Source organism: Enterococcus sp. AZ141 (genome assembly GCF_051714385.1).
GTDB classification, from domain to species: Bacteria; Bacillota; Bacilli; order Lactobacillales; family Enterococcaceae; genus Enterococcus_D; species Enterococcus_D entomosocium.
The window spans coordinates 172,843-230,513 of sequence record NZ_JBIORT010000001.1; the positions used below are offsets into that span (position 1 = coordinate 172,843).

The 57,671-nt window shown below is 42.2% G+C and carries 54 protein-coding genes and 2 pseudogenes (2 of these 56 only partly in view); 5 read left to right on the forward strand and 51 right to left on the reverse strand.

Going from position 1 to position 57,671, the window contains the following annotated elements; translation table 11 throughout:
* From ftsA to IGI89_RS00935, 10 genes are all read right to left on the reverse strand, one after another.
* Positions 1 to 654 carry the start of a cell division protein FtsA gene (ftsA, locus tag IGI89_RS00890; RefSeq protein ID WP_438735142.1) on the reverse strand. 669 nt of this gene lie to the left of the window's left edge, so 654 of the gene's 1,323 nt are visible here — the first part of the coding sequence; the start codon lies at positions 652 to 654; its stop codon lies off the left edge, out of view.
* Positions 655 to 807: 153 nt separating this feature from the next.
* On the reverse strand, positions 808 to 1,800 hold the full coding sequence (locus IGI89_RS00895; RefSeq protein WP_005237280.1) for a cell division protein FtsQ/DivIB: 993 nt from the start codon (positions 1,798 to 1,800) through the stop codon (positions 808 to 810).
* 86 nt (positions 1,801 to 1,886) lie between these two features.
* On the reverse strand, positions 1,887 to 2,981 hold the full coding sequence (gene murG, locus IGI89_RS00900; RefSeq protein WP_438735144.1) for an undecaprenyldiphospho-muramoylpentapeptide beta-N-acetylglucosaminyltransferase: 1,095 nt from the start codon (positions 2,979 to 2,981) through the stop codon (positions 1,887 to 1,889).
* A 15-nt stretch (positions 2,982 to 2,996) separates the two neighbouring features.
* Positions 2,997 to 4,355: a UDP-N-acetylmuramoyl-L-alanine--D-glutamate ligase gene (murD, locus tag IGI89_RS00905; RefSeq protein ID WP_042890037.1), complete on the reverse strand. Its 1,359-nt coding sequence runs from the start codon at positions 4,353 to 4,355 to the stop codon at positions 2,997 to 2,999.
* Positions 4,356 to 4,367: 12 nt separating this feature from the next.
* Positions 4,368 to 5,330, reverse strand: a complete 963-nt coding sequence (mraY, locus tag IGI89_RS00910) for a phospho-N-acetylmuramoyl-pentapeptide-transferase (RefSeq protein WP_005237283.1) — start codon at positions 5,328 to 5,330, stop codon at positions 4,368 to 4,370.
* A gap of 15 nt (positions 5,331 to 5,345) precedes the next feature.
* A complete protein-coding gene (locus IGI89_RS00915; RefSeq protein WP_008377336.1) occupies positions 5,346 to 7,541 on the reverse strand; it encodes a penicillin-binding transpeptidase domain-containing protein in 2,196 nt (731 codons plus the stop codon).
* On the reverse strand, positions 7,542 to 7,961 hold the full coding sequence (gene ftsL / locus IGI89_RS00920; RefSeq protein WP_008377334.1) for a cell division protein FtsL: 420 nt from the start codon (positions 7,959 to 7,961) through the stop codon (positions 7,542 to 7,544).
* 5 nt (positions 7,962 to 7,966) lie between these two features.
* Positions 7,967 to 8,926 (reverse strand): 16S rRNA (cytosine(1402)-N(4))-methyltransferase RsmH, encoded by a 960-nt coding sequence (gene rsmH, locus IGI89_RS00925; RefSeq protein ID WP_438735146.1) that lies wholly within the window; start codon positions 8,924 to 8,926, stop codon positions 7,967 to 7,969.
* A 25-nt stretch (positions 8,927 to 8,951) separates the two neighbouring features.
* Positions 8,952 to 9,383, reverse strand: coding sequence for a division/cell wall cluster transcriptional repressor MraZ (mraZ, locus tag IGI89_RS00930; protein ID WP_005228792.1), 432 nt, complete (start codon positions 9,381 to 9,383; stop codon positions 8,952 to 8,954).
* A 198-nt stretch (positions 9,384 to 9,581) separates the two neighbouring features.
* The gene (locus IGI89_RS00935) at positions 9,582 to 9,950 is read right to left on the reverse strand and encodes a DUF3397 domain-containing protein (RefSeq protein ID WP_005237289.1); all 369 of its coding nucleotides are present in this window, start codon (positions 9,948 to 9,950) and stop codon (positions 9,582 to 9,584) included.
* Between the two features lie 332 nt (positions 9,951 to 10,282).
* On the opposite strand from IGI89_RS00935, the gene IGI89_RS00940 reads away from it, so the two are divergent.
* Positions 10,283 to 10,402, forward strand: coding sequence for a DUF4044 domain-containing protein (locus tag IGI89_RS00940; protein WP_005237290.1), 120 nt, complete (start codon positions 10,283 to 10,285; stop codon positions 10,400 to 10,402).
* 63 nt (positions 10,403 to 10,465) lie between these two features.
* Here the strand turns inward: IGI89_RS00940 and cls are convergent, their stop codons facing one another.
* The 16 genes and pseudogenes from cls to IGI89_RS01020 form a co-directional block, all read right to left on the reverse strand.
* Positions 10,466 to 11,911 (reverse strand): cardiolipin synthase, encoded by a 1,446-nt coding sequence (gene cls / locus IGI89_RS00945; protein WP_005237291.1) that lies wholly within the window; start codon positions 11,909 to 11,911, stop codon positions 10,466 to 10,468.
* A 123-nt stretch (positions 11,912 to 12,034) separates the two neighbouring features.
* Positions 12,035 to 12,919 (reverse strand): permease-like cell division protein FtsX, encoded by an 885-nt coding sequence (gene ftsX / locus IGI89_RS00950; RefSeq protein ID WP_005237292.1) that lies wholly within the window; start codon positions 12,917 to 12,919, stop codon positions 12,035 to 12,037.
* A complete protein-coding gene (ftsE, locus tag IGI89_RS00955; protein WP_005237293.1) occupies positions 12,912 to 13,598 on the reverse strand; it encodes a cell division ATP-binding protein FtsE in 687 nt (228 codons plus the stop codon). Before ftsE ends, ftsX begins: the two co-directional genes overlap by 8 nt.
* 112 nt (positions 13,599 to 13,710) lie before the next feature.
* Positions 13,711 to 14,818 (reverse strand): peptide chain release factor 2 gene (gene prfB, locus IGI89_RS00960; protein WP_101495161.1). Its coding sequence is split into 2 segments (ribosomal slippage): positions 13,711 to 14,745 and positions 14,747 to 14,818, totalling 1,107 coding nucleotides; the frame shifts between segments, so codons are not numbered across the junction.
* Positions 14,819 to 14,906: 88 nt separating this feature from the next.
* Positions 14,907 to 14,981 (reverse strand): annotated as a pseudogene (locus IGI89_RS00965) (SEC-C metal-binding domain-containing protein); the annotation flags it as partial.
* A 45-nt stretch (positions 14,982 to 15,026) separates the two neighbouring features.
* Positions 15,027 to 17,411: pseudogene (gene secA / locus IGI89_RS00970) on the reverse strand (preprotein translocase subunit SecA); the annotation flags it as partial.
* 247 nt (positions 17,412 to 17,658) lie between these two features.
* Positions 17,659 to 18,474, reverse strand: coding sequence for a DUF1189 family protein (locus IGI89_RS00975; RefSeq protein WP_005237296.1), 816 nt, complete (start codon positions 18,472 to 18,474; stop codon positions 17,659 to 17,661).
* Positions 18,475 to 18,484: 10 nt separating this feature from the next.
* Positions 18,485 to 19,318 (reverse strand): sugar ABC transporter permease, encoded by an 834-nt coding sequence (locus tag IGI89_RS00980; RefSeq protein ID WP_005237297.1) that lies wholly within the window; start codon positions 19,316 to 19,318, stop codon positions 18,485 to 18,487.
* Between the two features lie 2 nt (positions 19,319 to 19,320).
* The gene (locus tag IGI89_RS00985; RefSeq protein WP_142437490.1) at positions 19,321 to 20,610 is read right to left on the reverse strand and encodes a carbohydrate ABC transporter permease; all 1,290 of its coding nucleotides are present in this window, start codon (positions 20,608 to 20,610) and stop codon (positions 19,321 to 19,323) included.
* Between the two features lie 160 nt (positions 20,611 to 20,770).
* Complete coding sequence (locus tag IGI89_RS00990) at positions 20,771 to 22,036, reverse strand: extracellular solute-binding protein (protein ID WP_061053856.1); 1,266 nt, start codon at positions 22,034 to 22,036, stop codon at positions 20,771 to 20,773.
* Positions 22,037 to 22,193: 157 nt separating this feature from the next.
* A complete protein-coding gene (locus tag IGI89_RS00995) occupies positions 22,194 to 23,141 on the reverse strand; it encodes a LacI family DNA-binding transcriptional regulator (protein ID WP_005237300.1) in 948 nt (315 codons plus the stop codon).
* Positions 23,142 to 23,327: 186 nt separating this feature from the next.
* The gene (hpf, locus tag IGI89_RS01000; RefSeq protein WP_005237301.1) at positions 23,328 to 23,885 is read right to left on the reverse strand and encodes a ribosome hibernation-promoting factor, HPF/YfiA family; all 558 of its coding nucleotides are present in this window, start codon (positions 23,883 to 23,885) and stop codon (positions 23,328 to 23,330) included.
* 137 nt (positions 23,886 to 24,022) lie between these two features.
* Positions 24,023 to 24,706 carry a ComF family protein gene (locus IGI89_RS01005; RefSeq protein ID WP_086299190.1) on the reverse strand — a complete coding sequence of 228 codons (684 nt, stop codon included), beginning with the start codon at positions 24,704 to 24,706 and terminating at the stop codon, positions 24,023 to 24,025.
* The gene (locus IGI89_RS01010; protein WP_087664395.1) at positions 24,696 to 26,006 is read right to left on the reverse strand and encodes a DEAD/DEAH box helicase; all 1,311 of its coding nucleotides are present in this window, start codon (positions 26,004 to 26,006) and stop codon (positions 24,696 to 24,698) included. The genes IGI89_RS01005 and IGI89_RS01010 overlap by 11 nt, the downstream gene beginning before the upstream one ends.
* Before the next feature lie 106 nt (positions 26,007 to 26,112).
* Positions 26,113 to 26,433: a PTS sugar transporter subunit IIB gene (locus tag IGI89_RS01015; protein ID WP_005228768.1), complete on the reverse strand. Its 321-nt coding sequence runs from the start codon at positions 26,431 to 26,433 to the stop codon at positions 26,113 to 26,115.
* A 72-nt stretch (positions 26,434 to 26,505) separates the two neighbouring features.
* Positions 26,506 to 26,799 carry a DUF7662 domain-containing protein gene (locus tag IGI89_RS01020; protein ID WP_005237305.1) on the reverse strand — a complete coding sequence of 98 codons (294 nt, stop codon included), beginning with the start codon at positions 26,797 to 26,799 and terminating at the stop codon, positions 26,506 to 26,508.
* Positions 26,800 to 26,909: 110 nt separating this feature from the next.
* On the opposite strand from IGI89_RS01020, the gene IGI89_RS01025 reads away from it, so the two are divergent.
* Positions 26,910 to 27,551 carry a YigZ family protein gene (locus IGI89_RS01025; protein WP_016613813.1) on the forward strand — a complete coding sequence of 214 codons (642 nt, stop codon included), beginning with the start codon at positions 26,910 to 26,912 and terminating at the stop codon, positions 27,549 to 27,551.
* A gap of 200 nt (positions 27,552 to 27,751) precedes the next feature.
* On the opposite strand, the gene IGI89_RS01030 is transcribed toward IGI89_RS01025, so the two are convergent.
* A complete protein-coding gene (locus IGI89_RS01030; protein WP_005228765.1) occupies positions 27,752 to 28,459 on the reverse strand; it encodes a GntR family transcriptional regulator in 708 nt (235 codons plus the stop codon).
* 199 nt (positions 28,460 to 28,658) lie between these two features.
* Positions 28,659 to 32,885 (reverse strand): acyl-CoA dehydratase activase-related protein, encoded by a 4,227-nt coding sequence (locus IGI89_RS01035; RefSeq protein WP_438735152.1) that lies wholly within the window; start codon positions 32,883 to 32,885, stop codon positions 28,659 to 28,661.
* Between the two features lie 174 nt (positions 32,886 to 33,059).
* Here IGI89_RS01035 and IGI89_RS01040 point away from each other — a divergent pair, with 174 nt between their 5' ends.
* Positions 33,060 to 33,665, forward strand: a complete 606-nt coding sequence (locus IGI89_RS01040) for a TetR/AcrR family transcriptional regulator (protein WP_005237309.1) — start codon at positions 33,060 to 33,062, stop codon at positions 33,663 to 33,665.
* A 45-nt stretch (positions 33,666 to 33,710) separates the two neighbouring features.
* Here IGI89_RS01040 and IGI89_RS01045 read toward each other — a convergent pair whose 3' ends face one another.
* The 17 genes from IGI89_RS01045 to IGI89_RS01125 all read right to left on the reverse strand — a co-directional run bounded on the left by IGI89_RS01045 (position 33,711) and on the right by IGI89_RS01125 (position 45,637).
* Positions 33,711 to 33,878 (reverse strand): hypothetical protein, encoded by a 168-nt coding sequence (locus tag IGI89_RS01045; protein WP_005237320.1) that lies wholly within the window; start codon positions 33,876 to 33,878, stop codon positions 33,711 to 33,713.
* A 105-nt stretch (positions 33,879 to 33,983) separates the two neighbouring features.
* Entirely contained in the window at positions 33,984 to 34,175 is a 192-nt protein-coding gene (locus tag IGI89_RS01050) for a hypothetical protein (protein WP_005237321.1), read from the reverse strand.
* Positions 34,176 to 34,335: 160 nt separating this feature from the next.
* A complete protein-coding gene (locus tag IGI89_RS01055; RefSeq protein ID WP_005237322.1) occupies positions 34,336 to 34,743 on the reverse strand; it encodes a NusG domain II-containing protein in 408 nt (135 codons plus the stop codon).
* 14 nt (positions 34,744 to 34,757) lie between these two features.
* Entirely contained in the window at positions 34,758 to 35,153 is a 396-nt protein-coding gene (locus tag IGI89_RS01060; protein WP_008377307.1) for a hypothetical protein, read from the reverse strand.
* A gap of 37 nt (positions 35,154 to 35,190) precedes the next feature.
* Positions 35,191 to 35,361 (reverse strand): 50S ribosomal protein L32, encoded by a 171-nt coding sequence (gene rpmF, locus IGI89_RS01065; RefSeq protein ID WP_005237324.1) that lies wholly within the window; start codon positions 35,359 to 35,361, stop codon positions 35,191 to 35,193.
* A 29-nt stretch (positions 35,362 to 35,390) separates the two neighbouring features.
* Entirely contained in the window at positions 35,391 to 35,525 is a 135-nt protein-coding gene (locus IGI89_RS01070) for a putative metal homeostasis protein (protein ID WP_005237325.1), read from the reverse strand.
* Between the two features lie 15 nt (positions 35,526 to 35,540).
* Positions 35,541 to 35,810 (reverse strand): 30S ribosomal protein S14, encoded by a 270-nt coding sequence (rpsN, locus tag IGI89_RS01075; protein WP_005237326.1) that lies wholly within the window; start codon positions 35,808 to 35,810, stop codon positions 35,541 to 35,543.
* 16 nt (positions 35,811 to 35,826) lie between these two features.
* Entirely contained in the window at positions 35,827 to 35,979 is a 153-nt protein-coding gene (gene rpmG, locus IGI89_RS01080) for a 50S ribosomal protein L33 (protein WP_005225339.1), read from the reverse strand.
* A 298-nt stretch (positions 35,980 to 36,277) separates the two neighbouring features.
* Entirely contained in the window at positions 36,278 to 38,257 is a 1,980-nt protein-coding gene (locus IGI89_RS01085; protein WP_194188526.1) for an alpha/beta hydrolase family protein, read from the reverse strand.
* A 78-nt stretch (positions 38,258 to 38,335) separates the two neighbouring features.
* Positions 38,336 to 39,280, reverse strand: coding sequence for a tocopherol cyclase family protein (locus IGI89_RS01090; protein ID WP_438735154.1), 945 nt, complete (start codon positions 39,278 to 39,280; stop codon positions 38,336 to 38,338).
* A gap of 117 nt (positions 39,281 to 39,397) precedes the next feature.
* Positions 39,398 to 40,231, reverse strand: coding sequence for a hypothetical protein (locus IGI89_RS01095; protein WP_087664399.1), 834 nt, complete (start codon positions 40,229 to 40,231; stop codon positions 39,398 to 39,400).
* A 6-nt stretch (positions 40,232 to 40,237) separates the two neighbouring features.
* Positions 40,238 to 40,555 carry a PadR family transcriptional regulator gene (locus IGI89_RS01100; RefSeq protein WP_008377296.1) on the reverse strand — a complete coding sequence of 106 codons (318 nt, stop codon included), beginning with the start codon at positions 40,553 to 40,555 and terminating at the stop codon, positions 40,238 to 40,240.
* A 155-nt stretch (positions 40,556 to 40,710) separates the two neighbouring features.
* Positions 40,711 to 41,415, reverse strand: coding sequence for a DeoR/GlpR family DNA-binding transcription regulator (locus tag IGI89_RS01105; protein WP_008377293.1), 705 nt, complete (start codon positions 41,413 to 41,415; stop codon positions 40,711 to 40,713).
* 67 nt (positions 41,416 to 41,482) lie between these two features.
* The gene (locus IGI89_RS01110; protein WP_016613798.1) at positions 41,483 to 42,349 is read right to left on the reverse strand and encodes a ketose-bisphosphate aldolase; all 867 of its coding nucleotides are present in this window, start codon (positions 42,347 to 42,349) and stop codon (positions 41,483 to 41,485) included.
* A gap of 53 nt (positions 42,350 to 42,402) precedes the next feature.
* Complete coding sequence (locus tag IGI89_RS01115; RefSeq protein WP_016613797.1) at positions 42,403 to 43,806, reverse strand: PTS fructose transporter subunit IIC; 1,404 nt, start codon at positions 43,804 to 43,806, stop codon at positions 42,403 to 42,405.
* On the reverse strand, positions 43,803 to 44,285 hold the full coding sequence (locus tag IGI89_RS01120) for a PTS sugar transporter subunit IIA (protein WP_225869358.1): 483 nt from the start codon (positions 44,283 to 44,285) through the stop codon (positions 43,803 to 43,805). The genes IGI89_RS01115 and IGI89_RS01120 overlap by 4 nt, the downstream gene beginning before the upstream one ends.
* A gap of 314 nt (positions 44,286 to 44,599) precedes the next feature.
* The gene (locus IGI89_RS01125; protein ID WP_061053850.1) at positions 44,600 to 45,637 is read right to left on the reverse strand and encodes an NADH:flavin oxidoreductase/NADH oxidase; all 1,038 of its coding nucleotides are present in this window, start codon (positions 45,635 to 45,637) and stop codon (positions 44,600 to 44,602) included.
* A gap of 262 nt (positions 45,638 to 45,899) precedes the next feature.
* Here IGI89_RS01125 and IGI89_RS01130 point away from each other — a divergent pair, with 262 nt between their 5' ends.
* Entirely contained in the window at positions 45,900 to 48,038 is a 2,139-nt protein-coding gene (locus IGI89_RS01130) for a HelD family protein (protein WP_061053849.1), read from the forward strand.
* Between the two features lie 163 nt (positions 48,039 to 48,201).
* Here IGI89_RS01130 and IGI89_RS01135 read toward each other — a convergent pair whose 3' ends face one another.
* Positions 48,202 to 49,584, reverse strand: a complete 1,383-nt coding sequence (locus IGI89_RS01135; protein WP_042890032.1) for a CHAP domain-containing protein — start codon at positions 49,582 to 49,584, stop codon at positions 48,202 to 48,204.
* 392 nt (positions 49,585 to 49,976) lie between these two features.
* Between IGI89_RS01135 and IGI89_RS01140 the strand changes: the two genes are divergently transcribed.
* Positions 49,977 to 51,377 carry a metallophosphoesterase gene (locus IGI89_RS01140; RefSeq protein ID WP_438735157.1) on the forward strand — a complete coding sequence of 467 codons (1,401 nt, stop codon included), beginning with the start codon at positions 49,977 to 49,979 and terminating at the stop codon, positions 51,375 to 51,377.
* A gap of 448 nt (positions 51,378 to 51,825) precedes the next feature.
* On the opposite strand, the gene IGI89_RS01145 is transcribed toward IGI89_RS01140, so the two are convergent.
* The 5 genes from IGI89_RS01145 to IGI89_RS01165 form a co-directional block, all read right to left on the reverse strand.
* Positions 51,826 to 52,179 (reverse strand): nuclear transport factor 2 family protein, encoded by a 354-nt coding sequence (locus IGI89_RS01145; RefSeq protein WP_005237337.1) that lies wholly within the window; start codon positions 52,177 to 52,179, stop codon positions 51,826 to 51,828.
* 589 nt (positions 52,180 to 52,768) lie between these two features.
* On the reverse strand, positions 52,769 to 52,969 hold the full coding sequence (locus tag IGI89_RS01150; protein WP_005225331.1) for a cold-shock protein: 201 nt from the start codon (positions 52,967 to 52,969) through the stop codon (positions 52,769 to 52,771).
* Between the two features lie 247 nt (positions 52,970 to 53,216).
* Positions 53,217 to 54,677, reverse strand: a complete 1,461-nt coding sequence (locus tag IGI89_RS01155) for a glycoside hydrolase family 1 protein (RefSeq protein ID WP_438735159.1) — start codon at positions 54,675 to 54,677, stop codon at positions 53,217 to 53,219.
* Position 54,678: 1 nt separating this feature from the next.
* Positions 54,679 to 56,121, reverse strand: a complete 1,443-nt coding sequence (locus IGI89_RS01160) for a glycoside hydrolase family 1 protein (RefSeq protein WP_005237340.1) — start codon at positions 56,119 to 56,121, stop codon at positions 54,679 to 54,681.
* On the reverse strand, positions 56,118 to 57,671 hold the 3' portion of the coding sequence (locus tag IGI89_RS01165) for a beta-glucoside-specific PTS transporter subunit IIABC (RefSeq protein WP_438735160.1). The gene runs 318 nt beyond the window's last position; the window shows 1,554 of its 1,872 coding nt (coding positions 319-1,872); its start codon lies beyond the right edge, outside the window; its stop codon occupies positions 56,118 to 56,120. Before IGI89_RS01165 ends, IGI89_RS01160 begins: the two co-directional genes overlap by 4 nt.

Below are 57,671 nucleotides of genomic sequence, written 5' to 3' on the forward strand. Positions count from 1 at the left end.
CGCTGATGTCGTCGTTTGGCCGCCGCCGATGTCGATAACGATCGTACCAAAATCTTTTTCACCATCAGATAAAATCGATTCTGTCAGTGCTAATGGCGTAATGACTACTTCATTAACGATCAGACCAGATTTTTCCACACATTTACGAATGTTGTGAATGATGGTTTTTGGTCCTGTATAAACCACACCAAACATCTCTAGGCGAACACCGATCATGCCACGAGGATCTTTGATCCCTTCAAAACCATCCACTGTAAATTCTTGCGGTAAGATAGCAATGATCTGTCTTTCAGGAGGGGTTGAACGTACAAGTGCTGCGGAAGCAACATTGCGGACGTCTTCGTCGGTGATCTCTTTTGATTCACTGTTGACAGCGATCATCCCTTGACAATTTTCCACTTCAAGAAGATTGGCTGGTACACCAACACTTACACTGCGAATTTGAATTCCTGCTTTTTCTTCTGCTTGTCTTACTGCTCTTTGAATGGCTTGTACCGTTTTATCGATATCTACAATGATGCCACGGTTGATTCCTTCTGATTTTGCATTTCCTACACCAATGATATTCATTTGGCTGTCAACGTATTCGGCTACTACAACTTTTACAGATGACGTACCGATATCAAGGCCAACATACATTCCCGTTTTTGCCATGGATGGGGTTCCCTCCTACTTAAATTGGATATATAGCGAACCATCACAGTCCGTTTTTAGAGTTCATTCGAATAATTTGTTCACTGTTACCAATTCTACCATATAATGGCGCTTTTTAGAAACAAGTTAATGAAAAAAACTCTTGAATTTTTCCTAAGAATCACTATCAGCTGTTTGATTTTCGTCTGCATCGTCTTCTTGTGTATTTGAAATTGGGTAAGTAAAGATCCCAACTTCCATATCCACAATACTGTCCTCGGTCAAATCTTTGGCAATTTGCGGATAATACTGCATTTGACTCACCATATTTGAGATATTGACAATCACTTGATTGCCATCATTCATAAAGAGAGTTAACAGTTCATCATTGCTGTCACGGGGGGTGTATTTGATTTGAGAAATGCCATCTCGAATTTCTGAACTTAATTCTTGATAGGCACTGAGTGTCGCCTTGATTTTGTCTTCAGCCGAAAAATTTTCTAAAACCGGCAATCCTTCCTCTGGCTGCTCACTGATATCATCCAAAACAGCGCCATTTTCCAAAACTGGTGCATAGCCGCCATCTTTGGCTAATAAAGCCACTTCCTGGAATTCAGTGACAGTGATATCAAAACGATTAATACCAGATAAAGAAATAGAAGCATTTTTTATGCGCGGCAATTCTTTTTTGATTGCTGCTACACTCTGATTCCGTTCAAAAAATTGCGGCCACATCTCTTCATTGACGGCTAGGTCAGAATTTTTGAGAATCGCTTCTGCGGATACTTCTTGATTGCCTTTGACCACCACATTAGCCAAACGACTAAGCGGCGAAACAAAATACAAAACAATCAGCAAAGGAATCATCAGTAAACCGATAATCAGCGCTAAACGGCGAATCAATACTTGATTGCGGTACGCCTTTAGATTAGGTAGCCGATCAGCAAAGGAGCGAGCCTTTTTTTCTGGCTCAGGCAACTCTTCTTTCCCAGCGTCGGTTTCTTCTATCGCTTGTTCTGCTTCAAAAAGTGCTTCTTCTGCCAACTCCTCTTCATCTTCATGCGCTTCTTTCATGTCTTCTGTTTCTTCAGAAGCGGGTGAAGACCAAGCTGGCTGATTGCCTTTTTCTTGCAAATATTTTAGATTTTCTTTTTGCCAAGGGGTCAACTCTTCCGTTGACGAGGGGGTTTGATCATCATGAGGTGTTTTGTCTTTACTAATGATAATCGCTCCTTTCTATCCCACACATTGTACTATTTGATTACCTCTTGCACAAGTCGAAATAATCGTTCCGAGGCATCGCTGATCCCTTGTTCTTTTGATGCTTTGGCCATCTTACTACGAAGGGCTTCATCTTGCATGATACTATCTACTGCTTCCACGAGGTTTTGGCTGTTTAGTTCATGATCGGCAATCATTTTGACTGCTCCTGCATTAGCTAAACTTTGGGCGTTCTTTGTTTGGTGGTCATTAGTCACATAAGGGCTAGGAATCAGAATTGCTGGAATCCCTAATGCCGTAAATTCGGCAATCGATGTGGCACCTGCTCGTCCAATCAACAAATCACTATTTGCCATCACTTCTGCCATTTGATCGATATAGGGACGAATACTGATATTAGGGAAAGCATCTTTTGACATCCCGATTTTTTCTTCGATCTCTTTGTAATACCTTTCGCCAGATGCATAAAGTAACTGATACTCTTTTTGAGCAAAAAGCGGCAGCGCATCAATGATCGCTTGGTTGATTTTCAGAGCTCCTTGACTCCCACCAAAAACCAAAACCGTTTTTTTCGCCGGATTTAAATCGTAAGAAGACAAAATCGTCGACTTTTGACTATTCCGTACTTCTTGACCCCTGGGATTGCCCACAAGCACCGTTTTCTTCGCTGGAAAGTATTGAGAAGCATCGTGAAAAGCAATGGCGATTTTATCCACATACTTGGTTAGAAACTTATTGGTGATTCCAGGAACACTATTTTGTTCATGAATAATGGTAGGTATTTTCAACTTCGCTGCAGCAAAGACCACGGCGCCAGAAACATAGCCGCCGGTGCCAATCACCACATCCGGTTGAAACTCCTTGATGATTTTCTTTGCTGCATAATAGCTTTTCATGAAAAGCTGGATCGTTTTTACGTTATCAAAAGACAGCTTACGCTTAAAGCCTTGGATCTCTAACGTTTTAAAAGGAATACCTGTTAGAGGGACGATTTTATTCTCTAAGCCCCTTGTTGCACCAATGTATAAAAATTCGGCTGTCGGGTCAATCTCTTTTACGTAATCGACAAAAGACAACGCTGGATAGATGTGGCCGCCAGTACCGCCGCCAGTCACAAGTATTTTCATGTCCTTCACTCATTTCTATTTAAGTTCTGCTACTGCCGCCATAAATTTGTCGCCGCGAACTTCAAAATTAGGGTATTGATCCCAACTTGCATTCGCCGGTGACAATAGAATCGTATCTCCAGCAGCACTTAAAGAAAAGGCAACTGGGACGGCTGTTTCAACATTGTCTGTCATTTCAATCGTTTTTACGCCAGCTGCTTGAGCGGCTGCGGCTAATTTTTCTTTTGTTTCTCCAAACACTACGATAGCTTTGAGTCCTTTTAGTGCTGGAACCAACTCATCAAAACTGTTGCCACGGTCCAAGCCGCCTGCCAATAAGACCAATTTCTCATTGTCAAAACCGCCTAAGGCCATTTCTGTTGCTAAGATGTTGGTTGCTTTGGAATCATTGAAAAATTTCACCTGATTGATGGTGGTGACATACTGGGTCCGATGAGGTACCCCAGTGAAGGTTTGCAACGCTTGTTTGATTGCTTCGTTTGGCATATTGCAAAGTTTTCCAACAGCGATCGCCGCTAAGGCATTTTCAATATTGTGTGCCCCTGGTACGCCAAGTTCCTCCGCTGCCATAATTGCTTCTTCTTTATAGTAGAGCATCCCATCAAGCATATATGCTCCTGCTACTTTTTCCTTGGTGGAAAAAGGAATGATTTTCGCCTTTGATTTGGCCGACAGTGCTTCTAGTTCCGGTTGGTTCCAGTTGATCACTAAATAATCGTCAGCGGTCATTCGTTGTTGCAAGCGCCATTTTGCTAAGACATATTCCGGGCGACTACCATGGTAATCGATATGGGCTTCATATATATTCGTGATGACAGCGATTTTCGGCCGTAAGGTATCGATTCCCATCAATTGGAAACTTGAAAGCTCCATCACCAAGCGATCTTCAGGCTTAGCTGTTTGAGCAACGGAACTTGCAGGAAACCCGATATTTCCAGAAAGCAATGCCTGTCCTTTTTCCATTCCAGCATTCAAGACATTGGCGATCATAGTCGTTGTGGTGGTTTTTCCATTCGTACCAGTAATACCGATAATCGGCGCTTCAGAGATTTGATACGCTAGTTCCACTTCCGTGATCACAGGAATTTTTTTCTCTAAAGCTTTTTGAACAAGAGGTTGTGAATAGGGGATCCCTGGATTTTTAACGACTAGCGAAAATCCTTCATCCAATAATTCAATCGGGTGGCTGCCAGTGATCACTTTGACCCCTAAAGCCAAAAGATCTTGTGCTTCTGGATTTTCAGCAAATGGCTTTCCGTCATTAACGGTCACAAGTGCGCCCAAATCATGTAACAATTTGGCCGCACTGAATCCACTACGCGCTAATCCTAGCACAAGAACTTTTTTATTTTGATATGTTGTAATTTTTTTCATTTTCTTCATCTCCTACCATACAAGGGCTATTGTGAGCAACGAGCAACCTAACGCGATACACCAAAACACAGTGTCGATCTTCCACTCAGACCATCCGCTCATTTCAAAATGATGATGGATGGGTGACATCTTGAAGATTCGTTTGCCTGTTAATTTGAATGAGGCAACTTGCAGCATCACGCTTGCTGTTTCACAAACATAGACCAGTCCGACAAGCAATAGGGTCCATTCTTGGTGTAAAAGAATCGAGATAGCTGCCAGCAGACCGCCTAAAGCCAGTGAGCCGACATCCCCCATAAAGATTTTTGCCGGTTTGCGATTGTAGGGAAAGAAGCCGATCAATCCGCCGATGATCGCAAGACAAACGATTAACACATCGATTTGATCTTGTCGCCAAGCAATCAGTGCGTAAGTTGAAAAAGAAATCGTGCCCAGTCCTGCGACTAGCCCATCGATACCGTCCGTCAAGTTGACTGCATTTGAAAAACCAACAAGCCAAAAAATGACGAACAAGCCATAAAAAATCGATAGCGACACGTCTATCCCAAAGAAATTCAGTACATCCGCATTGCCTTCGGATCGGAAAACAAAGTAAAAGACGAGTCCGCCTAAAATCTGTCCAATCAGCTTTTGCAACGAGTTCAGCCCCATATTTCGTTTGCGGAAAATCTTGATGAAGTCATCAAGAAATCCTAATGCACCATAAACCAAGGTAATGAACAAAAGAATGAACAATGAAGCAGTCAATTGATTTTGCCATGCTCCTACCCAGATGGCAGTGATCATTGCAGAAATCAAAAATACAAACCCACCCATCGTTGGTGTACCGGCCTTTACATTGTGCCATTTGGGGCCGTCACCACGTATTTCCTGTCCGTATTTCTTCATTTGAAAATAGCCGATAAACAAAGGCATTGTGGCTGTTACGATCGCAAAGCCACTTGCCAAAGGTAATATCATCTCTGTCCATTCCATATTGTTCTCTCCTATTTATTCGTTTTCACTTAGTGTAAACTTGATCGATTGTCCTGATAATTCGGTGTATGGTTCCACGCTTTGTTTGGTACAATAGCCGTTTCCTTCAAAACTGACGTCTACATTCAGCAGACTACCAAATTTGATTAAGTCTGCTTTTGACCAAGAAGTCGTATCCGGCATATAGTACTTATCGCTGTCGGTAACGAGCAGTACCCGTCCGCCAGGCATGATCGAAGTCCCACTGTCAACCGATTGGGCAATGACTTTTTCACCATCCCCGATGACTACCGGGATCAATCCAGCTTTTTGAACATCCGTTGCAGCCGATTCTGTATCGAGATTGCGATAATCCCCCACAGTTGTTTCGCTACCAGATGTTGTGCTTTCTTCTAATGCAGAGTTTTTCAGATCCATGACCCGTTTCATCAATGGATTGGCAATTTCACCCAACACGGTGCTTTCGTGCTTCTCTGGTAATTTAATCGTCAAATACAAAATGTATTCTGGTTCTTCTGAAGGAAACATCAAAACAACGGAATATAGATAATTGGTGCCACCAGACAAATACTTACCGGTTGTTGGATCGGCTACTTGGGCCGTTCCCGTTTTTGCAGAAATGTTGTAGCCAGGTAATTCATAAACGCCATAGGCACTTCCATAATTTTCACTCTCGACAACATCACGCATATATTCACGGACCTCTGTTGCAGCCTCTTTTGTGATCGGATGGCCGACCTCTTCTGGTTGCGTGACCGTTTCTTCTCCAGTATTGCCATCAACGATTTTACTAATAAATTGTGGTTTCAGCATCGTTCCATTATTTGCGACCGATGTGAAAGCCTGCATCATTTGGAAATTCGTCACACCAATCGCTTGACCAAAGGAAGTCATCGCTTGGCTGACAGGATTATCTTCTGGGGTGATTCCAGTATTTTCGTTAGGCAATCCTGAATAGGTGCTACGACCAAAGCCAAATTCTTTTAAGTATTGTTGCCAACGATCAGCCATCCGCTGCTCCAAGGTCACCATTCCGATATTACTGGACCATGAAAGAGCTTGGCGCATCGTCAGTGTTCCTTTTTGACCAAAGTCCCAGTCATTGATGGTTGCATCGTAAAGTTTTAATCCATCAGGACTTGGGGTAAAGGTTTCGTTCTCATTGAAGATGCCTTGATCGATGGCAGCTGCTGTCGTCAAAATCTTCATGGTTGATCCTGGCTCATAGTTGTCTTCAACTAACAGATTTTGCCAATCATTGATCGAATCCAAATTTTCTGGATTGTAGGTTGGTCGTTGCGCCATCGCTATGATTTCGCCGGTTTTGGCATCCATTAAGTTCGCTGTTAAGTTTTCTGGTTTGTTTTCTTTAAAGACGCTGTCCATCAGCGTTTCCAAATAGCTTTGGATTCGACTATCGATGGTGGTGTAAACGTCTTTCCCGTCAACGGCTGCGACGGTCTCTGCTACTGTTCCGGGCAGCGGGTTTTGATTGTTATCTTTTTGATAAACGATCTCACCATCAGTTCCCGATAATACATCATTGTAAGCAGCTTCCAACCCAGTTTTGCCGACTAGACCAGTATCGTCATCATTGGCAACAGCATACCCGATAAAGTGAGAAGAAAAGACCCCATTCGGATAAAGGCGAGCTGGATGGCTATCAAAATGGAAGCCGGCAATATCTTCTTTTTCCATTGCATCTTCGATCGCATTTTTTTGTTCTAATGTAATATTATTTCCCTTGCTCCCAAAAGAGACCCGCCACAATTGTTGCTCAAGGCCATCCTCTAACGTATTGACTGCTGTTTCTTGATCAATGGACAATACATCTGACAAAATTTTGGCCAACTTATTGAAGTTTGCCTTTTCTGCAAAGAGATTTTTGTTGCCATCTTTGTAATTCTGATTCAAAACAGCATAAATGGAATACGAGGTCACATCTTCGGCGATCGGAATCCCATTACGGTCATAGATTGTTCCACGTTTCGCTTTGATCACTTCGCTGCCTTCATAAAGATTTTTGGTCTTTTCTGCTAATGAAGTTCCCGCGACATCCCCGACAATGACGATATAGCTCAAACGCGTGACAAACAAAAAGAACAATCCAATACTCGTAGCAAAGAGAATAATACCTACTTTTTTGCGATTGTTCGTTGTAGTTTGATTGTTCTTTTTTAAGTATTGCTTGAATTTATCTGTTAACTTCATTTAGTCCACTTTCCTTAAATTGCCATCATCGATCGACAATCCATTATCCTCAGCAATCTTTTGGATGCGCTCGGTTTTAGAAAGTTCATTTTTCTCTTGTTCCAACTGTTCTGCTTGTGTTGTTTTCTCAGTGATATCCGATTGGATCAAGGAAATATCATGCTCAACTTGGCTGATATTGGTCCGAATATTGATGGTCAAGATTGCCAACGTCAATACAGCGATAATCACAAAGGCAGCAATCAGTTTTTCTAGAGTAGAAATACTTTTTAACCGACGAGCCGGAGATGCTGGTACACGGATGACCTCAGGACGCTGGGGATCAGTAGGCAGTTTTTCAGTTGTCGGTTCAGAGTGATCCAAAGGTTGTGATTCAAGAGGTTCTCTGAATTCATAGTCATGAACTTTTAGTTCTGCCATAGTTGTTACCCTTCGCTTTCCTTGATTTTTTCCGCGATTCGTAGTTTCGCACTACGAGAACGATTATTTTCAGCTACTTCTTCCTCAGTAGGAAGCAGTGGTTTTCTTGTTATAAGTTTTAATGTTGGTTGAAATTCTTCTGGTATCATCGGCAGACCTGGTGGCATATCCTTTGGTGTACTGTATTCCTTGAACATCGATTTCACAATGCGATCTTCTAATGAGTGGAACGTGATCACACTGACACGTCCGTTGACTGCTAAAAGATGAATGGCTTGTTCAAGTGATTCTTCAATTACACCTAGCTCATCATTGACTGCAATTCGAATGGCTTGGAAAACCCGTTTTGCTGGGTGACCGCCCTTTCTTCTTGCTGGAGCTGGAATGGCTGTTTTGATGATATCGACCAATTCCCCCGTTGTTTCGATGGGATGATCTTGTCTCACCCGCTCGATTCCCCGAGCGATTTGTTTTGAGAATTTTTCTTCTCCATAACGGAAGAAGATTTTGACTAATTGATGGTAGTCGAATTGATTGACCACTTCATAGGCAGTCAATGCTGCAGTTTGATCCATCCGCATATCCAGCGGTGCATCTTGGTGGTAGCTAAAGCCACGTTCGGCTTCATCTAATTGGGGTGAGGAAACACCTAAATCATACAAAATACCATCGACTCGGCTTACGCCGTGTTGATTCAATGCTTCCTTTAAATAGCGGAAATTACTTTTAATAAACGTGACCATCCCTTTAGCAACATAAGATGCTAAACGTTCTTTTGCATGGTCGATGGCGGTTTGGTCTTGATCAAAAGCAAAGAGATGTCCTTCTTCAGACAGTTGTGACAATAAATATTCACTATGACCAGCTCCACCTAATGTACAATCGACATAGACGCCTTCTGGACGAATTGATAATCCATCAACGGTCTCCTGTAGCATAACGGTGTAGTGTTGAAAATCTGCCATGTGTTTTTTCCTCTTCCTATCAAGCCTATAAGCCAAAGTCGATCATTGTTTCAGCAATTTCATCAAAGTTTTCTTCTGCTTCTTCAGAGAATGCTTGCCAACGCGTTTCATCCCAAATCTCGATTCGATTTGAAACCCCGATGATCACGCAGCTTTTAGTAAGGTCTGCATGATTTCTCAATGTAACAGGGATATTGATTCGTCCTTGTTTATCGATCTCGCACTCTGTTGCAGCAGAATAAAAGAAGCGGACAAATGTCCGAGCATCCTTTTTCGCTAAAGGCATTTCGTTTAGTTTTTCTTCAAGTTTTTCCCATTCAGATAAGGGGTAGCCAAATAAACAGCCATCTAATCCACGTGTCACAACAAATTTTTCTCCGAGTTTTTCTCGTAGTTTTGAAGGGACGATTAGTCGGCCTTTTGCATCTATCGAATGTTGAAATTCACCCATAAACATCGATAAATAACCCCCGATCTCCACCTGATATTCACAGTCTACCACAATCCCCCACTTTCTACCACAAATTATATGAAATTTGAAAGGGAAGTTGTTTGACTTTTCTTTACCAAATGAACAAAAAGAGGAAATCAGACTCCTTAAAGTCTTTAAAAAAACTTTAAGTAAAAAAATGGACGTTAATCAAGGGGCAAAACACTATAAGTAACTTACGATATTTAGAATGATCAAAACGACATGAAAAATGATCGTAAATAGAAAAATACTGCGCCAATACATCTTAAAATAGCGACCATATTGGATCTCTTCATAGTAGTACGCCTGAAAGACGGCCAGTAGAATGCCTAATAAAAAAATGGAGATCAAATAATACAATGTGATTGCTTGATCAAAAGTATATTTTGATAATTGATGAATCCCCACCATTAAAAATGGTACCGCTAAATCCGGTGCCTTCACATGGAAACGATCATTCAACGAAAGTGCAGAAACGATAAAACGACAAGCAAAATAAACGAGCACAGGAAAAATATACCAAAACAAAACGATTGGATTAAATCCAGACATACAGCAAAATCCTTTCTAACAACTAGTGTCACTATACTTTATTTTCTTTACATCCATGTTTCAGTTCTTTTAAAAATTTAAGCCGGAATAAGACAGCCATGAAATTTTTTAAGGAGGCTCTTATTTCAACAACTAACTTTTGAAAGTTTTAAAGAATGTATTTCTTTACCTATTAAAACAGAAGGGAGTAGCTTCAACAAGCCTATCTTGCCATTCTAACGAATTTTTTTATGGTGAAATTGAAATTTTCTTAATTTCTCCTTGGATCAACTTGAGTTCTTGAGAAATTGAGGGTAAACTGTCACTAGAATAACTCTAAAAGGTGGATTAGAATGAACGAGAAAAAACCAAAAAGTACCTTTGCAAAAATCACGCAAGTCGTGATCTGGACCATGCTTATTCTCACTGTCGGCTCGATTTTCTTAGCAGCGTACACAAGTATTATGGGTTAATCCTATTAAAAAATGCCCTTTTCCAAAATGATGGCTTCCATCTTTTGGAAAAGGGCATTTTTTTTAAAGTAACGGTGACACAAGACGTGCCAGGCCTTCCTTGATCTTGATCGTCAATTTTCTTTGTTGATATGCTTCGATCGTTAATGGTTTGGAATCGATCGAATCCGCCAGAAACGCTTCTTTTGTTTGAGTCGCAAGTTGCGCATCATAGATAATCGTATTGACTTCAAAATCCAGACGAAAGGATCGAACATCGATATTTGCTGAGCCAATCGATACAAGTCCACTATCTATAATCATCGTTTTCGCATGCATAAACCCTTTCTCATAGGTTTCAATGATTGCGCCAAAATGAAGCAGCTCAGCCGCAAAGGAATAGGTCGCCCAGTAAACCAAGGGATGATCTGGTTTGTTCGGAATTTGTATATGAACTTTCACCCCAGAGAGCAGTGCTAACTTTAAGGCGTTATGAATGGCTTCATCCGGAATATAGTACGGCGTTTGAATTAGGATTTCTTTTTTGGCTAAATTGATCATTTTCAAATACGTCATTTTAATTTCTTCATGTTCCGTATCAGGGCCACTAGTGATGACTTGGGCTGCGACTGTCCCCGCTTGTTTGATTTCAGGAAACAAAGAAGGATCATATTTGATCTCCAAGGCGTGTTGTGAATTCCAATCCATGAGAAACCGATTTTGCAGCGAATAGACTGCTGAGCCGGCAATTCGCAAGTGATTGTCTCGCCAATAGCCAAATTTTTCCACTTGCCCTAGATACTCATCTCCCACATTAAAACCGCCTGTATAGCCAATCTCACCATCAATCACCACGATTTTGCGATGATTCCGATAATTGATTCGCGGATTGACATAAGGAACGAACAAAGGAAAGAAAAAAGCAATTTGCCCGCCATGCAGACGCAATTCATCAAAAAACTTCAATGATACTTGGGTACTGCCCCAAGCATCTAATAAGACTCTTACTTTTACGCCTCGCTTTGCGGCTCGTACCAATGCTTCTTTGACCTCATTTCCCAATGCATCACTGCGATAAATATAATATTCCATATGAATGTGATTTTTTGCCTGTTCGATATCCGCGATCAAGGCATCAAATTTCTGCCGCCCATCGGTATAAAGTGTCATGCTATTGGCTGTCGTATAGAGGGATTGACCAAAGACCGTCAACAGATAGACTAACTGCTGGACTTCTACTTGAGCAGTCGGCGGATGCGGAAACAAATGACGCGCGAGTGCTTGTTTTTGTTCTTCTAATTCAACGTTTAGACCAATCTTTGCTTGTGAGCGCATATCGAAAATCTTTTCCTTGGAAATTCCTCTACCAAAGAAAAAGTAAAGCACAAAACCAACGATTGGGATGAACATCAAGACCAAAAGCCAGGCCCATGTCTGAGCAGTCTGACGTCTCTCTCTGAAAATGATAATGATTGATAATAAAATATTAACTATAAATAAAATGGTTACCAAATTATCCATTACAACCATTTTTCCACCTCTTCCCCGATTTCCCGCTACTAAAGCATATCAAAAAATAGTACCTAAAGTAAAGAAACACTGTGATGAAACAAAAAAAGCCGATCTGACGATCGACTTTAATAAAACATACGTTTAGAATTTTAAGAATCGGCGCATTGATAAGACGGAACCAAGCGAACCAATCACGATACCAATCAGTGCCATCACACCGCACACTTGTATTAGAAACATATTTGGTGCAATTAAGCTGTAATTTGAACGTAGCAAGGATGGATTGACCATTGCATAAACTTGATGATACCCGAAGTACATCAACGCAATTGGGACGATTGATCCCAAGAGTCCGATCCAGCCGCCTTCAAGGAAGAATGGCCAACGAATGTAGCCGTTTTTCGCCCCAACCAGACGCATGATTTGAATTTCTCTTTGACGGGACAAAATCGTGATCCGAATCGTATTAGAGATCAGGAACATTGCCACAAAAATCAGTAAGACAGCAGCAGCTAAGCCCCAAGTCCGCACAGCCGCAGACAATTCAAAGATTCGGTCAGAAGAATCTCCACCGTAATCGGCTTTAAAGACATTCGGCAAATCCCCAGCTTGTTCTGCGATCTCTGTCGTATACTCTGGATCTGTTGCACTTACAACAAATACGTTATACAGTGGATTACTGTCGCCTTCGAACAAGTTCCATGAATCCCCCATGGCATCCTGGATCTTCTGCAATTCTTCGTCTCGACTAGAAAATGTCACTTCTGAAACGTTCGGCAGATCATTTAAGGCCTGTTCTAAAGCATCCATGTCTTCTTGTTCTGTACCAATATCAACGAAAACCGACACGTCCACATTCTCACGAATGTCTTCGGCTAGTTTTGTTGCATTTAAGATTACACCTAGAAAAATACCGACTAATGTTAATGTGATCGTCACGGCACTCAATGACGCGATAGTCATCCAGCCGTTACGCTTTAAACTTTTAATACTCTCCAGGAGATGACGGAAAAATGTTCTAATCATCGTAACCATATTCTCCTTCCGCTTGGTCGCGAATAATGCGGCCATTCTCAATCGCGATCACGCGATGACGAATCGTATTTACGATCGTACTATTATGGGTCGCCATAACGACCGTTGTTCCTTGTGCATTGATTCGATCAAGCAATTTCATGATTTCCCATGAGTTTTCAGGATCTAGATTTCCGGTTGGTTCATCCGCAATCAATACCTTCGGTGTATTTACGATGGCACGAGCGATCGACACCCGTTGTTGTTCCCCACCGGAAAGCTCACTTGGAAAGACCCGAACTTTATGTTTCAGTCCGACCAAATCCAAAACTTCCATCACCCGTTTTTTGATATCACGGGGTTTACGTCCGATAACTTGCATTGCATAAGCAACATTTTCAAAGACCGTTTTCCGCGGTAAAAGTTTGTAGTCTTGGAAGACCACGCCGATTTCCCGGCGCATCAAAGGGATCTCACGGTTTTTCATGCCGACCAAATCATATCCTGCGACATTCAAAACGCCTTTTGTTGCTCTTTCTTCTCGATACATCAATTTGATAAAGGTTGATTTTCCGGCGCCGGATGGTCCAACGACATAGACAAACTCCCCTTGATCAATTGAAATCGAAAGGTTACGGATAGCAGTCGTACCATTAGAGTACTTTTTCATTATATCTTTCATTTCTATCATACAGCTATCTCTCCATCTCAAATTTTCATTCTGGCTTATTATAGCATGAATATATTTCACCTTGCTTGCAACAGATTACAATTGTGTTTCAATCTGTTTAAGACATACTAGGTTATTTTTGATTCAGTTTCAGCTTCAAATAGGCATCGATAAAGCCGTCCAAATCGCCATCCATGACTGCCTGTACATTCCCAGTTTCGAAATTCGTTCGGTGATCTTTGACCATTGAATAGGGATGGAAGACATAAGAACGAATTTGCGAGCCCCAGCCGATCTCTAATTGCTCGCCTCGCAAGGCTGCTGCTTCTTGTTCTTTCTTTTCGACTTCTAATTGATACAGCTTAGCTTTCAACATCCCCATCGCTTGCTCACGGTTTTTCAGCTGTGAACGCTGGGCTTGGCTAGCGACCACTGTACCTGTTGGAATGTGAGTGATCCGCACAGCAGATTCGGTTTTGTTGATGTGCTGTCCACCAGCGCCGCTTGCGCGGTACGTATCAATCTTCAAATCATCTGAGTTGATCTCCACATCGATCGCCCCATCTAATTCTGGCATCACATCCACCGAGCAAAATGACGTATGCCGTCTCTTAGCAGAATCAAAAGGTGAAATACGGACCAAGCGATGCACGCCTTTTTCCGACTTCAAATAGCCATAGGCGTTGTGGCCTTTCACAAGTAATGTGACACTTTTGATCCCCGCTTCATCACCGGCTTGATAGTCCAAAGTTTCCACCTGATACCCATGTTGTTCACAAAAACGAGTATACATCCGTAACAGCATGCTGCCCCAGTCTTGCGACTCGGTACCGCCTGCTCCCGGGTGCAGCTCGATGATGGCATTGTTTCGATCATAGGGTTCATCTAACAACATCGACAATTCATAAGAAGCCATTTTCTCATTTAACTTACCGATTCGCGCATCAAGTTCTGCTTCCATTTCCGGATCGGCTTCTTCTTGAATCATTTCCAACATCACTTCGAGTTCTTCCAATTCTTCTGCTAGCTGATTGAATTGATCGTAAGTCTCTTTGTTGGCATTGTTGGCGTTAATGACTTGTTGAGCTTTTTCTGAATCATCCCAAAAGGTAGGATCTGCCATTTGGTGTTCCGCTTCCGCAATGTCCTCTTCTAACTGATCTAAGTCAAAGAGACCCCCTAAAACTGATTATTTTTTCATTCATCTGGGTCAATTGATTCCGAATATCTGCGATTTCCATTAAAATTCCTTCTTTCTTTTTTTCTTACAAACGAAAGTAGACTGGACAAAAACGTCTGCCAGCCTACTCTCACCTTTTTCAAAACTTGTTACATATTTTTCCCGTGGCAATTCTTGAATTTTTTCCCGCTTCCGCAAGGACAAGGATCATTGCGGCCCACGTTTTTGAAACTTGGCGCTTGGGCAGCCGGTGCTTCTTCTACCCCTTGTGCTTCTCCTTGGGCTACTTGTTCCCGTTGAACGTTTTGGCGGATTTCTGCCTTCATAAACAGACGAGTTACTTCATACTCGATGGCTCCAACCATGTTTTCAAACATATTGAATCCTTCTGTTTGGTATTCAACTAACGGATTGTTTTGTCCATAAGCCCGTAACCCAACCGATTGGCGCAATTGATCCATGGCATCGATGTGGTCGGTCCACTTCGTATCAACGACTCGTAAAATCACTACTTTTTCAAATTCCAGTAATTGTTCTGGACTATTAAGTTGTGTTTTCTTTTGTTCAAAGACTTCTTCTGCCCGTTGGTTTAGATAATCTTTAATCTCTTGAGCTGATTTGCCCTTGATGTCTTCAATACTGATGGTATCTTCATGAACAAGTGCATTGGCAGCAAAATCAACGATTCCTTCATAATTCCAATTGCTTTCTTCTAATTGCGTATGACTGTCAACGACACGGCTGATGGAACGTTTCACCATATTCATTAATTGTGGTGAAAGATCCGTTTCTTCCATGATTACTTCTTGACGTTGTCCGTAAATAACTTCCCGCTGTTCTCGCATTACGTCATCGTATTGCAAGACGTTTTTCCGGGTATCGTAGTTATTCCCTTCCACTCGTCTTTGGGCAGATTCTACTTGTTTTGAAAGCATCTTGCTTTGGATCACGGCATCGCCTTCATCGATTTTCATCCGATCTAAGAACACTTTGATTCGTTCAGAACCAAAACGTTTCATTAAATCATCTTCTAGCGACAGGTAAAATTGCGACATCCCTGGATCTCCTTGACGTCCCGCACGTCCCCGCAACTGGTTGTCGATCCGTCGTGATTCGTGACGCTCGGTACCAATAACTGCCAATCCGCCTAGTTCTGCAACACCAAGACCCAACTTGATATCCGTTCCCCGACCAGCCATATTGGTCGCGATCGTTACAGCACCTTTTTGCCCAGCATTCAAAATGATTTCCGCTTCTTTAAAGTGATTCTTGGCATTCAATACTTCATGAGGAACTTTCTCCCGATCAAGCATTGATGATAGTAATTCAGAAGTCTCAACAGCGACCGTCCCTACAAGGACTGGTTGCCCTTTGCGGTGGCGTTCTTTGATGTCTTGAACGACTGCTTGGAATTTGCTGGTAAGTGTTGGATAAAGCAAGTCCGCACGATCATCCCGTAAGATCGGTTTGTTCGTAGGAATCTGAATGACCTGCATGTTATAGATTTCTCTAAACTCTTCTTCTTCCGTTTTCGCAGTACCGGTCATCCCAGACAATTTTTTGTACATCCGGAAGTAGTTCTGGAATGTGATCGTCGCCATCGTTTTGGTTTCATCTTCGATCTCGACACTTTCTTTTGCTTCGATCGCTTGATGCAGCCCGTCAGAATAGCGGCGGCCATCCATGATCCGACCTGTAAATTGGTCAACGATCATTACTTTGCCATCTTGCACCACGTAATCAATGTCACGAATCATGATGTAATTCGCCCGCAACGCTTGGTCCAAGTGATGGGTCAATGCAGTGTTTTCGATATCATACAAGTTTTCTAAGCCGAAGGTCTCCTCCGCTTTTTCGATCCCGCGTTCTGTCAAGCCGATCGTTTTTGATTGAATATCGATTTTGTAGTCTTCTTCTTCCGTCAAGCGTTTGACGAAATTGTCGACCCGATTGTATAGCGCGGTCGATTTTTCTGCTTGTCCTGAAATGATCAATGGCGTTCTCGCTTCATCGATCAAGATCGAATCGACTTCATCGACAATGGCATAGTTTAATGGGCGTTGTACCATTTGATGACGATAAACCACCATGTTGTCCCGCAAATAGTCAAACCCTAATTCATTGTTTGTACTATAAGTGATGTCACAAGCATACGCCGCACGTTTTTCTTCTGCTGATTTTGAGTTGATGTTCAAACCGACTGTCAATCCTAAAAAGTTGTACAGCTCTCCCATCTCAGTCGAGTCACGAGTTGCCAAGTATTCATTGACGGTTACGACATGGACGCCTTGACCACTCAAGGCATTCAAATAAACAGGTAATGTCGCCGTCAAGGTTTTCCCTTCACCGGTACGCATCTCTGGAATATTCCCATCATGCAAGACGATCCCACCCATTAATTGGACGTGGTAAGGATAAAGACCCAAAACGCGTTTTGCAGCTTCACGTACTACTGCAAAAGCTTCAGGTAATAATTTATCCAAAGTCTCTCCCTCTTGGAAACGACGACGAAATTCATCGGTTTTCCCGCGTAATTGTTCATCAGATAAAGCGGCCATTTCATCCGCATGTGATTCAACTTGATTCGCAATATGGTCAAGACGTTTTAATTCTTTTTTGTCGTTTTCGATTAATTTTCTAAAAAAATTGGCCATACCTTAATAATTCTCCTTTTACTTCTACATTATCCTAGCTGGAAACTCTCCTAACTATTTTAGCACTAGTTCACCATAAATGAAATATTTTTCGATAGAACTATCGCATCAATCTTGCGTGATAAACGGATTCTTAACCTTTTTTCACAGATTTTAAAGAAACGAAGGGAAAAAATACGCAACAAGCCATCGATCGGTGCCCAAAGTCCAGCGCACGTCCAAATGACTTGTTGCGAATATTTGCAAATTAGGCCGTTTTAAAACGGGTTTTTAAGAAAGCTAAGAAGAGCATCAGCAGCATGCCTAAAGATTGGATCCCAATCATCAAGATGATGTCCGCGCCAATAAATCCTGCCAACATCGCCACCAGAGAGCCTGCCCCCAGTGCATTTAAAATCACGTTGGTACTTTCTTTGAAACTGCTGATCGTCGACAGTCGCGACTTTTTCGTCAGCCAGAGGAAAAACGCTGCGCCCATGACGAGGATACTATTCATTGCCACCAATAAAAATGCCACCGTGATCGTCTGGCTGAAGAAAATCGCCGTCTCGTTGTTGCGATAAAAGCCGTCTTCGATCACTTTCTGAAACGAAGCCGCATCATGCACTTGATCAGGCATCATTTCCGCCGTGTAACGCATCTCATAATGATAGGTTTGTCCATCGATTTCCTCTTTGATGGTCCAGTCTGTCTCACGAAAATTAATGGCATATTTTGCTTCCTCAAGGTCCGCTTCTGAAAGCGCAACACCTATAATGCCCGCTTCTGTTTGCGAAAAGACTTGTGACTCATCCGTTAAAAGTTTGCCATCTTCCAGCTGCAGTTCACTGTATTCGGCTGCTGTCTCAGCAGTCATGAGTGTTTTTGCATGGGGAAAAAATGCTACAAAGGCTTGATCCGTTTGCTTGCTGATCATCAAGGTCAGCGGGATCATCAGCAAGGACATCAAGAAAATATAGACAAACACTTGCTGCCAGCGATTTAATTTTTTACGCCATGCATAGACTTTTGTTGGAGAAAATATGGCCCCAAAGTATGTTAAGGGAAATCGTTGTTCAGACATCCTATCATTCCTATCCTTTTGTTCCGCCCGAGGTCAAACCTGAAACAAAGTATTTTTGTAAGAAGAAAAACAGTGCAGCAATCGGTACGGCGATCAAAATCGCCCCAGCCGCAAAGAGTGCTACCCGTTGGTTACGGGCATCGTTGATAAAAGTCTGCAGACCGACTGCGACGGTCAAACGCTCTTGTGAGCGAAGCAAGAACCGCGCCAGCAAGAATTCGCCGAATGGCCCCATAAAGGCCCACAATGCTTGGACGGCAACCATTGGTTTTACGAGGGGCAAAACGATTTGCCAAAAGATGCGAAAATGCCCTGCACCGTCAAGTTTTGCTGATTCATCCAAGTCGATCGGTACCGTATCAAAGTACCCTTTCATCAGCCAAGTATTCATGGGAATCCCACCACCGATATAGATCAGTGTCAAGAACCAGAAACTATCTAGGCCGTTTGCTAATAAGCCCATGACATAAAAAGCGGTCAACGCCGACATTGTTGGCACCATCTGAACGATCAAGAACACCATCAAACTGCTCTTACGACCGGCAAAGCGATAACGACTGTAAGTATACCCTGCCAGTGTTACGATCATTACTTGGATCACCATCGTGGAAACAGCCACGATCAAGGTGTTTTTATACCATGTCAAATAGGGGGTTTCATTGAACAATCGTCGAAAGTTGTTCAATGTCCAATCCGCATCAAAATCCAAGCGAAAGGCGATCATATTCCCTGCCTTGAAGGCTGAGGTTGCGGTAATCAACAAGGGATAGATGATAACGATCGATAAAGCGATCATAAACAAGTAGGTAAATAATTTGCTGAAAGAAAACTTTTTCTTTTTCATCCTCAATCCTCCATATTAAATGCATTCGTCTTTTTAAACACCAGTAATGAAATGGAAATCACCACAAAGGAAATGATCAAGGTCAATGCAGAAGCAATCGAGTATTGTGGCGAGCCGCCCGTCGTCAATTTGTAGATCCATGAAATCAAAATATCCGTCGAACCGGCATTTCCACCTAAACTCCCTGGACCACCTTCGTTAAAGAGATAGATCATGGAGAAGTTATTAAAGTTCCCTGTATATTGCGTAACGAAGGTTGGTGCTGCCACCAAAAAGATCGCCGGTAACGTAATATTGCGAAAACGCTGAATCGCATTTGCTCCATCCATTTTGGCTGCTTCATACAAATCTTCAGAAATGGATTGTAAAATCCCTGAGACCATAACATAAATATATGGAAACCCTAACCAACCTTGAATCAAAATAATCGCGGTCTTTGTCCAAAACGGGTCGGTTTTCCAAGCAATATTGCCAATATCCACAAAGGGCAGATTGTTCAATAGCGGGATCACCTGCGTATTGATCGCTCCTGCGGTATCATTAAACATATTTGAAAAACTCATGATTGTGATAAACGCTGGCACCGCCCAAGGAAGCAAGAAAATCACCCCGAAGACCCGACGGAACTTCACAAATTTTTGATTGGCAACAACTGCTGTCAGTATTCCTAAGGTAATTTGCAAAGTAGTTGCTAAAACGGTCCAAATCACCGTCCAACTAAACACTTTTACAAAGGTGTCGCGGTAAGAACTTAAGGTGAAGATATTCGTAAAATTCGAAAAACCGATCCAGTCGATTAAGTTTGCTGGCGGAATATGTCGAAAATCATAGTTGGTAAACGCCATGAAGAGTGTCACCATTACCGGAAAAATAATTGCTACGATCATCACCAGATAGGCTGGGATCGTCAATAGATAAGCGAAACCATCCTCATACAATTTATTGAAAAACTCTTTTCTCGTAACTGCCACCGGGAACCCTTTTTCAATACTTTGGCGAACTTGATAGGCATCTTTGATATTTAAAACCCAAAAGATAATGAAAATAACGGTAACGATGACCTGTAGCGTTCCTTCGATCAACAAGAACAAAGAATTGTGTTCCATCGGTACTGATCCCAGTGTGACAAAGTTATATAATGCTTGTCCACCGAACAAAAGCATTTCGCCTAGAAAAATTAGAAAGAGCGCAAAAAAGAGTCCCGCTTTAAATTTCTGACCATTTTTGAATTGTCCCACCCCAGGGATGATTGAAAGAAGCGCTGTCTGCATGGCTTTTGAATTCGTCCTCATATGTATCCTCCTTAAAATCGAAAGTCTGCCAAGCGGCCGACGATCCATAGAAATCAATCTCATCAAGCAATTTCTTGCGTGCTACGTTGCAAGGAATCCTTTTGACAAACATCCTCTATAGAATCGTCGACATGAATGACAGACCGTAATCGGCTATTTATTAATATTTCTGCTCAATCGCTTCTTCGATTGTTTTGGCAGCATTATCCGCTGCTTCTTGAGGAGTCATATTGCCTGAACCTGCATCAAACAGCATGTTTTCAGCCCCTACCCAAACCTCAGACATTTCAGGGATATTTGGCATTGGTTGTGAAACACTGTATTGCTCAATCACTGCTTTTGCTACTGGATCATCAGAAGCAGCAACTGTTTCTTGAGCCATAATGTTTGCTGGAATATCATGACGCATTTCATACAATTTCTCTTGATTAGCTTCGTTTGTTAAATATTCGACAAATTGTTGAGAAATGTCTTTGTTTTGTGAGTAGTTGGAAACAACCCATGCTTTTCCACCACCAAACGTTTCATAATCATTGCCATTGCTCAGCGTTGGGATTTTCGCTACGCCATAGTTAATCCCTGCTTCTTCAAAGCCGTTCACGCCCCATGGTCCGTAAATGATGGCTGCTGTTTTGCCTTGGTTAAAGTAATCTAACATCAAGTTTTCGTTGGCTGATACATCCAGCATTCCTTGCGGCCAGACATTTTGGAACCAATCAGTTGCGTACGTGATTGCTTCAACAGAACCTTCATTGTTGATCCCTAAATCAGATGGATCTGTCCCTTCATCCCCAAAGACATAACCACCATAACCAGCTAATAGACCGTACGTATAATAAAAGTCTGTCCAACGAGCTAAGAAACCAACATTGTCATCGCCTTCTGCAAAACGATCATCTTTTGCTAGCTCTTCTAAATCAGAAAAAGTTGCTGGCGCTTCATCGATCAAATCTTTGTTATAGAACATGACAACTGCTTCAATCATTGCTGGTGCGCCATAGATTTTATCATCGATCGTCACTTGTTGCTTGTCTGTATCGCTGTACCGTCCATCATCTGGCAAAGTCATTTCTGCCAAATGCCCTTGCGAGCCTACTTGACCTACACGATCGTAAGGAGACATCGTAACATCTGGACCTTTCCCAGCAGGACCGTCTAGTTGAAGCGCATCCATTTGATCGAACATATCCATTTCTACAACGTTGATGGTAACATCATTTTCAGATTCAAAGTCAGATTTCACTTCATTGATATAATCAATATAGTCTGCTCCTACAGAGACCGTGAGCGTTTTTTCATCGCTACCTGAACCTGCATCTGCATTACTACCATCGGTACTACCACCGTTGCCGCCACACGCCGCAAGCGCTAACAACGCACTTCCTGAAACTAATCCTAGAGCTGCCTTTTTCCAATTCACTTTCATCCTGTTTACCTCCTGCAATTTGTAACTCCATTATGCAACCGGTTTCTTAAAATGGCAAACCTTTTCTAAATGTTAGCGATAACAAAAATAGAAAAAGCCTTTAAATTAAGATGTCGAGGAATCGAAAAGAAATTGCGCAACCATTTGCTTAATTTTTTCATTTTGTGGATTCACGAACCACGAGTTGAGGTAAAAAGCGCTGTTGTCGCTGGCTCGTATCATTATGTTCGATTTTTTGGATCAATAATTCGCCGCAAACTTCCCCCATTTCCACGATGGCTTGCTTCATCGTTGTCAATTTTGGCGAACTTACCTGATCAAGGAATACGCCATCGTAGCCGATGATCCCAAAATCATCTGGCACCTCCACTCCGATCGACTGTAAGCCTTGATTGATGCCTAACGCTAAACGATCTGTGGCACAGATAAAACAAGTGTTTTTCATTAAATGCTCATTCTGCGATTGGATAAACTTGCGGGCGGCGGAAGATCGGTTGTCAAAACGATAGATTTTTGGTGATATTCCCGCTTTTGTGACTGTATCTATGTACCCTTTTTCTCGGCTTTTCGTAAACGCTTCTTCCAACTCTAAACCAATATAGACCAATTGTTGATAGCCGGTGTCGATAGCATGTTTGCATGCAGAAACGATTCCTTGGTAGTTGTCACTGTCAACAAAACTGAACCCAGCTTCATTTTCGCCAAATAACACCACAGGCTTTCTTAAATTTCTTATCCAGTCCATGTCAGCCTGGCGAAAGCCCGTAATGATGCAGCCATCTGCTGGACCACGATCCACCCCGTCAGTCGTAACTAGCTGCAAAGAATAGTGTGCTTTACCAATAGAACGAGCGATCCCAACCAATAAGTTCATATAGTAAGGTTCCGTCGTATCCATCTCCTCTAAAATATACACTTTGATGATATGGGAACGCTTGGAAACTAATGATTTGGCAGCAATATTCGGCTGATAATCCAATTCAAGCATCGCTTGATGAACCAGCTGCTTTAACTCTTCAGTTACTTTGTCCGGATGATTGATCACTCGAGAAACGGTCATTGCGGAAACATTTGCTTTTTTAGCAACATCTGCTAGCGTAGTCATGATTCACTCTCCTTGTATTATTTCATCTATAGTATAACATAATAAACCAAAAGAAGAACCAAGGCACTCTCTATATAAAAATATTTCCAGCCAATTTAATGAGTATAAAAAAACAGAGTAGCTTCTCAGCTACTCTGTCAAAAAAGACTATTTTTTGGGGTGTCGAGAAAAAGGTATCAACACTTGTTAATCGGTTTCGATCAACCCGTATTTGCCATCTTTTCGACGATACACAATGCTCGTTCCATTCGTTTCCGCATCTTCAAAGATAAAGAAGTTGTGTCCAAGCATGTTCATTTGTAAAACAGCTTCTTCACTGTCCATTGGTTTTAAAGACAAACGTTTTGTACGTACGATGTCTAATTCAGAACCATTGTTTTCTTCATCGTTTGCTTCAGTTGTGAACAAATCACCATCTGTTGGCGGAACCAATGCTGTCTCGCGAGATTTGCGGTTGATTTTTGTTTTAAATTTGCGGATTTGGCGTTCCAATTTGTCAACAACCAAATCGATACTAGCATATAGATCAGGTGAGGTTTCTTCCGCACGCAGAACTAAGAATGGTAAAGGAATCGTTACTTCTACTTTTGCTGTTTTTTCAGTATAAACTTTCAAATTAACATGTGCTGTTGCTTCCGGCACATCGTTAAAATAACGTTCTAATTTACCTACTTTTTTCTCGACGTAATCACGGATCGCTTCTGTTACCTCGATATTTTCGCCGCGCACATTATATCTAAACATAAAAATTACCCCTTTCGTCTACCAGTAAAGAAGGAAAAGGACCACTCTTTTCTTCTTCTTAACTCTATTATATCGAACTCTTGCTCATTTGCCTAGTAAATCGAACAAATTTCTTTAAGCGTTTTCAAAATAACGATTCAACGGGCAAAGGAAAAGGATCGAATCGACTGGGGGCCAAAGGTCTGCAATGCTTCAGCTGCGTGATATAACGTTCTACCGGTAGTGTAAACATCATCGATCAACAACAGTTTCTTGTTTTTTATTTCAACCGTTGCCTCTGGCTTCACCGCAAAAGGTTGCACCTCCTCTAATCGTTGCTTGCGAGAACGTTGAGCTTGTGGTGCGGTATCAACCACTTTATCCAGCCATTCTTTCGACTTAACTCCGCCTGCGTCTAGCACAGCGGTCACTTGATTAAACCCTCGCTCCTGGTAACGTTCTGCCGATAGCGGGATGGGTATCAAACAATCGTAATCAAAGTTGTTGATCTTTTGTCTGATGGCAGCAGCAAAGGTCTCTCGCAACTGATAGTTTCCCATTAATTTGTATTCGTGAATCCACTCCTTCATCCCTTGATCGTAAGCGAACAGTGCCCGATGCTGCAAATGGATCATGGGACAGGTTTTCGCCCAAAAGAGACAGTCACTGCAGGAAATGGTATCCTTTTTGCCACATGTTGGGCAGCAACTTTGCCAATCAATCACTGTAAATCGCTGAGCGCATTGTGGACATAATTCTTTTTCGGGGATGCGCCAAGGAGCCAACAGCTCAATGATCGTTACCTCTCTTGAAAAAAATATTTGGCACCAACTACACTCCATCGGTCAACCAGCTCCTTGCTAATTGGTTCATCTCATTGATTTCTTTGATTGCTTGACGGATTGCTTCCGTCATTTGGTCGTAGAAAAAAATGACCTCCCCTTCCGTATAGGCCCCTTTACGATCGACACGACCAGCAATTTGCACGAGCGCCGATTTTGTAAAGACTGGATGATTAGCACCCAATACGATGACTGAGACGTTTTCAAACGTCACCCCACGCTCTAAAATCATCGTTGTAAACAACACCTTGTAAATCTGTCGACGAGCAGACGCTACTTTTTCGCTCCGTTTTTGATCTTGCGACGAAACGCTAGTCAAAGACCATGACGTGCCTTGTCGGCGGACAGCCGCTTCTACTTCCTTCATCAGCGCAATGCTTGGACAAAACACCAAGACAAAGTTTTTTTGAAGCAGCCGCTGCAACTGCTGCAGCAATGGTCGCAGCCAACGTTTTCTACGATAAGCCTGCGCCCAGTGACTATAATGAACAGGTTTTGGAACGATCAATGGACGCTGATGAAACCGCAGCGGCATTCTCAAGACAGCGAATTTTCCACGAATTTCTTGCAGCAGTCGTTCTGAAGGCGTCGCACTTAAATAGATCAGACACCCGTTTTCTGCCAAGGCATTGTATAATCCGTAACGCAGCTGCGCATCGCCCTCGTAGGGAAATGCATCTATCTCATCCACCACGATCAGTTGAAAGCTGCGATAAAAATGCAGTAGCTGATGAGTGGTGGCAATAAGGATCGTTGTATAACGATAAGGTTCTTCTGATTTCCCATAAAGGAGCAGGCTTTCCTCTTGTGGGAACGCTTGTTGAATCCGGGGGAACAGTTCACGGCAGACATCGATCCGTGGCGAGACGATCGCCACACGACCACCTTCTTGCCGTATGTGGCGGATCGTTTCAAAGATCATCTCGGTCTTCCCTGAACCCGTGACTGACCAAACAAGAGACGATTTCTTTTGTCGACAATTTGCCACTAGTTGCTGAGAAATTTTTTGCTGAAACGAAGTCAACACTCCTGGCCAAACGATCTTGTGATCAAAGGCTGGAAGATCCGTTTGTTGAATTACGAGTTGGCCATCTGATGTGATCCGACCATAGCGAATACAAGTTGGACAGTAATAGCAGCCTATCGGCAATAGAACCGACGGCTTGTGGTGGGAAGAACCGCAACGCTGACAAACGATTCTCTTCCCCTGCTCGAGCATTGCCGGTCGAGAATCAAAAGTTTTTCCTACACTCATTGTTTCATCTAAAACAAAAAATTGTCTTCCTTTTTGATTGGTCATAACATACACCTCAGTTTTAAGTACGCAAAAAAATCGGTTCAAGTACTTTTTGAAAAGTACTTGAACCGATTACAGGTTTCTTGTTTGCTTCAACAGCAGGTCTTGCTTATTCGCCGATCAATGTCAAAGCTTGATCTAAGACTTTTTCGCCGTTCATCATGCCGTAATCTGCCATGTTGATTACTTCTAATGGAATTCCTTTTGGCGCTAGACGTTTCTCGAAATCGCCTTTCATGAAACGAACTTGTGGTCCTAATAGTAAAACGTTTACGTCTTTGCTTTCTAAATGTTGATCTGCTTCTGATGCGGAAACTGCAAAAATATCTGCTTCTAATCCTTTTGCTTCAGCTGCTTTTTGCATTTTTGTTACTAATAAGCTTGTACTCATCCCTGCAGAACAAACTAACATAATTGTTTTTTTCGCCATATCGAACACTCCTTGAATTTTAAGAATAAGATAACATTTCCTATCTCTAGTATAGAACAAGTTTGAAATTTGTCAACGCTTTCTATCCAGCAACCAGTTTGATTTTACTAAACGATTAAAAACGACGTACTCTTTTTTTAAATTGACGAGGACTACCTCGTAGCCGGCATTCAGCCACGCATAAGCCCCATTTTCTGGATGTCGGTAATCATTCGCCCACCAATCGCTACTGGTGCGGGCACTTTTGGGCAAACCGGATGCGGGGAAAAGAAATTCATCAAACTGCGTAAACGTTAAGGTGATTTGCGAACCACCGTTGTTTTTTAAATAGTGAGTGATCGTATCGTACTTTTTGCGTCTACCCAAAGCAACTGCCTCCTCTTTTTAGAGTCTATGTTCGTACCTGTTTCTTTCTTCTATTTGTAACTTTCCTTCCGATTGCCTATACTAGAAATATAAAGGAGGCGATCGTGCGCGTGACTTATCGAACGATTCGACAAGACGGAGAAACAGAAATAGAAATCAAAAAATCGCGTTTCCTCTGTTCATTAAAACGAATTCAATCAGAAGACGAAGCCAAAGCGTTTATTCAAGCCCTCAAGAAAGAGCATTGGAAGGCAAATCATCATTGCAGCGCCTATGTATTAGGTGAAAATCATGAGATCCAGCGCAGCAGTGATGATGGTGAACCGAGCGGCACCGCTGGGGTACCGATTTTAGAAGTGTTAAAGAAAAACGAACTGATCAATGTGATCGCCGTTGTTACCCGCTACTTCGGTGGAACGAAACTGGGTGCTGGTGGATTGATTCGCGCTTATTCAAGTTCGGCCTCTGCTGGAATCAAAGAGGTAGGAATCGTCGAGGGTATTTTGCATCAAGAACTTGCCTTGACCATCGAGTATCCACTTTTAGGCAAGCTCCAAAACTACTTAGAACTGCAGAATATCTATATAAAAGATATTGCTTATACGGAGAAAATCGTTGTCACCTTAATGATTCCTGAAGCAGTACTTGCCGACCAAGAAGCCGCTCTGATCGATTTGCTACAAGGTCAAGTGCAATTGACCAGAGGGACTACCGAATATGTAGAACGCTTGATCGAGCAGTCAACAGAGTAAGCCAGCTTACTAAAGACCTTCCAGTGTGTGCTCTTTTCCTCAAGGAGGACGCTGCCAAGTTTGCTACAACCAATGCAGGAAGCCCAAATATTTGAAAAGCCGAAACGGTCATGCAACCAGCGACGCTACGCAACAGCTGAAACGCTCGTAGGGTCCTTTCGGCTTTTTTGGTCTTTTTGTTGCCAATTGGAATAGACAGGTTATTTTTCCATATAAAATTCAAAACGATTACCAACATATTGGGTGCGCACGTATTCAAATGGTTGACCATCTTCAAATGAAGTGATTTGCCGCATACGTAAAATCGCATCGCCGCGTTTGATTTGTAAGTAATCAGCAATTTGCTCGGAAGCGACCATAGCTGAGATCGTTTGCGAAGCGCCGCCAATTTTCCGCTGTCCTTTTTCTTCCAACACTTTATAGAGGGAAGAGATGATCTCCTCCTTGCTAAAGTCATGAATAAACTTTTCAGGGATACTCGCTACTTCAAAACAGATCGGCACATCATCCGCATACCGAATCCGCTCCATCCGTAAAATCGTTTCGTGACCTTCTAATTGCAGCTTTTCCATCTCACTGGAGCTAGGTGCCGTCAAGAAATAAGCGACCGCTTTGCTGGAAGGCTTACGACCAAGAGAATTCATGATTTCGGTAAAACTCGTCGTGCCCGTCATTTTCTCTTGTACTTTTTGGCGAGCCACATAAGTGCCGGAACCGATTTTACGCTCAAGAATCCCCTCATCTGCTAAGGTTTGGATCGCTTGTCGCAACGTCATGCGACTCACGCCGAATTGTTTCGACAACTCGCGCTCTGAGGGCAGACGATCCCCGATTTTGTATGTATTGTTTTCAATATTGGCTTTAATTTGATCATGAATTTGGATATAAACAGGTAATTTTTCCACCACTACACATTCCTCCGTTCCCCTCCTATTATAACTGGTATATACCTAAATAGCTAATAAAAAAAGCAAAAACTGCTCTGTTTTTCTCAATTTGTGCGAATTCTTTCCCTATTTTATAGGCAGAAGAAAGAAGTTATCACAAAATGTCCAAACAAGAGCAGTCGCTTTTCTTTTAAATTGGTTCGGTCGCTGGCTTGAGAATTTATTCAGCCAACGCTTTATTGGCAGTGGCCATCAACAATCGGATACGATTCAATTGATTGACGATTGAGACACCTGGATCATAATCAATGGCCGCAATGTTCGCCTGCGGGTATTGACGACGTAATTCTTTCATAACACCTTTTCCTACCACATGATTGGGCAGACAGCCAAATGGTTGCAGACAAATGATATTGTTGACATTATTTTCCAATAGATCAATCATCTCACCGGTCAAGAACCAGCCTTCTCCCGTATGATTACCAATGGAAACAATCTCGCTCGCTTGCTCCGCAAGCTGATGGATCGAATGGATACCATCAAAACGCGTTGACGCCCTCAGTGCTTTATCCATCGGTTTTTGGAGCCTCTCAATCGCCATGATCGCAAAATCAGCGATCATTTTACTTTTCTTCGCCATCCCCAAATGCTCGTAGCGCCAAATCTGATTGTAGAGGGAATAATTCATGAAGCCGACAATATCTGGTACGACCGCTTCCGCTCCTTCTGCTTCTAACAGGCGAACGACATCGTTATTGGCAGTCGGTGAATACTTCACTAAAATCTCTCCCACGACACCGACACGCGGCTTCTTGATATCTCTTATCGGCACTTGATCAAAGGCTTGAATGATTTTTTTCATATTTCGATTAAACAGACTGAAGGAGCCATTACGAACGTTTTTGGCAATTTTTTCCAGCCATTCTTGATGGAGCCGATCGACAGCCCCTGCTTCTTGCTCATACGGACGGGTGCGATAAACGACCCGTTCAAAGAGATCTCCGTATAAAAATGCCACCGCCAAACGCTTCATCATCGGTAAGGTAAAGCGAAAGCCCGGATTTGATTCAACCCCAGTGTTGCCCATCGAAATAGATACCACCGGCACTTGTGGAAATCCTGCATCGTTCAGTGCTTTACGTAACAAAGGAATATAGTTCGTTGCACGACATCCGCCGCCCGTCTGAGTCATCAAAACACTGGTATTTTCAACATCATATTTTCCGCTTTGCAATGCTTCTACTAGCTGTCCAATGGAAATGATCGCCGGATAGCACGCATCATTATTGACAAAGCGTAAACCGACATTAACCGCCTCACGATCTTCACTAGGTAGACAGATCACTTGATACCCAGAAGCTTGCAAAGCAACATCGACTAACCCGCTTTGATGGATGGGACTCAACATCGGCAATAAGAGCGTGTGCTGCTTGCGCATCTCTTTGGTAAAAATGATCTTTGCCGGTTCCTCGTATTGCTTTTTAGGTACAAAGTGCTGTTTGTCCCGTTCGTTGACTGCTGCTTTCAAGGAACGCAACCGAATCCGAATTGCCCCAAGGTTTGCTCCCTCATCGATTTTCAACACCGTATATAACTTCCCATACTGCGCCATAATCTCTTCGACTTGATCAGTAGTGACTGCGTCGATCCCGCAACCGAATGAGTTTAATTGAACCAGTTCTAATTGTTTGTTTTTCGCGACCACTCGAGCTGCCGCATACAATCGCGAATGATAGACCCATTGATCCACAACCCTCAGATCGCCGACATTTGCTAAATGAGCAATACTGTCCTCAGTCAATACATGGAAGCCTTCTTGGGTAATGACTTCTGCAATCCCATGGTTGATTTCAGGATCCAAATGATATGGTCTTCCAGATAAAACGATCCCTTTTTGATTGGTCGTCATCAGCATACGTAGCGTTTCTTCTCCCCGTTGCGCAATATCTGTCTTGAACTGATCCAGCTCCTCGAAACCGCTGCGTAGGGCTTGGGCAATTTCTTCTTCTACAAAACCAAAATCTTGAAAAGTACTCGTTAAAGTTTTGACCATTGAGGCTTCATCCGCCAAATTCAAAAACGGACAGCGGTAGTCAACCGCCCCTTCACGAATCGCATCGACGTTATTACGAATCACTTCTGGATAGCTTTGCACAATTGGACAGTTAAAATGATTCTCAGCGGCAGTGTTCTCTAGTCGCTCAAAAATAACACCTGGATAAAAAATCAACGGTACGTTTTGATCAATCAGTGCCTGGATGTGTCCATGGGCTAGTTTGGCTGGGTAACAAACCGTATCACTAGGAATCGTTTCAATCCCTTGCTCATATAGTTCTTTGTTGGAACGTGGCGACAAGGTTACTCGAAACCCTAACTTGGTGAAAAAGGTATGCCAAAGCGGATAATTTTCATAAAGATTCAATACTCTTGGCAGGCCGATTTCGCCATGGACGGCCTCTTTTTTACGTAAGGAACGGTACTTAAACAAGCGGCGATATTTTTCATCCACAAGATTGATTTTGCGGTCTTCTTTCTTGATTTTGATTCGCGCACCACGTTCGCAGCGATTCCCGGTAATAAATTTTCGACCGTCAGAAAAGAGGGTCACCGTCAACAAGCAATTGTTTTCGCATAGACCGCAATTCGTAAATTCTTTTTCTGCTTGGAAATCGGCCATTTCTGCTGGAGACAACAACGTACTAACATCGTCAAGGGCTGCTTCTTCTAAAGCGATCAAGGCGGCACCATATGCCCCCATCAAACCGGCGATCGATGGTCGAACGACTTCACGGCCGCTGATCAATTCAAAAGCGCGCAGAACCGCTTCGTTATAGAAAGTCCCTCCTTGGCAGACGATTTTCTCGCCGAGGTCTTCAGGTCGCCGAACCTTGATGACTTTATAGATAGCATTTTTTATGACCGAGTAAGACAAGCCGGCTGAAATGTCGCCAACAGAAGCCCCTTCTTTTTGGACCTGTTTCACTTTTGAGTTCATAAAGACGGTACAACGCGAACCAAGGTCAACCGGTGCTTGGGCTTTTGTAGCTGCCAACGCAAATTCTTTGACATCCTGATTCATAGATTTGGCAAAAGTCTCAATGAAGGAGCCGCATCCTGAGGAACAGGCTTCATTCAATTGAATCGAAGATAACGCGCCATCTTTAACCGTCATCGCCTTCATGTCTTGTCCACCGATATCTAGGATAAAATCAACCCCCGGCTGGAAATGTTCGGCAGCTTTGTAATGGGCCATCGTTTCCACTTCACCGATATCGACTTTCAGTGCATGTTTGATCAAATGCTCGCCGTAACCTGTGATCGTTGACTTTGCGATGTAAACGTCAGAAGGCATCTGACGATAAAGCTCTTGTAAAACCGCCATCGTTGTCGCTAACGGTTCACCTTCATTATTGCCATAGAAAGAAAACAATAATTCCCCTGCATCATTGATCAAAACCACTTTCGTTGTGGTTGATCCTGCATCGATGCCTAGATAAGCAGCGCCTGTATGCTCAGACAACGCTTTTTCTGTGGCCACCGCTTGAGCATGGCGAGCACGAAAAGCAGTCAATTCCTCCTCGTCTTTAAACAATGGGGCTAATATATCAGTTGGCGCGAGTTTGCCATCTTCTCCGTTGGCTAAGCGGGCTAATAGCACGGAAAGCTGTTGCTCTTCTTCTGCATACAGTGCAGCCCCCATCGCCACAAACAGTTCTGGGTTCTCGGGAAAAATGATATCTGCTTCTTGCAGGTTCAACGTATCGATAAATCGTTGACGCAATTCCGACATAAACGTCAACGGTCCACCTAGAAAGGCTACCTTGCCTTTGATTTTACGACCAGCAGCCAAGCCAGCAATCGTTTGATTGACCACCGCTTGAAAGATACTCGCCGCAATGTCTGCTTTTGCTGCTCCTTCATTGATCAGCGGCTGCACATCGGTTTTGGCAAAGACGCCACAGCGCGATGCGATCGGATAAAGGGTTTGATAATCTTTGGCTAGTTCATTGACCCCATTGGCATCGGTTTTCAATAAAACTGCCATCTGATCAATAAACGCACCCGTTCCACCGGCACAACTGCCGTTCATTCGCTGCTCCAATGCCCCTTCAAAAAAGGTGATCTTCGCATCTTCGCCGCCTAACTCGATAGCCACATCGGTTTCGGGAATCACTGTCTCAACTGTTTTGGTACAAGCGATGACCTCTTGGACAAATGGGATCCGCAAAACTTCCGCCAGACCCATCCCACCTGATCCGGTAATCGCCAGCGCAAGCGGCTGATCTTCGATCACTTCTTGCGCTTCTCTAATGATTTTTTCCGCTGCTTTCTGGATATCTGCATAGTGCCGTTCATATCTTGAAAAACACGTTTGATTGCCTTCATCTAACAGAACCATCTTGACTGTTGTCGACCCGACATCGATGCCCGCTTTATATTTTTTCATTTGTTGCCTCCATCTAAACAACACTTTGTTGATTATCTAACAAGCCGTTTGTTATAATACTTATGTTCATTGTAATTCTTTTAATTGATAATTCAACAAACAATTCTAAGGAAGGTGTGGGATAAACAACAATTACCCGTTTTTTGTTGTTTATTTTGAAAGGAAATTCACAATATGAAAAAATTGGATTTACGTGTCAAACGAACCAATAAGTACATTATTGAAGCTTTTATCCGCTTAGTGGAAGAAAAAGGCTTCGAGCAAGTGACTGTCCAAAATATCGCCGATGAAGCCATGATCAACCGTGCAACCTTTTATGCCCATTACAAAGACAAACAAGACTTGTATGAAAAGATATTTGACTTGGCTGTCGAATCATTTACCGCGATTCTTGATTTTGAAGATTTTGTTCAAGGCAATCGCATCAAAATCCGCAAAATCGAAGCGGCCATGACCGAACTTTTTTTACACATTCAAAACAATCGTTCCTTTTATTTGACGATCATGGATGCCTCTGCCATTGAGATCATCCGTAAAAAGTTGGGCCTGATTTTGACTGAACGTTACCAAGAGATCTTTTCAACGTTGAGAATCACCGAAGGAGACATTGAAGTGCCCTTAGACTTCATCATTGACTATATGACCTCGATATTTGTTGGTACCTTGCATTGGTGGCTAACGGCAGAAACAACGATGACACCCGACCATCTAGCAAAACTTGTCATCAAACTGGTGGCAAACGGCCACCTGACTGTCTTGGGGATTGAGATTGAGGAATAAAAAAAAGAAGCTGCGAATGTGCAGTTTCTTTTTTTTATTCCTCAATTAGTGATTCTTTGAACGCCATTTGATCGTGTCTTTCGTCTTGCGCTGTTTCGTTACTTTGATTCCTTTTGGAGCCACACGAATCGCATAATCTTCCTTTTTCACCACATCATAGACATGCTCTGCAACTTCCGTTACTTTTTCTTTTAGATTCAATTTAAATTTCATGTGTTTTCATCTCCCGAATGCTTTACTAATAGCCTATCGCAAATAAAAAAAATCTTCAACTTATAGCCCTTCATAAAAAAGGATTTTTAGGGTTTTCGTTCCTCTTTATTGGACAAGCGATTTAGACGCAACCAATGCTTCGTAATGCTGAACTGTTTTTCTAGGTTTAGAAGAAAATTTGTTGAACAAACGGAACGATCCTTTCTTCTCCCCTTCACCGTTCCCCATTTCTGGCAATACAGCATTATTGACATAGCTTTGGTTTGAAGGATGTTTGCAGAAACTTATCTTTTTCATATGCTCCTCGTTTCTTATCAAACGAGACTGAGTTTGATCGACAGATTGTCTCCAGTTAGACGCACTTATTTTCTATTTTCAATAAAAAAGTGTCAGTAGAAAATCCAACGATTTCCCACCAACACAAAATAGTGTAGTTTCCAACTACCACGAAGTCCGATTAATAAATTAAATAGTCAGAAGCACCTGCTTGCTTGATCTCGATCACTAGCTTATGAGGCAGGCAAATGCTCGTCTGTCCATTGCGATAGATCCAGCTGGTTTTGACAGCAATTTGGTCCGGGCTATTGTCTTCACGCACTCGGATCGCACCATCTTTGATCTCGACGATATTGTACTGACCTTCTGCTGGATAATACGTTTTTTCCATCGCATCGATTTCTTCCAAGTTGAAACGGTCAACTTCTTCCCCATTGATTCGCACGATCGCATAACGATCCCCAGTATCACTTTGGGCTTGCGCTTCAAATAGAAAAAGCGGTAAAAAAGAGCCAACAACTAATAGAACAAACAATAGATAATCATAGGGCTTTAATAGTTTTAAAAATGGCTGGATCGTCTTTTTCATCACATGTACGCCTTTCACTGTTCATTTTCGGAAGGTAATCGCTCTTCAAAAAAGGCAGTCAGATCAATGATCTCTTCCTCTGTGAAGGTTTCTCGTTCCCATTGGTCAAGAATTTGTTCTTGCAAAGCCAAATCCATTTCCCAAAAATGATCGATCTTCTTGAAATGCTTTGGGTCAAAGGAACGAAACACGGGGTAGATCATCAAAAATTCTTCAAAGGTAAGATCCCAGTCCTCAGTATAATCTTTAACGACCCCTTCTGACAAGGCTTTTTCCGTTGGATCGCCATTTTCTTTGATTAAACCAGCTTCGTAAAAATGGCGATAGATGGCCTCTTTGGTGATCTCTGGATGAAATTTTTTACTGTGACGATAGGCTTCTTCAATCAATGACGGATAGATGATCTCCATTTTCCCCCTGCTTTCTGGACGGCGTCATAAGACGGCGTTAATTCTTTTCGATTGGGTGCTGTGCTTTGTATTCTGCTAAAGATACATGGTGGCTGCGCTTGAAGGTTCCTGTTGTCCCATCAAACGAAATCGCTGGGGATTTGACGCCATGGTGGGTCCGACGCTTATTCTTTTTTGCTTTTGATGTTTTTCTTGCAGGTACTGCCATGTCATTTCCAACTTTCTTTCACTTTTTCATTATGCACGCAGCTGCAATGCATTTTTTCGTTTGTTTCGTTTAAATTCATGAATGATTTTTAATGCGCGTTTCCTTGTTTTGATGTTCGGGCTCTTTAAACGTCGATACGCACTAGACAAGTCCGTTTTTTCCATGTTGACTCCTTTCTGTTACCAGCTTGCTTTTGTAACACCGGGAATTTCTCCGAGGTGTGCATGCTTACGGAAATTGATCCGTGACATGCCGAATTTATTCATGTAGCCCCGAGGACGACCATCGATCATATCCCGTTTCTTCAAACGAGTCGGATTCGAATCCTTCGGTAGTTTGGCCAATGCTTGGGTATCTCCTTGCGCTTTTAATTCTTGACGCACTGCTCGGTATTGTTCGATCAGTTGTACTTGCTTGTTGTATTTTGCCATTTTTGATTTTTTTGCCATTCAGTTATTGTCCTTCCTATTTCTTGATTTCACGAAAAATCGCTCTGCGCCGCAACTTTGGTGAATATTTTTTTAATTCTAAACGTTCCGGCGTATTGCGCTGGTTCTTATTAGTCAAATAAAGTCTTTCCCCTGTCTCCACACATGCCAAAATAATATTGTTTCTCATAATAACCAGCTCCTTTCTCTTGCGTCACACCAAAAAAGGTTAAAGTGTAACGATTACGTTTTGTATCATATCACACTCAAACATAGGAAGCAAGCAAAACTATTTCTTCTTTTTGTTATTTAACACGTGAAGAAAACGTCATATGAATTTGTTTTCAATCGTTGCTGTCATTGGTGGCAAGGTAACAGGAACCTGTAGCTTTTGATCGCGCAAAAAAACCACCTGATCTTTAAGGAATCACTGGTCGGGCTTTTCAAGCAGCCCATGTCGTGATCCTTTATCAGGTGATTTCTTTCGGTTAATTTACTGATTTGTTCTCATGTGATGCAAGCCATTCACTGATCGCCTGCAAGCGTTCTATCCGCAGGTTTGGCAAGCCATTGCGTGATAATCCATGAGAGGATTGAGGGAACAGCATCAGCTTCGTATCGACGCCTTGACTCTGCAGCGCCATGTAAAACTGCTGTCCTTGTTCTTGCGGACATCGCAAATCATTTTCCCCATGGAGGACTAGTGTAGGTGTCTTGACTTGGCTGGCATAGGCCAAAGGCGACATCTTCCAAAGTCCTTCGATCGCATCAAGTTCCCGCAACAATTGGAATTTGACAAAGGCAGGTCCAATGTCGCTCGTTCCATAAAAGCTGATCCAATTTGAGATCGAGCGTTGCGTAACTGCCGCACAAAAACGATCGGTATGACCAACGATCCAGTTGGTCATAAAGCCACCATAGCTGCCACCAGCTACATGGATCGTGTTCGTATCGATTTCTGGATGGTTTGCCACCACGGCATCAACCCCCAACAGCAAGTCTTGATAATCTTTATTGCCATAATCACCTAAAATCGATTTGACAAACGCCTGACCGTACCCTTGCCCGCCACGAGGGTTCAACAAGATGACCCCATAGCCGTTAGCGGCATGGACTTGCATCTCGTGGAAAAATGTTTCGCCGTAGCAGACTTGCGGACCGCCATGGATGTATAAAATTGCTGGATGACTTTCTTGTGTTTCGGTCGGGGGCAAATACCAGCCTTGAATTTGCCAACCATCTGCTCCTTCGTACCAAAACGCTTCGGGTTTACTGATCGCTAACTGTGACATAATTGCTTGGTTGGGATCGTATAGATCAGTTACTTCGCCACTTGCTAAGTCAATCAAGCCTAAGCGACTAGGGATCGTTGGCGTCGCATAAGCAACAGCAAGTTTGGCTTCCGAATAGATCGCCGCATCAAGGATATCCATTTTTTCATCAAGCAGTTTGGTCCATTCTCCTTGGATCGAGGCGCGGTACAATTGTAGCTTGCCATGCTCCGTTACGGGTACAAGGAATGTGTCATCCGTCAACCAGGTGATCGCTACGCCGCGATTTTTTTGTTGAAAATCACTGATGATCGCATTGCCAAAAGCGATGTCAAGATCTTGGGAAAGATTTTTGACCGCTTTTGTTTTTAAGTCGACCAAAAACAAATCATCCAAGGTCACAAAACCATAGGAAAGATCATTGCCTAATAGTAATAGCTGATCATTGTGCGCTGCAGCAAAAGTATACGTTCCTTCTGGCAGAATGTTTTCTAAACTTTCTGTCTTTTTCGTCTGACTATTTAGGAGACAAACCTTCGAGCCATGATCCCACTCGTCTTCTTCCTCTTTGTCAAAAGTGAAAAACAAAGTCTCTTGATCATCCGCTAAGCCAGAGAACACAAAGGGATACTTATGCTCAAAAATCAGTTCCGTTTCTTGTGTCGCGATCGTTTTTTTGATGATCGAATGTTTTTTTTCTTTTAAAAAGCCGACGCCATCCGCCAAATAATTGACTTTCGTAGTAGCTTTTACTTGTGGAAATTCCTCTTGCTTGTCCGTCTTTTCTTTGTCGTCTTGATTCTCTGAAACCGTCTCCTCTTGTGCCAGCTGGTAATAGATAGCCGTTGCGTCTTGCTTCCAAAAATAGTCGCCCAGACCTTTTTCAGTGACAAGTGCTTGGGGCTTGCCGCCGGACACCGACATCGTCCATAACGTACTTTCACCTTTCTTTGGATCGGTCGTCACAAAACTGAGCCATTGCTCATCTGGCGAGACCTTTAGACTGTTGTGGGTCGTCGCTTCGGTGCCCCACTCACGCCGTTGTTTGGTCTTTGCGTCAATACTATAAATCGCTGAATCATACGTGTTGGTCTCTGGGTTGACTACCGTTTCCAAGTAAAAAACCTGATTTTGCCCCACTGCAGGCTGCGCAATCGTTTTCAGTTCAAACAGTGTCTCATTCGTTATTTTTTTCATCCATTTCCCTCCAAATATACGTGTTTTCGTAGTAACTATCTACTAGTATATCAAAAGAAACGAATTTTTCTGCTTTTTTTAATAGTGAAATCCTCGCAAATTCGCAACTTCTTCAAAACCAGTCGACATCCCTGTCTGCCTTAAGATCTCCTGCCCATTTTCTAAAAGGGTCAAGGTGATTTCCGTACTGGCACTTTCGCGAATGATCCGATTCATTTGCCCAATAGAAGGTGCCCTCAAAGAATGCCCTTCTTTCGTCAAAACTTCGATCGTTAAGGACCATTGTTTTTGTTTGAGATGGATCACTAAACGGTCTTCCGTGCGTTTGACATCATGAATCTTTGCACCATGATAAGTAGCAAAACGATATTCTTGGCTGCCGACTTGCAGAACACAAATCGTTCCCAAAAAAGCAAAACCAGCAAAGGGAATGTCGGCTGCGGAGAAAAAGAACCGAACATCTGGCGCATCAAAGCTGTTGCACTGAACCCAAATATAAGCTGCTGGAAAGGAGGTTCCCCAATCTTTTTCCAAATAACCGATCCCGTTCGTAAAATCGATTGGTTCTTCGTTCCAGTACAGCGTACCTTCTAAGGTATGACTCATGCTCAAGACCCCGTGATAACACTCCATAAATGACAGATACGAAAAAGGACCCATGATACTCGGCGCATAACGTGTCCGCTGAATCGGTTTGTGGTCGTTATACTTTACTGACCCTTGTACTTGAAGTTCGTTATTTTTTAAAGAGACTTGGATGCCTGCTTCACTAAAGATATTGTCACCAATCGTTACTTTACGCTCCTCTTCTGACACTTGAAAGTCAGTTTCTGGAAAGGAAAAGTAATGCGCACCCTCATGATTGATCACTTGAATGAATACTTCTTTGGTCCCGTCTTTTTGAATCGAAAAACCAGGAATAAAAGCATAGACTTCTTCACCGATTTGGTGTTTATGGTACCAGCCTTCAAAAAAAGCGGTCTGCTTGTCGTGGCCGTGAAAGAACTGATCTGTTGTCAACATCTTGATTTCCCTCCGTTTCTTTTTTAGTGTAGCATGAAGCAGAAAGATTCCTCAGGATAATGCTTTTTCTATGTAAAAAAAGCCAGAAACAAGCAAGACACTTGTTTCTGGCTTTGCTTATTGCTCTTTCATCACTCGACGGGTCCACCAGAGAAAAATAAGAAACCCTACAACTAACAGTGTCAAAAGTCCGCCGGTCATCCACGATGGATCCCCAATGTGATAAAATGCCATGGCTTTTTGCAGGCAACCAAGCAACACAAATACCCCCAGTAGAAAAACGATCGGATAAAAAGCTTTTTCTTTGAGTGATACAACAAAAACGATCGCCGCTACCAGCAAACTGCCAACCAATACTACATCAAATGGAAATGCGATCGTCAGGAGCCACCAGTTTGGGGTCAGCAGATTGATCAGCAGTGAAAGACCAATCCAGCCACTCACAACGAGCCACAGGGAGCCGAAACGAATCACTTTGCTTGTGCCCTTCTTTTGATAGATGGTTTTGCTGATGATCGCAAAAATCCCGATGATCGCTAACACAGTTACCAATCCTGTCAAAAGATAATCCAGAAGGTTAAGAACCAGTGGTCCTTGATTTGTAAAATCAGCTATAAATTTGATTCCCCAACTGATGCCAACCGCTAGATACGCCAATTTGAGGCGCTCTTTGAGATTACTCTTTGGCGTGTTTGCCAATAGTTCATCTGCCACCCCTTTCGGATCATTGCCAAAATAGTGTTGCGCCTCTTCCCCATGAGTTTGTGCTTCTAATAAATCCATTGCAATCGCGTATACCTGCTCTGTGACTTTATGCTCATCGTAAAAAAGGCTGGAAAGTAAGAGGTAGCTTCGAAAATCATCAAAAAATTGGCGATTTTTCTCATTGAATTGTTGCTCGATCAGATTGGTTTGCTTTCGCCAATAGGTCGTCTCTTGTTTATTTGCCATGTTTCCTCACTCCTTAAATAATCCTTCGACTTTCTTCATTAGGTTCGTCCATTGTTCTCTAAATTGTGCCAAATAGTCTATGCCTTTCGGGGTGATCGAGAAATACTTGCGATCAGGTCCTTCAGGTGACTTTTTCATCTCAGAGGTAATAAGTTCTTGTTTTTCCAACTTCTGCAGCAAAGGATAGATCGTGCCGCCAACGATCGTTTCAAAGCCTCTTTGCTTCAGTTCCTGTACCAGTTCATAACCATAAATCTCTTTTTGAGCAATCACTTGCAAAACACACCCTTCCAAAACCCCTTTTAGCAATTGCGTCTCTTTCACGATTTCCCTCCTTTGGTTCCCTTTATCTAGTTTGTTATACAAACTAGTGTTGTACCTAGTATACGTGTTTGCCACTAGTTTGTAAAGCATACTAGCAGTGGAAATAAAAACGGCCTTTTAAATAAGACCGTTTTTGACAAACCCGATGCTTTTTTCTAGATGACAATATCGATATCCTCGGGTAAGAGGCTCTTGTAAAAATATACTTTATTCCGCTTTGATTCTAAAACCATTAGAATAATTTTTTCGGTGCAGTCTTTCAATACCTGTTTAAATACTGCTTCCCCTTCAGTATTCTCAGTGGCTCCTTTTTCTTCATCGTATCCTCTACATGAGAGAAGTGCAAGATCAAAATGATAGGTTCTGAGCTGGTTGACTGCTGTAACTGAATTAACGGTAAACTTTTTGTTCGTTACCGTCCCGCCAACGATGGTCACCTCAGCAGCAGTATGTTCCGATAGTAGTGCGGCAGTTAGCACACTATTGGTTACCACTCGTAACCCATGAATTTTTTTCAGGTAAGGGATCAGGTGCAAAGCTGTGCTCGAACTGTCCACGAAAATGGTCATATCGTCCTCAATATACGTCACTGCACGTTCTGCAATTCTGCGTTTTTCTTCATCATTGACATAATTCCCCACTTTTGTCAGATAAGCCGCATCGACCTTCTCTGAATCGATCAGCACAGCACCACCTCGGGTACGTCTGATTTGTTCTTCGTTTTCCAGTTCAATCAGATCGCGTTTGACCGTAGCATCACTATAATGTAAGAATTCAACTAATTCCCCCAGAGAAGCAAATTTCGTTTCATTTAAATACATCATGATTTTCTGCTTACGCTCATCTTTTGCTTTCCCCATACATTAAACTCCTTTAAAAAAGAGATTCCCACCAATTTAATCCTGTACCAATCAATCATTTCATTTATTATCTCTGATAAAAACGTGCTTTGTCAACCGTATTCAGCAGGGTCAACTTATGGCGTACAACAGCTTTCACATCTTTTATTGGTTGTACATATACTTGATTTGGTTCATACATAGCAGGGTTTTCCGTCAATACTTTTCTGACTGAATCAAAAAATACGGATTTCAAATCAGAACTAAGATTTACTTTACATACGCCATATTTTACAGACTCTCGCACTTCATGATCTGGGTTTCCTGACCCACCATGCAATACAAATGGTAAAGCAATACGATCGTTCAACTTTTTCAACAAATCGATGTTCAACTTAGGGGTGATATTTTTTGGATACAACCCATGAGCCGTTCCAATTGCAATGGCAAGGGTGTCAATGCCGGTAGCACGTACAAAGTCTTCGGCTTGGTCGACATCTGTGTAAATAATTTCTGCAGCTCCCCCTTCTGCGGAACCGTTGTTCCCAATCGTACCAATTTCTGCTTCAACGCTGACACCAACCATATGTGCCAGTTCAACAACTTCTTTCGTGATTTTTTTATTTTCTTCGTAATCGGCTAATGATGCATCGATCATCACCGAGGTATAGCCATTACGGATCGCCCGCATGACATCGTAGATTGATCCCCCGTGATCCAAATGAATAACGACTGGTACCTTACTTTTTAATGCGTACTCCCGCACTGTCGCTATGAAACAATCTCCTAAGTATTCGATCTCATCAGGATGAATTTCTAAAATGACTGGTGCATCCTGTGCCTCAACTTCTTCCATGATTGCTTTTAACATATCAAAACTGCAAATATTAAATGCTGGAACAGCAAATTTATGTTCTTTTGCTACAGCAAGTAATTCTTTCATTGTCATTAACATTGTGACATTCCTCTTTTCTTTTGATTCGTTTCGCTTCAACTTATAAATAGTTTCTAAATCAGTTTTCCTTCATCGGTTGGTTGGCGTTCCATTTCAGTTCTAGATTTTTTCAAAAACCCTAACATCAATGCTGTAACCACCGTTCCAGAAACGATTGCCACGACATACATCAACGGATTGTTCAATACATTGGGAATCGGTAAGATCCAGATACCACCATGTGGAGCTAATGAAGTTACGCCGACACCCATTGATATTGCAGCAGCGGTTGCTGAACCTGCCATCAAACTAGGTATTACTCGTAATGGGTCAGCGACAGCAAATGGAATCGCACCTTCAGTAATATAAGATAATCCCAAAACCCAGCAAGACTGAGCAGAAGTTCGTTCTTCTTGAGTAAATTTTTGCTTAAACAAGATAGAAGCCAAGGCAATGCCTAGAGGAGGTGTCATCCCGGCAGCCATACAAGCCGCAATTGGTGCATTAACTCCTGCCGACATCAAACCAATACTAAAGGTTGAAATCGATTTATTGATGGGACCGCCCATATCAGCTGCCATCATAATGCCTATCAGTAAGCCGAATACCACACCACTCGTAGAACCAAGTCCATTAAGCCAATTCGTCAAAGCATCCAATACATAAGAGATTGGTTTATCAATGAAATAAAACATGGCAAAGCCAGTCACAGCAACTGAGATCAAAGGAACAATAATCAACTGATAGAGTGCCGCAAATGATTTTGCTACTGTTACTTTATTCGCTAAATAATCCGTAGCATACCCAGCGAGTAAACCACCAACCATCCCACCTAAAAAACCAGATCCTCCACTTGCCGCCATCGTTCCCGCAACCAAACCAGCGGCAAAGCCCGGTCTACCGGCAACGGAAGTGGCAATTCCTGCTGCAAGTGCAGGAACCATCAATGCAAAAGCCGTATTCCCACCAATCGTGCTTAAAACTTCGGCAATTTGATTGTATGATGGATCGCTAGGATCAGCTGCATTGATCCCAAAAGCAAAACTAAACGCAATTAAAATTCCACCAGCAATAACCAAAGGCAACATGTAATTAACGCCATTCATGAAATGATTATAAATGCCAGCTTTCTTTCCAGATTCGTTTGAAACATGCTCGGCTTGGGCAACCGTGGTCACTTCTACCCCATCAATTGCCTCTTGAATTACTTTTTCTGGTTCTCTGATTGCTCTTGCGGTTGACACTCTTTTAACTTTTTTTCCAGCAAATCGGTCGGTCTGTACTTCTTTGTCAACCGCTAAAATGACAACCTCTGCCTGTTGAATTTCTTCTGTACTCAAAATGTTTTCGACTTTTACTCCTTGTGTCTCGATTTTGATTGTATATCCCAATGATTTTGCCGTTTTTTCCAGTTTTTCAGCAGCCATATACGTATGCGCAATTCCAGTCGGACAAGCAGAAATACCGACAATTTTCATACAGGTTCCCTCTTTTCTGATTGATTTGATTGAATATTATTAATAATATCTGAGGCGTCTTTTGCCTTCTTTACTGCATTTCGAAATCCTTCGTGCATCAACAATCGTGCGAGATTGCTTAAGATGATTAAATGATCGTCAGTACTCTTTTCAGGTACTGCGATGACAAAAGAATAGGTGACAGCCGTTCCGTCAATTGCTTGATAATCAGTAATTGGACTCGACTTTACGAAGGCGATTGCGGGCCTTAGTACTGCCTTACTTTTTGCATGAGGAATACCAAAATGATCTTCAATCCCAGTAGAGGTTTGTTTCTCGCGACGAAATAAATCTTTTTTGTACTTCTTTATATTACTGATAACTCCTGAGGACTCGAATAAAACAGATGCTTGAGTAAACAATTCTTCTTTTGTCCGAATTTGCTCATCAAATAAAATGAATCGTTCATCAATCAGTTGACCGATATCCAATTTCAACACCTCCATTTTTTGTAATCGTTTTCGAAAACTTGCCTAAACTATACCATCGTGAACTAAACAGTTCAACACTATGAGCTATTTAATGCAAAAGAACGAAAAAAAGTGGGATACGTTCATAAAGTTGATCTATAAAAGTCAAAAAAAGAACAAGGAACGACAAATCATCGTCCATTGTTCTCTTATTTCGATTAATACCTATACTAAAAATTTTCTTGAAAGAAAAACCGCAAGTAAATCTCTACTTTTCTTCCATTCCCGATCTCTACACTTACAAGACATTCTTTCGAATCAACTCTCATGTAATAAAACATGATTCAACGTTTCACCCCACGTTGATAGGAATCATTGTACGCTTGAAAGGACTTATCGTGAAGTTTAGCCGCTGCATCTGCCAACCAGTTGACATTTCTGATCAACGCGCGGCCTTGTAAAACCAAATCCACTTGATTGGTTTGCAAAAGATATTCGCAAAGATCAGGATTATCCAATAAACCGACTGCTGCTACGGGAATATCGACCACTTGCTTGATGGCTGCAGCAAAGGGCACTTGGTAGCCATCATAGATCGGAATATTAGGCTTTTTATCCACCACACCACCGGTTGAGCAATCAAGACAATCAATGCCATCTGCTTGAAGCCATTGGGCTACTTGCTGCCAATCTTCCAACGAATTTTGGCGTCCTGGTTCTTCATAGTCTGTCAGTGACAAGCGCATCCACAATGCCCCAGAAAAGACCGCCCGAACTGCTTGTACCGTTTCTTTTACAAAGCGATACCGATTCTCTAAGGAACCACCATACTGGTCGGTGCGTTGATTGACGAATGGCGAAAGAAATTGATCCATCAAGTAGCCATGAGCCCCATGAAGTTCGATCATCGCGACACCCGCATTAGCTGCTCGTTGGGCAGCCTGAACAAAACTGTCTTGCACCCGTTTGATCTCCGCCAGGGTCATTTCTGACGGTAACGGGTAGCGTTCGTTAAAGGCAACGGCACTTGGTGCCAAAGGATTGGTGGCATCAACTGCTTTTCGTCCTGCATGGCTTAGTTGGATGCCTACTTGCGCATCGAACCCATGCAGCAGTTCCACCAATTTCGTCAGTTCTGTTTGCTGTTCTTCATTCCATAACCCTAGATCATTGTTTGTGATTCGTCCGTCTGGTTCAACGGCAGTTGCTTCGATAATGATCAATCCGGCTTTGCTTAATGCTCGTGCCCCATAGTGAACAAAATGAAAGGGCTCCGCAACACCGTCTTCTTTTTTTACTTCATACATACACATCGGCGACATAACGACGCGGTTGGCCAATGTTAAATTCGCTAGCTTCACTGGTGACAATAGTTTGGACATGTTGACACTCCCTCAACGATTTTTCGCTTTGTATTTTTCTCTATATTCAGTATAAACAGCCCCTTCAAAAACACAAGCAATGACCCTTTTTCTCATTTTTAAAACAAAAAATAGACGCATTCTGCTTGCTCCCATGACATTGGAACAATCAGCTGCCTCTTCCCACTATTATTATACCGCATCCAGAGTCAAAAAAATAGACTAGTATTTTTGGTGGATGCCCGTATAATTGAGTTACTTTGGAGAATGGATGTGAGTCTGAATGAACAACCTAAAGGCTGAAAAGAAGCATCTCGCAGACACGTACCAGCAATTGCTAACACGAAAGACAGTGCTGAACAGTTTCTTGACTGAAGGCAGAAAAAAAGATCGCCTTGCGATGCAAAGCATCGGCGAAGAGATTCGCTTAAACTTTGATAATTTTGCTGACCGTTTAGATACTTTTGCTGCCATCGAAAGTAAGAATCGTGAGATCGACCAAATGAACGCCGCTCTTCAATCTGCTGAACGTGAATTAGCTGCCATCGACCGTCTTCTGGATAGTCCCTACTTTGGTAAAATCTCCCTACAATTTGAAGATGAGGAAACGATAGAAGATTTTTACATTGGGATCAATGGTTTTGTTAATGAAAATAAGGAAGGGCTGATCTATGATTGGCGCTCCCCAATTGCCGAATTGTTCTATGCCAAACGCTTGGGTCCGGTCTCTTATCAAGTGAACAATCAGACGATTTCTGCCGTTCTTGAACAACGCCGTCAATTTATTATCGAAAAAGATCAATTGAAGCAAGCCTTTGATACCTCAGTGGCGATTCAAGATGACGTGTTACTGGCAGCCCTTGAAGCCAATAATAGCCAAAAAATGCAGGATATCACTGCTTCGATCCAACACGAACAAAACGTCATCATCCGTGACTTAGCGCATAAAAACCTACTGGTCAACGGTGTTGCTGGAAGCGGAAAAACTTCTGCTGTCATGCAGCGGATCGCCTTTTTGCTGTACCATTTTCGTGAAGAGATGACCGCAGAGAATGTCTTGATCCTCTCCCCGAATTCGCGGTTTATTGATTATATTTCGCAAGTGCTGCCTTCCCTCGGTGAAAAAAATCCATTGACGTTGACCATGCGGCAGTTTTGCCAAGCATTTCCTAGCGTTGACTTAGAATCGGAAGAGGCTTATTTTGACCGCATCCAGCAAGCACCCAGTGAAGCAATCGAACTTTTACGCAGTGCTGACTTCAGCCGCTTTCTTCAATCCTTGAGCAAACAGCTGCCAGAAGAACTTGTGCTTCAGTTTAAACCAATCAAAAGAAAAAACGTCGTCCTTTTTTCTGAAGAAACGATCGACACTTTCTTCCAAGAAACACCGAAACAGGCACCCTTGCGCGATCGCATCCAAGCTGTCAAAAAGAAATTGGCTTACGCTTGGGAGGAACGATTGCAAAAAAATGCCTTAGCAGCGAATGTTCACGACCAAGTTCGTTCTTTGACTGAAGATGAACAACGATCCCTTTTAGGGACAGTTTTAAAAGATGATTCAGAAAAAACGATTCAGAAAGCAGCCCTTCGCCTCCTAAAGAAAAAATATGCAAAAGTTACGAAACAAATCAACGACCTTACGTGGTTTGATACGAAACAATTGTTAGCAGACAGTGCCGACTATTTTACTCATGGACAGATCACTTTGACGCAAACAACAGATAGTTTGGATTATACTGTTTGTCTATTGCTGATACGTCATTTGGTGGCCGAAAAACAACCTGTCCCTGCTTTGCGCTATCTCTTTATCGACGAAGTCCAAGATTATACGCCAGCACAACTGCAGTTTCTATTATGTCTTTTTCCTATGACCGCTTTCACCCTCGTGGGGGATCAGCAACAGGCGATTTTTACAAGTGCCATCACCGTATCAGAAATCCAAACGATATTTCAACAACAGGCGAAATCCCTCGAAACGTATCAGCTGACTACGAGTTATCGGTCTAGCGGTGTAATCACACGGTTATTTGCTCAAATGCTACCAAAAGAAACCAATTTAAACATCTCTGCCGTTCGACCAGCAGGAAAGTTGCCACAGTTTTATGCCAATCTGACTGACGTTGCCTTGGTAGACATAGTAAAGGAACTTAAGCAGCCAGTAACGATCATCACAAAAGATAGTCGATCCAGTGAAGAGCTTAAACAATTCTTCGATAAACAGGCCGTGTCATTTCATGGAACGGTTTTACCGATTCATCTTGCCAAAGGATTGGAATTTAAGCAGGTTCTTTTATATGATGTTTCAGCAGAAAATTATCATACCGATCAAGATCAGCGGATTCTCTATACGGCGATTTCTCGTGCAATGGAAGAACTGATGGTAACTTCAAAAACGACCTTTTCACCGTTTCTCACTATTTGATAGTAGAACGAGAAACCTCCTATTTTCTATAGAATCTTGATAAGATTTGAGAGAACCCTGTCTTGTCTCTCTGGGTAATTCTCTTGTCTGACCGATTTAGAAAGCGATCGATCAAATAAAAAAGCATCAACGCGATTGCGTTGATGCTTTGCTTTTGATTTGATTAGCGATGGATGTAAGTATATCCAGATGCGCTCAATGTTGCAGTGTTTGGTCCACCAGGACTGTCAAAGCCCATTCCGCCTTGAGAGATCGTGATCGTATTGTTTGATGGGTTGTATGATTCAACATAGGCTACGTGACCATAAGTTGGATCAGCAGTCCAAACGCCACCAACTGATTGACCAGCGGCAAAGACTACAACAGCACCGGCTGCTGGTGTACCATTGACAGTGTACCCATCAGCTGCAGCTGACGCACCCCATTGGGCCCCGTTACCCCAGTAAGTACCTACCCAAGGAGCGCGGTTTTTCACGTACCAAGTACATTGACCCCAAGCATACATGTTCCCTGAGCTTGAATGATCTTTTCCGCCGCCTGTAGAAGTACTTCCGGTAGAATCATTGTTTGATGAAGAGTTTGAACCTGAGTTACTTGAACTTGAATTGCTTGAACCAGTGTTCGAAGAGCTTGTGTTCGATGAACTTGAGCTGTTAGAACTGCTAGTATTGCTTGAACTTGAGCTTGTGTTGCTTGAAGAACTACTTGTTGCTGTTTCAGTAGAAGCAACTGTATTTTCTGTCGTGCTCTCTGTTGATTGGGCAGCAGCTTCTTCTTGTGCTTCTTTCAAAGCAGCAGCTTGTCTTTCTTCTTCTGCTTTTTGAGCAGCAGCAGCTTCTTGTTGTTCTTTCAAGATACGGGCTTTTTCAGCTTCCGCTTCTTGTTTTTTCTTGTTCAATGCATCTTTGTCTTTTTCAGCAGTTGCTTGTTCTGCTGCTAAGTTTGCTTTCAAGACATTTAAATCAGCTTGTTTTGCTGCAATGGCATCTTTTTGTTGGCTAAGTTCTGCTTGGTTTGCAGCAACTTCTTGGATCTTGCTTTCGTTTTCTTTGACTTTGTCTTCAACATCTTGTTTGTCTTGTTTTTGTTGTTCAACTAAATCATTGTTTGCATTGACGATCGTTGTCATCGCTTGTACGCGACCGATAACATCCGTTAAAGAATCTGCTTCTAAAACAGCATCAATGAAATTGGTGCTTTGACCGTTAACTTGTACATCACGTGCTTGCTTTTGAATTGCTTCTTCACGTTTGGCAATACGCAATTTCAATGTTGCGATTTTGTCTTGCAATTTCTCAGCTTCTTGACCTAACTCAACTTGTTTTGCTTCTAATGAAGCAACTTTTGCACTCACTGTTTCAATTTCTGCTTCTAGAGAATCGATCTGTGATTGGGCGTCAGCTTGCTGACCTTTAAGAGAATTGATTTTTTGGTCTTGCTGCTCGATTTGATCATCAATGGAATCTGCAAATGCTAATGCAGGTGCTGCAACTGCGGTTAATGTTAGTGAACACACCATTAATGCTGATAACAAACTATTCTTCACTCGTTTTTCCTCCGACTAGCTGGTTGATTTGACAGATGAACTGCCTTTATAAAAACTTAATTTTGTCTAAGAAAGTTTAATGTTCGATTTAACGACAAATGAATTCTACCATAATGATATGACACACAGATAAAGGAAATGTTACAAAAATGTTTCAATCTAACACTTCCTTTATCTCAGCGATAAATAACAGAACAATTAAAGACCGTTAAATCAATGTTTCTGAATAAAACACCGCGTTTTCTTTTCATTTTCAAAAAATGATGTTCTTTCTATTTTAGTTATTTTTATCACATAAAAGCACCTAAATAAGAGCACTTATAGTTTTTTCGGAATTATCTTAACAAGAAAAACTATGAAAACAAGAAATCTTTCAAAAAAAGACCCTTTATGTGACAAGATTCCTTTTCCTTCCTATAATAAATAAAACAAGCGAGGAGGGAATCGCGATTCGTACACACAAAAAATGGTTTTGGCCATTGGCACTTCTTACACTTTTTGTCACCTGTTTCCTGTTATTCTTTCAATTTCGTAAGATGCATGAAGCCGATACACCTTTGCAACAGGCAAGCAACAGTGAGTTTTGGCTCTTAAGTGATATTCATTTTCTTTCCTCCACGCTTCATGATAATGGCGAAGCCTTTCAGACCTTCACGCAAGGAGCTGCTGGCAAAGAGATGATGTATCAAGAACAATCAATCGAGGCCTTCACCGCTCAAGCCTTAAAGGAGAAACCAACGGGAATTATTTTGACCGGTGATATGACGCTCAATGGCGAGAAAGCAAGTGCTCAAGAGTTGGCAAGATTGCTTGAACCATTGCAAGAAGCTGGCATTATGGTTTTAGCATTACCTGGCAACCACGAGATTTACAATGGTTGGGCGCGAGCATTTCAAGGTGAAAAGGAATACTATGCCGATCAAATCAGTCCTGAGGATTTTCAAACGATTTTTGCTGAAGGTTACGAAAAAGCCAACAGTATCGACAAGTCTTCCCTTAGCTACAGCATTCAGTTAAATGACAAGTATCGCCTCTTTTTACTAGATTCATGTATCTACGATTCTGAGGTTAATTGGGATGATCCTACAACGAATGGTGAGTTGAAACCAGCTACTCTAACCTGGTTGGAGGAGCAATTAACCCTGACAAAAGAAGCAGAGCAAGTACCACTGGTCTTTTTACATCATAACTTGTTTGGTCATAATAAATTGTTACAAGACGGTTATGTTCTCGATAATGCCTCCGAAACTGTCGCTTTGTTGGACCGTTTCAACGTGCCAGCCGTTTTCTCTGGTCATATCCACATTCAAGACATTAACGAAGGGAATGATTCGCTTTATGAAGCAGTCACTGGGTCTTATTCAACAGCAGAATTAGGCTACGGCGTCCTTTCTCTTTCTGACAAGGAAATCGACTATGAAGCTCGTCAAATTGATCTAGATGCTTGGGCGGCTGAAACGAAGCAAACTGATGAACAGTTACTGGACTATCAAAACTACCAGAAAAGTATTTTTGAAAATGACACCGACCAACTGGTCCGCGACCAATTGTCCGCCGTGTCTGAACTGTCAGAAGCCCAGATCACACAACTTTGCACGTTTGTCACGAAGCTGAACACGGCCCTTTTTACTGGCAATGATACTTACTCAGTCGAGGAAATAGCTGCCATCAAAGACTCCGAGGAGTATCAGTGGTTAGCGACCTATTCTTACTTTTTGAAGCAATATGTCGATTCAATGCTCGACGATCAAACCGATGATCGCAAGCTGACGATCCCCCTCAAAGCAGAATAAAGCCAAAAAGTGTCTTCTTCCTTTCTTTTAGGAAAAGACACTTTTTCTTTTCTAATGAACGATAGCCCTCTCGTTTGGGTAAACGAGAAGGCTATCTGACGAGTCAATATTTATTCTTTGAAAGTGCAGCATACTATTACTACTATTATTTATTTCTCATTTAAACGATACAATCCCTAACCTCTATTGTATCCTTGTAACTCTGAAGTTACGCCAGGTTTGAATAAATTTCTTCAAAACAAGTAACGTGTGGTACAAAAATATTTGTCGCTTATTAATAACTATACCACGAGACAGAGTGCAAATGGAAGAAAACGTACTTATTCTTAAACATTACTTAAACCAAAAGCTTTGTTTTCATACAGTGTTGCCCTTTAAGAATTTTACGTGAAGCGATCAACCTTCCTGTCATGCATATCTGCTAACCATTCCTATACGGGAATTCCTTTTATTCAATAGGCAAGTCGTGCTGTTTTAAAAAAGATAATTTATCCCAGTAGCCTCTTTGAAATAAAATTTTATCATTTACTATTTGAAAAAAACCGCAGCCTCTCAAACCTAATGGGTCACGCCACTCTAAAATTGCCCATTGTCCATCTTCGAAAATGTTCTCAACGATACAAACCATTTTTGCGTTAGAAAAATCTTGCTCAAACATCTGCTTTATCGCTTCTTTCCCAATAACTGGCTCATTGGCAACCTGATGGTTTATTGCATTGTCATCATATAATTCTGAAATACATTCTACATCTGCTTGATTAAACGCATCAACCCATTGGCAAAGTATTTCTTTTGGCTTCATATAGATTCCCCCTCGATAGGTAATCATCTTTGTTCCCATCTGCAATAAAAAAAGTATCTAATTTGTATCAATATATTCTACTTTTGCAATTGATTCAAGACAATATCGATGAAACGAATAAGAATTATCGATCTTGCACATCGATTGCTCTTGTATAAGTACGGGGGACCATACATTGAATCGTGGCATTTTCCACTGTACCTGTTTCTTTATTCTATTCAAATGAGACATGCCATTTGAATCACTTGCGATCAGTGATTTTATTGGTAGCGATGCTACTAAACCTGTTCAATCACTTTTTCATTTACTGTGAAAAGCATTTATTTATTGAATACGGTATAGTGCCCTCTTTCTCTTTTCCTCTTTTTATACGCTTATCATCGAATGAGAAATCATGGATAAGTAAAACACAACGCTTAGGGTTAGTTGACTATCGAAAGCAAAGATGTACTATTTACCATGTTAGGCTCTCAAATCCTGCAACTATTCTCTTGTAACAGATCCTGGAAACCTTATCCATTTCAATACTTATATAAAATAAAACAAAAAAAAAGCGAGAACCCAATGGATTCTCGCTTGTTAACGTCAATTAACCTTTAACGATGTTTGTTGCTTGTAAGCCACGTTGGCCTTCTTCAACGTCGAAAGTCACTGCTTGACCTTCTTCTAAAGTTTTGAAGCCGTCGCCTTGGATAGCTGAGAAGTGAGCAAATACATCATTGCCGTCTTCACCTGTAATAAATCCAAAACCTTTATCTGCATTAAACCATTTTACTGTACCGTTATTCATAAACGTATACCTCCATATTACACATCGACTGTGTTTATTTGTTTGTAATAGAAAATGATGTGTAATTGAAGTGTGTATCAATAGAAAAGATAAACAAGTATTAACATATCAGAACTTTACCTATTCATCATAGCATGGTTAAAATAAAATAGCAAATAAATTTGGGCTTTTTTCTTGATAATAAGCGAAATTGTTAAGAAACCTTATGATTAAGCCTAGGAATTGCTTTATCTGGAAGAATCAAAAATCAAAGAGTTGCGCCGTTTGAAGCAATTACTTTTTTGTACCAATCAAAAGACGCTTTCTTCAAGCGTTTCTTTGTGCCATTGCCTTCATCGTCTTGGTCGACGTAGATAAAACCATAGCGTTTCGACATTTGTGAGGTCGAAGCACTGATGATATCGATGCAGCCCCATGCCGTATAGCCAAAGACCTCGACGCCATCATGCAACGCTTCATTGATTTGTTCAATATGCTGACGCAGATAGTCGATTCGATAAAAATCATCGATGGTGCCATCTTCGTTTACGACATCCTCTGCTCCCAAACCGTTTTCGGCAATAAACAAAGGTTTTTGGTAGCGATCATAGAGTTGATTCAATGCTGTTCGCAACCCTTTGGGATCGATCTGCCAACCCCATTTACTGCTTGGCAAATAGGGGTTTTTGATCCCACCAGTAATCAAATTCCCGACAGCACTTTCCAATCGTTCTGGATGCGCGCTGACTGCACTGGACATATAGTAACTGAAGGAAACAAAATCCACAGGGTTTTCCCGGATGACTTCTAAATCTCCTGGTTCGATCACCAATTCCACTCCTTTTTCTTCAAACATGCGGTTGGCATATGCTGGATAATAGCCTCTTGCCTGCACATCACTGAAAAAGAGTGAGGTTCGTTGACTTTCGACTGTTTTTTGGACATCATCTGGATCACAGCTGTACGGCGTTAATAATTGATAGCTGATCATACAGCCGACCTTGGCATCGGGAATCAATCGATGGCAAAAGTCAGTCACGATTGCGCTGGCGACAAATTGATGGTGCGCCCCTTGGTACTTGTCTTGTTCAATATTTGGATGGCCTTCTTCAATGATCCCAACACTAACATATGGATGGTGTTTGACACAGTTGATTTCATTAAAACTCACCCAGTATTTGACTTTCTTTTGGTATCGCTCAATCACGGTCTTGGCAAAACGGACATAAAAGTCGATCACTTGCCGATTCGGCCATCCTCCATACTCAGTCACTAAATACAAAGGCATCTCATAATGGGATAGTGATACCACTGGTTCAATCCCATACTTCAAACATTCATCAAAGACTGCGTCGTAAAATGCCAATCCAGCTTCGTTTGGCTCTACCTCATTCCCCTTTGGAAAGATCCGTGTCCAAGCAATTGACATCCGATAGGCTTTGAAGCCCATCTCAGCAAATAAGCGAATATCTTCTTTAAAGTGATGATAAAAATCGATGCCCTGTCTTTTCGGATAGTATTTCGTGCTGTTAGGATCCTGTGCTTCTGCAACTTGCTGATGAGTCATCATATGCCATTGGTCAGTCCAACGTTCTTTCGGCATTGAGGAATCGAACAGATAGACATCAGAAACCGACAAGCCTTTTCCATCGATCCCAGAACCTCCTTCAACTTGGTTGGCAGCTGTTGCTCCCCCCCAGAGGAAATCTTTTGGAAAATAACTTTTCATTTTACTTGCCGCCTTTCAAAAATGATTCGTACGCCAACGCTTCCCCATTCGTGGCGATCACTTGCTGATAATACGCAAAACTAGCTTTTTTCTTGCGGGAAAGATCTCCGCTACCATCATTTTGCTTATCGACATAGATAAAGCCGTATCGTTTTTCCATCTCTCCTGTCCCCGCAGAAACGATATCGATCGGTCCCCACCATGTATAGCCTAGAATCGTTGCGCCATCTTTGATCGATTCCGCCATTGCCTTTACATGGTCTTTCAAATAAGCCATCCGTTCTTCATCGACGATCGATCCATCTTCATTGACAACATCCTTTAAACCAATTCCGTTTTCAACGATAAATAATGGTTTTTGATAGCGATCAGTCAATTCGCTGCAAACATAGCGTAATGCCAACGGATCGATCGGCCATCCCCAAGCAGTTTCTTTTAGGTAAGGATTCTTTTTCCCCAATAATCCGCCAGTATTACCTAAAATTTTCATGCCCGCTTCATGTAATGAGCTGCGGTAAAAACTAAAGCCTAAATAATCGCAGGTCCCCGCTTTAATGATCGCTAGATCTTCTTCTGTAATGTCCAGCAACAGATGATTATCCTTCACGATGCGGTCGAAGTATTCAGGATACGCTCCTCGCAATTGCACATCACTATAAAACAAAGAACGACGGCGCAGTTGATACGATTCAAAAACATCTTGCGGGTTGCACGTTGCAGGATAAATCGGACTCAGTGACAGCATACAGCCAATCTGATTGTTTTCATCTACTGCCTTCCCATTCAGAACTGCTTTGGCACTTGCAACAAACATATTATGACTCGCTTGATAAAGTGCCTGTAATTTTTCTTCTTCAGTCTCGAAAGAAAACACATCGATACCTGCTGCGAGTAAAGGGATCGTATGGGTATGGTTGATTTCATTGAAAGTCATCCAATATTTCACTTTCCCTTTATAGCGTGCAAAAACCACTTTTGTATACCGATCAAAAAAATCGATCAGTGCACGATTTTGCCAACCACCATATTTCGTTACCAAATGCAGTGGTGTCTCAAAGTGAGCTAACGTAACAACTGGTTGGATCCCTTTTTCATTCAAGGCATCAAATAAATCGTCATAAAATTGTAAACCTGCTTCATTCGGTTCCGTCTCATCCCCATTCGGAAAAATGCGACTCCAAGCAATTGAGGTACGCAAACACTTCAAGCCCATTTCCGCAAACAGTTCAATGTCTTCTGGGTACCGATGATAAAAGTCGATGGCTTCATGGCTCGGATAAAAGTTTTCCTCTTCAAGCTGCAGTGAAACTTGCTCAATACGTTTTTCACCAACTGGTAAAATATCTGCTACGCTTAATCCTTTTCCTCCTTCCAAATAAGCTCCTTCGGCTTGATTTGCGGCGATTGCGCCGCCCCATAGGAAATTTTTTGGAAATACACTCATGAAATCGCTCCTTTTAATAAATCATTTGCTACCAATGCGGTAACGTCTTTTTTCGCTTGATCCACAACTGTCAATGCATCTTCTTTGATCACACTGGTAAAGACCAACATGGTTGTCGGATCATATCCTTTTCCAATAATTTTTGCTAAGTCAAAGGTGCCAATTTTTTGCCCCTTCACGACTTGATCCCCTTGTTTCACCGAAATCTCAAACACGCCTTTTGCTAAATCAACCGTGTCTAAGCCGATATGAACCAACACTTCCGTCCCAGCAGCTGATTGGATCCCAAAAGCATGTCCAGTTGGAAACACTGTCACAACCGTACCAGTAAGTGGTGCATAAATATCGCCGGCTGATGGATAAACGGCTAATCCATCTCCCATTGCTCGAGAAGAAAATACTTCATCTTTGACATCATCAAGCGTGATCGCTTCACCAGCAACTGGTGTCATCACTTGCAGCCCTGCACCTTCTTCTAAAACAGGTTCTAGCGTTTCTTCAAATCCTAATACATAGGTCAAAATAGCAGTACCGAAGAACGCAAAGGCAATGCCGATCAAATAGTACACAAAGGTGTCCCCAAAGAAAGCTGGCAATGTCGTCAATGCTGGAAAAACATAGACGATGGCCTTGGTTTGCATCATGCCCATAAACGCACCAGCAATGGCACCAACGATGGTTTGAGCAATCAACGGCTTTTTAAATTTTACCGAAAGTCCATAGACGATGGGTTCTGTAATTCCTCCAAGCAATGCTGGAAGCAAGGAAGATAGCGCCAGACCTTTGGTTTCTTTTCTGCGAGAGCGTAAAAATACACCTAAAGCAACCCCAGCACTCGCAAATGTTGCTGCTGCGATCATCGGGCGCAGCGTATCATAGCCATATACCGCTAGGTTATTGACCATGATCGGTACAACTCCCCAATGGATCCCGATCATTACTAAGAATGTCCAACCGCCACCGATCAACAAGCCAGCCAACAGCCCACTCTTATCGCTGATAAAGTTCATGGCATTGCCTAAACCGTCCCCAAGCATTACACCTACCGGTCCAATGATCAAAACGGTCAGAGGCACCATGATCAAAAGAGCCACTAGCGATAGAGCAAAAATCTCGATACTCTTAGGAATGATCCGTTTGAGTAGGCGTTCCAAGTGCGAGTAGATATAGATCGAAACGATCGCTGGAATCACGGTACCCGAATACCCCATCAGCACAGCTGGGATGCCAAAGAAATCAACCGTCACACCGTTTTCCGTCACCATTGCTGTAAAATTCGGCTCCAGCAACGCCCCAACGATTGCTAAAGCAATAAACATATTGACTTTGAAAATCCGCGCTGCACTGATCGCTAAAAATAAAGGCAAGAAATAAAAGACACTATTGCCAGCAGCAGCTAATATTTTATAGGTGCTTCCTTCTGCGTCCATCAAATGATAGGTCGTAAAAACAACTAGTAAAGCTTTCAACATCCCTGCCCCTGCAAGCGCAACAATGATTGGATTAAAGATCGCAGACAATACATTGAAGAATCGGATAAATACATTGCC

Bases quoted from the DNA above. Each gene is read 5' to 3' on its own strand.
- hpf (WP_005237301.1), bottom strand. From the start codon at position 23,885: ATGTTTAGATATAATGTGCGCGGCGAAAATATCGAGGTAACAGAAGCG.
- rpmG (WP_005225339.1), bottom strand. From the start codon at position 35,979: ATGAGAAACAATATTATTTTGGCATGTGTGGAGACAGGGGAAAGACTT.
- IGI89_RS00975 (WP_005237296.1), bottom strand. From the start codon at position 18,474: ATGTCTGAACAACGATTTCCCTTAACATACTTTGGGGCCATATTTTCT.
- IGI89_RS01125 (WP_061053850.1), bottom strand. From the start codon at position 45,637: ATGTCCAAACTATTGTCACCAGTGAAGCTAGCGAATTTAACATTGGCC.
- IGI89_RS00980 (WP_005237297.1), bottom strand. From the start codon at position 19,318: ATGAAAAAGAAAAAGTTTTCTTTCAGCAAATTATTTACCTACTTGTTT.
- mraZ (WP_005228792.1), bottom strand. From the start codon at position 9,383: ATGTTTATGGGTGAATTTCAACATTCGATAGATGCAAAAGGCCGACTA.
- IGI89_RS01060 (WP_008377307.1), bottom strand. From the start codon at position 35,153: ATGGAGATCATCTATCCGTCATTGATTGAAGAAGCCTATCGTCACAGT.
- IGI89_RS01115 (WP_016613797.1), bottom strand. From the start codon at position 43,806: ATGAAAATTGTCGGTATTTCTGCTTGTCCGACTGGAATTGCGCATACG.
- IGI89_RS00985 (WP_142437490.1), bottom strand. From the start codon at position 20,610: ATGAGGACGAATTCAAAAGCCATGCAGACAGCGCTTCTTTCAATCATC.
- rsmH (WP_438735146.1), bottom strand. From the start codon at position 8,926: ATGGCAGATTTTCAACACTACACCGTTATGCTACAGGAGACCGTTGAT.
- IGI89_RS01040 (WP_005237309.1), top strand. From the start codon at position 33,060: ATGAAAAAATTGGATTTACGTGTCAAACGAACCAATAAGTACATTATT.
- IGI89_RS01090 (WP_438735154.1), bottom strand. From the start codon at position 39,280: ATGTTGACAACAGATCAGTTCTTTCACGGCCACGACAAGCAGACCGCT.
- ftsX (WP_005237292.1), bottom strand. From the start codon at position 12,919: ATGATTAGAACATTTTTCCGTCATCTCCTGGAGAGTATTAAAAGTTTA.
- IGI89_RS01045 (WP_005237320.1), bottom strand. From the start codon at position 33,878: ATGAAATTTAAATTGAATCTAAAAGAAAAAGTAACGGAAGTTGCAGAG.
- IGI89_RS01105 (WP_008377293.1), bottom strand. From the start codon at position 41,415: ATGGGGAAAGCAAAAGATGAGCGTAAGCAGAAAATCATGATGTATTTA.
- ftsL (WP_008377334.1), bottom strand. From the start codon at position 7,961: ATGGCAGAACTAAAAGTTCATGACTATGAATTCAGAGAACCTCTTGAA.
- IGI89_RS01095 (WP_087664399.1), bottom strand. From the start codon at position 40,231: ATGGCAAATAAACAAGAGACGACCTATTGGCGAAAGCAAACCAATCTG.
- IGI89_RS00995 (WP_005237300.1), bottom strand. From the start codon at position 23,141: ATGACTACGCTAGCAGATGTTGCTAAAAAAGCAAATGTTTCCGCAATG.
- IGI89_RS00915 (WP_008377336.1), bottom strand. From the start codon at position 7,541: ATGAAGTTAACAGATAAATTCAAGCAATACTTAAAAAAGAACAATCAA.
- IGI89_RS01005 (WP_086299190.1), bottom strand. From the start codon at position 24,706: ATGGAGTGTAGTTGGTGCCAAATATTTTTTTCAAGAGAGGTAACGATC.
- IGI89_RS01015 (WP_005228768.1), bottom strand. From the start codon at position 26,433: ATGGCGAAAAAAACAATTATGTTAGTTTGTTCTGCAGGGATGAGTACA.
- murD (WP_042890037.1), bottom strand. From the start codon at position 4,355: ATGAAAAAAATTACAACATATCAAAATAAAAAAGTTCTTGTGCTAGGA.
- IGI89_RS01160 (WP_005237340.1), bottom strand. From the start codon at position 56,121: ATGAGTGTATTTCCAAAAAATTTCCTATGGGGCGGCGCAATCGCCGCA.
- IGI89_RS01085 (WP_194188526.1), bottom strand. From the start codon at position 38,257: ATGAAAAAAATAACGAATGAGACACTGTTTGAACTGAAAACGATTGCG.
- IGI89_RS01110 (WP_016613798.1), bottom strand. From the start codon at position 42,349: ATGTTAATGACAATGAAAGAATTACTTGCTGTAGCAAAAGAACATAAA.
- IGI89_RS00935 (WP_005237289.1), bottom strand. From the start codon at position 9,950: ATGTCTGGATTTAATCCAATCGTTTTGTTTTGGTATATTTTTCCTGTG.
- IGI89_RS01055 (WP_005237322.1), bottom strand. From the start codon at position 34,743: ATGAAAAAGACGATCCAGCCATTTTTAAAACTATTAAAGCCCTATGAT.
- IGI89_RS01150 (WP_005225331.1), bottom strand. From the start codon at position 52,969: ATGAATAACGGTACAGTAAAATGGTTTAATGCAGATAAAGGTTTTGGA.
- IGI89_RS01010 (WP_087664395.1), bottom strand. From the start codon at position 26,006: ATGACCAATCAAAAAGGAAGACAATTTTTTGTTTTAGATGAAACAATG.
- murG (WP_438735144.1), bottom strand. From the start codon at position 2,981: ATGAAAATACTTGTGACTGGCGGCGGTACTGGCGGCCACATCTATCCA.
- IGI89_RS00940 (WP_005237290.1), top strand. From the start codon at position 10,283: ATGAACGAGAAAAAACCAAAAAGTACCTTTGCAAAAATCACGCAAGTC.
- IGI89_RS01070 (WP_005237325.1), bottom strand. From the start codon at position 35,525: ATGGAAAAAACGGACTTGTCTAGTGCGTATCGACGTTTAAAGAGCCCG.
- IGI89_RS01145 (WP_005237337.1), bottom strand. From the start codon at position 52,179: ATGAAGCCAAAAGAAATACTTTGCCAATGGGTTGATGCGTTTAATCAA.
- rpsN (WP_005237326.1), bottom strand. From the start codon at position 35,810: ATGGCAAAAAAATCAAAAATGGCAAAATACAACAAGCAAGTACAACTG.
- IGI89_RS01035 (WP_438735152.1), bottom strand. From the start codon at position 32,885: ATGAAAAAATATAAAGCGGGCATCGATGTCGGGTCGACAACAGTCAAG.
- ftsE (WP_005237293.1), bottom strand. From the start codon at position 13,598: ATGATAGAAATGAAAGATATAATGAAAAAGTACTCTAATGGTACGACT.
- IGI89_RS00990 (WP_061053856.1), bottom strand. From the start codon at position 22,036: ATGAAAGTGAATTGGAAAAAGGCAGCTCTAGGATTAGTTTCAGGAAGT.
- rpmF (WP_005237324.1), bottom strand. From the start codon at position 35,361: ATGGCAGTACCTGCAAGAAAAACATCAAAAGCAAAAAAGAATAAGCGT.
- mraY (WP_005237283.1), bottom strand. From the start codon at position 5,330: ATGGAATGGACAGAGATGATATTACCTTTGGCAAGTGGCTTTGCGATC.
- IGI89_RS01130 (WP_061053849.1), top strand. From the start codon at position 45,900: ATGAACAACCTAAAGGCTGAAAAGAAGCATCTCGCAGACACGTACCAG.
- cls (WP_005237291.1), bottom strand. From the start codon at position 11,911: ATGGTTGTAATGGATAATTTGGTAACCATTTTATTTATAGTTAATATT.
- IGI89_RS01050 (WP_005237321.1), bottom strand. From the start codon at position 34,175: ATGAAAAAGATAAGTTTCTGCAAACATCCTTCAAACCAAAGCTATGTC.
- IGI89_RS01155 (WP_438735159.1), bottom strand. From the start codon at position 54,677: ATGAAAAGTTATTTTCCAAAAGATTTCCTCTGGGGGGGAGCAACAGCT.